At 55.3% G+C, this 57,671-nt stretch carries 37 protein-coding genes and 2 pseudogenes (1 of these 39 only partly in view); 15 read left to right on the top strand and 24 right to left on the bottom strand.

The genetic code is table 11. From position 1 onward, the window contains the following. Positions 1 to 120: 120 nt before the first annotated feature. Entirely contained in the window at positions 121 to 1,284 is a 1,164-nt protein-coding gene (locus Pla100_RS05550) for a tetratricopeptide repeat protein (protein WP_315853443.1), read from the bottom strand. A 112-nt stretch (positions 1,285 to 1,396) separates the two neighbouring features. On the opposite strand from Pla100_RS05550, the gene Pla100_RS05545 reads away from it, so the two are divergent. Both Pla100_RS05545 and Pla100_RS05540 read left to right on the top strand, forming a co-directional pair. Further along, complete coding sequence (locus tag Pla100_RS05545; protein ID WP_146576715.1) at positions 1,397 to 1,603, top strand: hypothetical protein; 207 nt, start codon at positions 1,397 to 1,399, stop codon at positions 1,601 to 1,603. Positions 1,604 to 1,795: 192 nt separating this feature from the next. After that, positions 1,796 to 2,284: a class I SAM-dependent methyltransferase gene (locus tag Pla100_RS05540; RefSeq protein WP_231602757.1), complete on the top strand. Its 489-nt coding sequence runs from the start codon at positions 1,796 to 1,798 to the stop codon at positions 2,282 to 2,284. Between the two features lie 97 nt (positions 2,285 to 2,381). On the opposite strand, the gene Pla100_RS05535 is transcribed toward Pla100_RS05540, so the two are convergent. From Pla100_RS05535 to Pla100_RS05525, 3 genes are all read right to left on the bottom strand, one after another. After that, a complete protein-coding gene (locus tag Pla100_RS05535; protein ID WP_146576713.1) occupies positions 2,382 to 3,263 on the bottom strand; it encodes a GspE/PulE family protein in 882 nt (293 codons plus the stop codon). Next, positions 3,178 to 3,765, bottom strand: coding sequence for an amidohydrolase (locus tag Pla100_RS05530; RefSeq protein ID WP_146576712.1), 588 nt, complete (start codon positions 3,763 to 3,765; stop codon positions 3,178 to 3,180). Before Pla100_RS05530 ends, Pla100_RS05535 begins: the two co-directional genes overlap by 86 nt. A gap of 196 nt (positions 3,766 to 3,961) precedes the next feature. Then, positions 3,962 to 4,306: a DUF4235 domain-containing protein gene (locus Pla100_RS05525; RefSeq protein WP_146576711.1), complete on the bottom strand. Its 345-nt coding sequence runs from the start codon at positions 4,304 to 4,306 to the stop codon at positions 3,962 to 3,964. Between the two features lie 304 nt (positions 4,307 to 4,610). Here Pla100_RS05525 and Pla100_RS05520 point away from each other — a divergent pair, with 304 nt between their 5' ends. Beyond that, positions 4,611 to 5,342 (top strand): hypothetical protein, encoded by a 732-nt coding sequence (locus Pla100_RS05520; protein ID WP_146576710.1) that lies wholly within the window; start codon positions 4,611 to 4,613, stop codon positions 5,340 to 5,342. Between the two features lie 301 nt (positions 5,343 to 5,643). Here Pla100_RS05520 and Pla100_RS05515 read toward each other — a convergent pair whose 3' ends face one another. The 3 genes from Pla100_RS05515 to Pla100_RS05505 are packed head-to-tail and all read right to left on the bottom strand — an operon-like array spanning position 5,644 to position 8,871. Next, positions 5,644 to 6,864 (bottom strand): Tm-1-like ATP-binding domain-containing protein, encoded by a 1,221-nt coding sequence (locus Pla100_RS05515; RefSeq protein WP_146576709.1) that lies wholly within the window; start codon positions 6,862 to 6,864, stop codon positions 5,644 to 5,646. A gap of 11 nt (positions 6,865 to 6,875) precedes the next feature. Continuing rightward, the gene (locus tag Pla100_RS05510; RefSeq protein WP_146576708.1) at positions 6,876 to 7,745 is read right to left on the bottom strand and encodes a phosphoenolpyruvate hydrolase family protein; all 870 of its coding nucleotides are present in this window, start codon (positions 7,743 to 7,745) and stop codon (positions 6,876 to 6,878) included. Positions 7,746 to 7,788: 43 nt separating this feature from the next. Then, positions 7,789 to 8,871 carry an NHL repeat-containing protein gene (locus Pla100_RS05505; RefSeq protein WP_146576707.1) on the bottom strand — a complete coding sequence of 361 codons (1,083 nt, stop codon included), beginning with the start codon at positions 8,869 to 8,871 and terminating at the stop codon, positions 7,789 to 7,791. 340 nt (positions 8,872 to 9,211) lie between these two features. Here Pla100_RS05505 and Pla100_RS05500 point away from each other — a divergent pair, with 340 nt between their 5' ends. Then, the gene (locus tag Pla100_RS05500; protein ID WP_146576706.1) at positions 9,212 to 10,504 is read left to right on the top strand and encodes a toxin-antitoxin system YwqK family antitoxin; all 1,293 of its coding nucleotides are present in this window, start codon (positions 9,212 to 9,214) and stop codon (positions 10,502 to 10,504) included. 431 nt (positions 10,505 to 10,935) lie between these two features. Here Pla100_RS05500 and glpQ read toward each other — a convergent pair whose 3' ends face one another. Continuing rightward, entirely contained in the window at positions 10,936 to 11,874 is a 939-nt protein-coding gene (gene glpQ, locus Pla100_RS05495; RefSeq protein WP_146576705.1) for a glycerophosphodiester phosphodiesterase, read from the bottom strand. A 107-nt stretch (positions 11,875 to 11,981) separates the two neighbouring features. On the opposite strand from glpQ, the gene Pla100_RS05490 reads away from it, so the two are divergent. From Pla100_RS05490 to Pla100_RS05470, 5 genes are all read left to right on the top strand, one after another. Beyond that, positions 11,982 to 12,491: a hypothetical protein gene (locus Pla100_RS05490; RefSeq protein WP_231602756.1), complete on the top strand. Its 510-nt coding sequence runs from the start codon at positions 11,982 to 11,984 to the stop codon at positions 12,489 to 12,491. Continuing rightward, positions 12,470 to 12,733 carry a hypothetical protein gene (locus Pla100_RS31500; RefSeq protein ID WP_231602755.1) on the top strand — a complete coding sequence of 88 codons (264 nt, stop codon included), beginning with the start codon at positions 12,470 to 12,472 and terminating at the stop codon, positions 12,731 to 12,733. The genes Pla100_RS05490 and Pla100_RS31500 overlap by 22 nt, the downstream gene beginning before the upstream one ends. Positions 12,734 to 13,199: 466 nt before the next feature. Then, on the top strand, positions 13,200 to 14,273 hold the full coding sequence (locus Pla100_RS05480) for an NAD-dependent epimerase/dehydratase family protein (RefSeq protein WP_146576704.1): 1,074 nt from the start codon (positions 13,200 to 13,202) through the stop codon (positions 14,271 to 14,273). Next, positions 14,270 to 14,902 carry a vitamin K epoxide reductase family protein gene (locus tag Pla100_RS05475; RefSeq protein WP_146577288.1) on the top strand — a complete coding sequence of 211 codons (633 nt, stop codon included), beginning with the start codon at positions 14,270 to 14,272 and terminating at the stop codon, positions 14,900 to 14,902. Before Pla100_RS05480 ends, Pla100_RS05475 begins: the two co-directional genes overlap by 4 nt. After that, positions 14,902 to 15,246, top strand: a complete 345-nt coding sequence (locus Pla100_RS05470; RefSeq protein ID WP_146576703.1) for an SPW repeat domain-containing protein — start codon at positions 14,902 to 14,904, stop codon at positions 15,244 to 15,246. The genes Pla100_RS05475 and Pla100_RS05470 overlap by 1 nt, the downstream gene beginning before the upstream one ends. A gap of 51 nt (positions 15,247 to 15,297) precedes the next feature. Here the strand turns inward: Pla100_RS05470 and Pla100_RS05465 are convergent, their stop codons facing one another. Then, on the bottom strand, positions 15,298 to 16,740 hold the full coding sequence (locus tag Pla100_RS05465) for a sulfatase (RefSeq protein WP_146576702.1): 1,443 nt from the start codon (positions 16,738 to 16,740) through the stop codon (positions 15,298 to 15,300). Between the two features lie 596 nt (positions 16,741 to 17,336). Here Pla100_RS05465 and Pla100_RS05460 point away from each other — a divergent pair. Further along, positions 17,337 to 18,788: a hypothetical protein gene (locus Pla100_RS05460; protein WP_231602754.1), complete on the top strand. Its 1,452-nt coding sequence runs from the start codon at positions 17,337 to 17,339 to the stop codon at positions 18,786 to 18,788. Continuing rightward, positions 18,785 to 21,253 (top strand): PVC-type heme-binding CxxCH protein, encoded by a 2,469-nt coding sequence (locus tag Pla100_RS05455; RefSeq protein ID WP_146576701.1) that lies wholly within the window; start codon positions 18,785 to 18,787, stop codon positions 21,251 to 21,253. Before Pla100_RS05460 ends, Pla100_RS05455 begins: the two co-directional genes overlap by 4 nt. Here the strand turns inward: Pla100_RS05455 and Pla100_RS05450 are convergent. The 9 genes and pseudogenes from Pla100_RS05450 to Pla100_RS31490 form a co-directional block, all read right to left on the bottom strand. Next, positions 21,250 to 22,497: a DUF1552 domain-containing protein gene (locus Pla100_RS05450; RefSeq protein ID WP_146576700.1), complete on the bottom strand. Its 1,248-nt coding sequence runs from the start codon at positions 22,495 to 22,497 to the stop codon at positions 21,250 to 21,252. The genes Pla100_RS05455 and Pla100_RS05450 overlap by 4 nt on opposite strands. A 70-nt stretch (positions 22,498 to 22,567) precedes the next feature. Further along, entirely contained in the window at positions 22,568 to 24,826 is a 2,259-nt protein-coding gene (locus Pla100_RS05445; protein ID WP_197167725.1) for a DUF1592 domain-containing protein, read from the bottom strand. A gap of 151 nt (positions 24,827 to 24,977) precedes the next feature. Further along, on the bottom strand, positions 24,978 to 26,435 hold the full coding sequence (locus tag Pla100_RS05440) for a sulfatase (protein WP_146576698.1): 1,458 nt from the start codon (positions 26,433 to 26,435) through the stop codon (positions 24,978 to 24,980). A 249-nt stretch (positions 26,436 to 26,684) separates the two neighbouring features. Beyond that, positions 26,685 to 28,052 (bottom strand): DUF1501 domain-containing protein, encoded by a 1,368-nt coding sequence (locus tag Pla100_RS05435; RefSeq protein ID WP_197167724.1) that lies wholly within the window; start codon positions 28,050 to 28,052, stop codon positions 26,685 to 26,687. Further along, a complete protein-coding gene (locus tag Pla100_RS05430; protein ID WP_231602753.1) occupies positions 28,042 to 30,492 on the bottom strand; it encodes a PSD1 and planctomycete cytochrome C domain-containing protein in 2,451 nt (816 codons plus the stop codon). Before Pla100_RS05430 ends, Pla100_RS05435 begins: the two co-directional genes overlap by 11 nt. A 236-nt stretch (positions 30,493 to 30,728) precedes the next feature. Further along, positions 30,729 to 31,730 (bottom strand): DUF6807 domain-containing protein, encoded by a 1,002-nt coding sequence (locus Pla100_RS05425; protein WP_146576696.1) that lies wholly within the window; start codon positions 31,728 to 31,730, stop codon positions 30,729 to 30,731. 364 nt (positions 31,731 to 32,094) lie between these two features. Beyond that, positions 32,095 to 33,099 (bottom strand): SDR family oxidoreductase, encoded by a 1,005-nt coding sequence (locus Pla100_RS05420; RefSeq protein ID WP_146576695.1) that lies wholly within the window; start codon positions 33,097 to 33,099, stop codon positions 32,095 to 32,097. Positions 33,100 to 33,247: 148 nt separating this feature from the next. Further along, positions 33,248 to 33,322, bottom strand: a pseudogene (locus tag Pla100_RS31495) (PhnA domain-containing protein); the annotation flags it as partial. Positions 33,323 to 34,003: 681 nt separating this feature from the next. Then, positions 34,004 to 34,192, bottom strand: a pseudogene (locus Pla100_RS31490) (MYG1 family protein); the annotation flags it as partial. Positions 34,193 to 34,842: 650 nt separating this feature from the next. Between Pla100_RS31490 and Pla100_RS05410 the strand changes: the two are divergent. Next, the gene (locus Pla100_RS05410) at positions 34,843 to 35,235 is read left to right on the top strand and encodes a CoA-binding protein (RefSeq protein ID WP_197167722.1); all 393 of its coding nucleotides are present in this window, start codon (positions 34,843 to 34,845) and stop codon (positions 35,233 to 35,235) included. Between the two features lie 259 nt (positions 35,236 to 35,494). Further along, positions 35,495 to 36,385 carry a PhzF family phenazine biosynthesis protein gene (locus tag Pla100_RS05405; RefSeq protein ID WP_146576693.1) on the top strand — a complete coding sequence of 297 codons (891 nt, stop codon included), beginning with the start codon at positions 35,495 to 35,497 and terminating at the stop codon, positions 36,383 to 36,385. Positions 36,386 to 36,571: 186 nt separating this feature from the next. On the opposite strand, the gene Pla100_RS05400 is transcribed toward Pla100_RS05405, so the two are convergent. The 4 genes from Pla100_RS05400 to Pla100_RS30360 all read right to left on the bottom strand — a co-directional run bounded on the left by Pla100_RS05400 (position 36,572) and on the right by Pla100_RS30360 (position 40,193). Beyond that, a complete protein-coding gene (locus Pla100_RS05400; protein WP_146576692.1) occupies positions 36,572 to 37,009 on the bottom strand; it encodes a hypothetical protein in 438 nt (145 codons plus the stop codon). Beyond that, a complete protein-coding gene (locus Pla100_RS32375) occupies positions 36,978 to 37,235 on the bottom strand; it encodes a DUF1569 domain-containing protein (RefSeq protein WP_390620576.1) in 258 nt (85 codons plus the stop codon). Before Pla100_RS32375 ends, Pla100_RS05400 begins: the two co-directional genes overlap by 32 nt. Before the next feature lie 143 nt (positions 37,236 to 37,378). Beyond that, positions 37,379 to 39,496, bottom strand: a complete 2,118-nt coding sequence (locus Pla100_RS05390) for a biotin/lipoyl-binding protein (protein ID WP_197167721.1) — start codon at positions 39,494 to 39,496, stop codon at positions 37,379 to 37,381. 4 nt (positions 39,497 to 39,500) lie between these two features. Continuing rightward, positions 39,501 to 40,193, bottom strand: coding sequence for an efflux RND transporter periplasmic adaptor subunit (locus Pla100_RS30360; RefSeq protein WP_197167720.1), 693 nt, complete (start codon positions 40,191 to 40,193; stop codon positions 39,501 to 39,503). Positions 40,194 to 40,284: 91 nt separating this feature from the next. Here Pla100_RS30360 and Pla100_RS30355 point away from each other — a divergent pair, with 91 nt between their 5' ends. Next, positions 40,285 to 40,701: a hypothetical protein gene (locus Pla100_RS30355; RefSeq protein WP_197167719.1), complete on the top strand. Its 417-nt coding sequence runs from the start codon at positions 40,285 to 40,287 to the stop codon at positions 40,699 to 40,701. A gap of 254 nt (positions 40,702 to 40,955) precedes the next feature. On the opposite strand, the gene Pla100_RS05380 is transcribed toward Pla100_RS30355, so the two are convergent. Together Pla100_RS05380 and Pla100_RS05375 are read right to left on the bottom strand one after the other, a co-directional pair. Beyond that, the gene (locus Pla100_RS05380) at positions 40,956 to 41,849 is read right to left on the bottom strand and encodes an efflux RND transporter periplasmic adaptor subunit (RefSeq protein WP_231602752.1); all 894 of its coding nucleotides are present in this window, start codon (positions 41,847 to 41,849) and stop codon (positions 40,956 to 40,958) included. 296 nt (positions 41,850 to 42,145) lie between these two features. Next, a complete protein-coding gene (locus tag Pla100_RS05375) occupies positions 42,146 to 43,942 on the bottom strand; it encodes a TolC family protein (protein WP_146576688.1) in 1,797 nt (598 codons plus the stop codon). 374 nt (positions 43,943 to 44,316) lie between these two features. On the opposite strand from Pla100_RS05375, the gene Pla100_RS05370 reads away from it, so the two are divergent. Next, positions 44,317 to 57,671 carry the 5' portion of a DUF4347 domain-containing protein gene (locus Pla100_RS05370; protein ID WP_146576687.1) on the top strand. It continues 4,909 nt past the right edge of the window, so only the first 13,355 of its 18,264 coding nucleotides appear in the window; the start codon lies at positions 44,317 to 44,319; its stop codon lies off the right edge, out of view.

The raw sequence follows: 57,671 nt of genomic DNA, 5'->3' as shown, positions 1-57,671 counted from the left end.
ATCGTTTTTTGGCTTGCCGGAGGCCTGACGGTATCAATGTCCTTCGTCGGCAGCCGGATCGCAAGCCGTCAACCCTCCTAACTCCTAACTCTCCACTCTCCACTCTTCACTCTTCACTCTTCACTCAAACCCATCCGCTGTCGTAGCCACGCGAGCGCTTGGTAGTCGCTCCATTGGAAACTCCATCGGCGATCCGCGTTGCTCTTCGCGGGTCGAGAAGTCCTCGGCCAGTGCGGCGTCGATGACCGAGGCATCGATACTGGTGCGGACCCATCCGGAAGCCGCGACGGCTTCCGGGTCGATTTGCATGGCTTCGGCCAACCAAGTTTGGGCCGTCGACGTTTGCCCGGTGGAAATCGCCGAGGCTGCCAGTTGCAGCCGGGCTGTCACGTCGGTCGGATTTTTGCGGGCGGCCGCCATTAAATAGCGTTTCGCTTCGTCGAATCGCCCCACTTCCCGCATCGCCAGTCCACGCAATAATTCCGAACGTCCGGCAATCAGCCGTCCGTCCATTTGACTACCGTTGACCGCTTCCGCCGCGTCGTGGTCGGGGTGAAGCCGGTCCAAGGTCGCGAGCAATCGGTCGTGACGACCTTGTTGATGATAGATCTCGGCGGCTTGAATTTGGGCGTACGGGTAATCAGGTTGCAGCGAGAGTGCTCGATGATAAGCCGCCAAGGCAGAATCGAGGCGGTTGCGAGCCGCTTCGCAATCCCCCCAAAGCGCCCACACGGCGGCCCACTCTCGGTCGGATTGCAGGGCGATCTCGCACTGCCGAGCCGCTTCGTCGACCCGTCCGAGTTCCAGGTACATCCGCCCGAGCCGTTGCAAATGCTTGGGATCGCCCGCACTGAGCTGGACGGCTTGGCGGAGATGCTTGATCGCGTCTTCGGTTTGGCCACGTTGCCACAAGGTTTCCGCCAGACCCCGGTGGGCGGCGTCGTTGCTGCCGGAAACGTCGAGTGCTTCGCTGAACAACGTTTCGGCGGACTTCCAATCCCCCTGCTTGGCCGCCGTGAGGCCTTGGCGGGATAAACGTCGGGCGGCGACCGATTGGCGACTTTCGCCGAATTTGACGATGGCCCGGCAACCCAACGGCGGCGCAGCGGTGAACGACGCGACGAGGGCCATCACGACCCACCGGCGATTTCGAGCAAGCCCGCTTTGACGGCTCGTCGTCACCCTCATGCCACCTTTCGGAACCGGCGTATTCACTTCGATCGGCGCAAAAACCGACTCTTTCGATCCACTGATATCAAATTCCGCACAACCGCTGCCAGCCATACAACCGTCAAAAATTGCCTCACTCGGACCACCGTCATGACCCCACCGACGATGCGATTGTCGTTACGAAACCGCCGATCGTCACCACCGGAAGCGGATCGCATTCGAGCCGTTGATCGTCAAAACCTTCTTCTTCGGGTGGTCTATGTTCCCCTTGTCTTTATCCGGTCCTCAAGACGATGCTCCCGGTCAACTTTTGGCGGATCTCGAGCGCCGCCAGGACGACGTGCTGGCTCAATTGGATGACTTGGAAGCAAAACTCTCCGAAGTCCTGCGCGGGCTTAACGTCGAGGTCGCCGAAGACGATCTCGATTCCTAGAATCGATTCCCCGATCGGCCTTGATACGGTAACTTACGCGGATCGCCCACTCGCAAAGGAAGCCGAAACATCTCCGACGCCAGCCCCCCCGACGCCGCCGGATCTTCGGCGTGGACGTTTTTAAAGAATTTTGCTCGCAATCCGACTGCCGTCGGCGCGATCGCCCCGAGCAGTCAGGGTTTGGTCGACGTGATGGTCGATTGGTTCGATTGGGACACGGCCCGCAACATCGTCGAATATGGACCGGGAACAGGCGTTTTTACCCAGGCCGTTCACCGACGACTGCATCCCGACGCGAACTTCTTTGCTATCGAACGCTCGGCTGAATTGGCTCGCATCACCCGTGCCCAATGTCCCGGCGTCGAGGTGTTTGAAGACTCGGCCGCCGAAGTTGAGCGACTGTGCCAAGCCAAAGGCATGCAGCAAGTCGATGCGATCATTTGCGGATTGCCCTGGGCGTCGTTCCCGGAATCACTTCAAGCGAGCATTCTCGATGCGACGATGAACGTCCTGCGTCCGGGCGGCCGATTTGCGACCTTCGCTTACTGGCAAGGTGTTGTCTTACCGGCTGGCATGCGGTTTTCCAAACGCCTGCGGACCAGTTTCGATTCGGTCGAACGAAGCCCCACGGTTTGGCGAAACTTGCCACCTGCGTTTGTTTATCGGTGCACAAAGGCTTAGTGGGTAGTGGGTTGGTGCCGGGTCTCCGCTATCGCTGCGACCCAGCCTACTCGACCCAGCCTACTCGACGCAGCCTACTTTGACGCTGCCTACTTGGTTAACTTAAGCCTGCCCGGCGGAGCTCCTCGACCGTCGTGATGCCTTCGCGAACCCGGTCGATTCCTTGTTGCAACAACGTGCGGTTGCCCGAAGGTCGCAATTCACTCACGTCGATCCCGGCGCGGATCGCTTTGGACGTCTCCGCATTGATCCGCCATAAGTCGTGGATTCCGATCCGACCCCTGTATCCAGTGTGATGACAATGGGAACAACCGACGGAGCCCATCGATTTCGAAAGATTGATTTCGCGATTCTCTAGCCAAGCAGCATCCGAACTGTCCAGTGGCTTCTCGGTTTTGCAGTGATCACAGAGTTTTCGCACCAATCGCGACGAGATAACGAAGCGTAACGACGTTGCAATCTCCAGGTCGCTGACGTCCCAAAAGCGATAGTTCGTGACGACACCCACGGCATCATTGCAGTGCATCGATGTCAACAGCGTGCGACCGCTATTGGCGGCCGCCACCGAAGCGTTTGCAGTTGCCTCGTCGCGAGTTTCGCCGATCAACAGATAGTCGGGATCCAAACGCAAGGAAGCGACCATCGCGTCGGCGAACTTCAATCCGTTTTCCGAATCGATTTCAATCTGGGTCATGGTTGCGAAGCGTTTCTCGACCGGATCCTCCAATGTCACGATGCTCTGCTCCGGCGTATCGAGCATTTTGGCAAGCGTGTACAGCAACGTCGTCTTGCCACTTCCGGTCGGCCCCGCCACGACCAAGATACCGTCGCGTCGGACTAGCCACTCTTGGATGTCGTCGCGGTGCGAGGTTGTTAGGCCGAGCATTTCCAAATCAAAATCCTCGTCGGACGCCGCCATCAAACGAGCCGCCATTTTGTCGCCGCTGATCGTATCGACAAACGTCGTACGGACGTCCATTGCGAACTCCGATCGTCCCGACCAATCTCGTCGGGTCCACGTGCAACGCGAGTGCCGAGTCGACATCTTCCAGCGCGCCCGATGCGATCATATGTTTGCCCCCCGTACTCGTTTCTTCGGCGGGCTGGAAAATCGCGCGGACTCGAAAGGGTGAGCATGTGATTCCGACTTTCTGCAGATCATTCAGGATCGCCAAGACGCCCCAAACGATCGCCGTGTGTGCATCGTGCCCGCAAGCATGCATGACGCCGTCGTGACGACTGGCGTATTCCGCCGTTGACCGTGTTTGGATCGGCAATGCGTCGAGGTCTCCACGAACCGCAACGCGACGGCGACTTACCTCGCCCACCGAATCGAGATCCACTGTGACCCCTCGTTTTTCTTGAGCGACGTTTGCTTGCAGGCCCAAGTCATCCACTAATTCGCAAACGAATTGAGTGGTTTCGTACTCCTGTTCGGATAATTCAGGACGTCGATGCAAGTATCGCCGAATCTCCTTCATTCGAGGAAGGAACGATTCCGATATTTCCCGCACCGACGCGGCTAGCGGGCTGTTGATTTAGTGGTATCGCGACCCCTTTTCGTTTAACGGCAAGCCGTAGGCGTCAATTGGGGGCATCGCCGACGCCTTCGGCTTGCCGTTAAACGACTAAATCAACAGACCGCTAGCGAGCATTCGGTTTCGACGATCTCGCTGCTCATGAAACCGGCGACCTCCAACTACGGTAAGCCGACGAGGACGCACGCCGTGACGCGATCCGAACCATACCAACACATGCGCCCGAAACAGCACCCCACAACAACGCATCCTTCCAGTCCACCTCGGAACTCGCCGGGTTCTTCGGCGGTTCTCGGTTGAGCGCGAATTTCCAACTCGCTTGCAATGCGTTGCGAGCTAAAAAAGTTGCCGCGATCGCCGCACCAAACGCCATCAAGTTCTCGGTCTTCCCAATTCCTGCATTGCGGCCGTCAGGTTCGCGGCCGAGCTTTTCTTGAACATTGTGATGTGCGGCTTCGAGTTTTTCTTGAAGGGAATCAATCATGAGTCGTTCCGTTTGATCTCGCATGGGTCGTTCGATACTTGATGTCGCCGGACGTCAGGCGAATGCCTCACGTAAAGCATTCGCCATGCCAGTAACCGGAAACGAAACCGCACACTTCAGTCGACCGCCAACACTTTGGCCCTCAAATGGAATGAGCTTTGCGACCCCTACTGGTTCACACAACTACCTCACTACACAACCTTTGTAAACGACAACCCCTGAGATAGTTTTTTTGTGCCTGCGTTGACACTGAGTATCACGCCCGCACTGTTCACTCACCGATCAACATGGTTCAGGTTCCGTCATGTATTGCTATTCACAATTACTGAAACGTTCCTTCTTCGTCGTCTTCTCCGCTGTTTTCGTTCATGTGGCTTGCCCGCCACGTTCGAGTGCTGACGACGGTTATCTTGGAACTGACGTTCCTGGTTTAGGGGCGGGCATTTACCGTGACGGTTACGTCGACGATCATGGCGATGTCGGTACCGCAACCGGTGATATTCTCGAGGCCCGTGGCGACTTGGCTCGTGGCTTAGGAAAGGGCGCACTGCTGAGGTCACTCTCGGTGACAGAGTTGCAACGAGCGCTGCGGTTACGGTTGGAAAACCGCGAGGAGCGAGTCGAACAGTATTACGAACTACGCGAATATCGCGATAAAATGGTCGATGATCCGATCGACATTACCGCCGAGGACGCCCGCGAAATCGCGGCCCGTGGCGCGCCCGATCGTCTGGGCGAACATCAGCTTGACCGTGAGACGGGCGAAATCTATTGGCCGTCACCCCTGGATCATCAATCGCTCAAGCCCTATCGCAAGCCGATCGAAGACACCTTTGCCAAGCGGTCAAGTCCGGGCGAGAAATACCGGGAATGGGATTACCTAAAGGTGCATCGCATGGTGAATCTCATTGAGGAAGCTCTTGAGATGATCGAAGACCAACTCAATGCACGCGAGATGGTCGCGCTAAAAACCTACTTGACTCAGATCGATTTCGAAGCCCGATTCGACGGCGAGGATGAGCGGGTCGACTTTTGAGGCGATGTTCGGGAATGACTTCGGTATTTGTATCGAGGAAGACAATCGAAACCCGAAGCGTCCGTTTTGAAGTTGCACTTTCTTCGTAACCCGCAGCGTAAGCGAGGGATCATTGAGATTGACTCATCCCTCGCTCACCAACGTGTTGATTTAGTTCGCATCGTAACCCGCAGCGTAAGCGAGGGATACATACTGAGGATTGAATGGCGCTGAATCCCTCGCTCACGCTTCGGGTTACGATTAAATCAACACGCGCTGACGCGTCGGGTTACGAAATCAGGAAGTTATTTGCGAACAGTTCCTATGTGCCCTCACGTTTGGCTTGAAGGTTGTCTAGCAATGCTTCAGCACATGCACGTGCAAACGCCGCATCGTTGATTCGGTGATCCATCGAAACGACCTTCACGTTCTCTGAAAGTAAGCTAGTTAGCGTATCGAACAAGGCCGCATCCGTCGTTGGATCGTGGAACGGCTGGCCGGGCCCACCGATGACGCTCAATCCCTGTCGCGGGATCATCACCGTAACGGGGCCCGTGTAAGCATTGATCTTGCGGGCGAGAATCCGTCCAAGTTCCCGGCATTCCGTTTCATTGGTCCGCATCAACGTCACTTGCGGATTATGAACGTAAAACTTCCGGTCAGAAAATTCACTCGGCACGGTATCGCGCTCGCCGAAGTTCACCATATCCAAACATCCCGGCACGATGATCGCGGGAATGCCGGCCTGAGCGGCGGCGTCAAGACGGTTTGGCCCGGCCGACAGTGTCCCGCCGACGAGTTCGTCTGCCCATTCGGTGGTCGTGATGTCGAGCACCGCGTCAACGAGACCACTTTGAATCAACGACTCCATCGCACGACCGCCGGATCCGGTGGCGTGAAAGACGAGCACTTCATAGCCCGCACTTTCAAGGACGGGGATTGCCGCGTTGACACACTCGGTCGTGTTCCCAAACATGCTAGCGACAATCAAAGGACGATCGTCGCTGGAGACCGTGGTCACGTCGACCATCCCACAGATCGCTCCAGCAGCACGTCGAAAAACCGCTCGTGAAATACGGTTGCGCCCCGCGACATCGACGATGCTTGGCATCATCGTGATATCTTTGTCACCGAGGTAGTGAGCGGTGTTTCCCGCAGCGAGCGTTGAGACCATTAGCTTGGGAAACCCGATCGGCAACGCACGCATCGCCGCAGTGGCAATCGCGGTACCACCGCCACCGCCGAGAGAGACAACGGCATCGATTCGCCCGTCACGAAACAATCGCTCGAGGATTCGGGGCGCCGCCATCGCCATCGCAGAAACGCATTCGCCACGATCACCGCGTTGCTTCAGTTCAGCAAGATCCACTTCCCCGGCCGAGGCAACTTCCTCGCTTGTGATATCGGGATTGACCTGTGCCGCCTTGCCGGTGCCGACGTCGATCAACAACGGTTGATGCCCGATCCGCCGAATTTCGTCGGCAAGAAATGCGTGTTCGAGCCCTTTGGTATCCAGCGTCCCAAGGACGGCGATCGTTGCCATGAATGAGTCCCCTAGTTTTTACGCTCTACGGGGATCTGCTTAAATTGCCGCGTCAAGTCGGTCAACGATTCCTCGAACGCCATCCGCTCCAAGCTTGACGCGCCGACAAAACCCACGACATCGGTGTGTTCGTTGATGTACGCGGCGTCGGCGGGGGTCGAGATCGGGCCACCGTGCGAGAGGCAAATCACATCGCTGCGAACCTTCATCGCGGCCGAGGCGATCGCCTGGGTGCGCTGCGCCGCTTCTTCGATCGTGCAAGCGGCGTCTTGAACACCGATCGCACCACCGATCGTCGTGCCGACATGAGCGATCACCACGTCCGCTCCGGCTTCGGCCATCGCGCGGGCTTCATCTGGTTGACCGACATAGACGATCGTAAACAGATCCATCTTGCGGGCCAGTGCCACGGTATCAACTTCTTTTTGAAAGCTCATTCCGGTCTCTTCGAGCACTTGCCGAAACTGTCCGTCGATAATGCTGTGGGTAGGGAAATTATTGACGCCCGAAAATCCCATGTCTTTCACCTTCAGCAACCAATGCCACATGCGCCGGCGAGGATCCGTCGCGTGAACACCGCAGATTACCGGAGCTTCTTCCACGACGGGTAGGACTTCAAATTCCCCGATCTCCATGGCTACGGCGTTCGCATCACAATAGGCCATCAGCCCGGCGGTAGACCCGTGGCCGGACATGCGAAATCGGCCCGAGTTGTAGATGATGATCAAGTCCACGCCACCCTTCTCGAGGAACTTGGCGCTGATGCCCGTGCCGGCTCCGGCCGCGATGATCGGTTCACCACGATCGAGCGTTGCGTGAAGTCGGTCCAGGACTTCGACACGGGTGTATGGGTTTCCTACTCCGGTCCACGGGTTCGGCATTTCGCTCGGCTACCTTCATTTAGGCGGGGGTTTGGATAGGCTCTTAATGGAATGTCAGTTTGAAGATGCGATTGTGGCCGGTGTCCAAAGCATATAAAGCTGATTTGTGCCAACGCACGCCGTGCGGGCGTTGAAGTCGAATCCGTGGATCGCCGTGACCTTGTCCTAACAAAGTTGTGACTTGGCCCGAACGCGGATCGTATTTTCGAATCGCGCCGTTCTGGTCGTCAGCAACGTAAACATTTCCGGCCGGGTCACAGCAGATATGTTTCGGCGAGTCGAACTCCGCGAGTAATGCAGGCCCGTCTCGATAACCTTTTTTTCCGGTTCCGGCGACGGTGCGAATGGTCCCGTCGCTTTGTACGACACGCAGGGCATGACCGTTTCGCTCGAGCACATACAGATTTCCGTCGACATCGGATGCTGCCGCCCGTGGATCCACAAGCGGTGACTCGGTTGCTCGGGCACCGTTGCGTGGTATCCCTCTCTCGCCGTTGCCCGCGACGGTGTGAACGATGCCCGTCGTGAGGTCCACATTGCGGATCCGAACGTTCTTAAGATCGGCAAGGTGCAAAACTTGTTTCGAATGATCCAGTTCGACGCACATGATGTCGTTAAACGTCGCCGAATCGGCGGGCCCGCCGTCACCTGAAAACCCTTTCGTTCCTGTCCCAACGACGGTTTGAATCACCAACGAATTCAGATCGACCCTCCGGACACAATGGTTCCATGTGTCGGAGATCAGGAGGCGATCATCTCCTGATACGACGCAGTTGTGCGGCCCGTTGAAGTTGGCTTGAGCCACCGGACCACCGTCACCCGAGTAGCCTTTCTCTGCCGCTTCGCTCAAGACAACGAACTCGCCTTTGGCATTGCTTTTAAGCAGCCTCCCTGTAGTCAATTCGACCACGCACATTGATCCGCGAGAATCGATGTCAATACCGAAGGGGCCATCGACGAGACTCGCGTTGGGGTGCCAGTCACCACCTTCGTCATCTATGTAATCGCCTACGACGAACTCAACAAGTGTCGCGGACGTTGGTTGTTCACCGAGTCCCACCGCAGTCGTTGTGAAGACAAGAAAATATGAGATGAAAAAGACAGACAGGCGGTTCGGTTGGAGCATCAATCTTTTAACGATTCCAAGCGTGGGGGTAAGGCCAAATAGGTGCAAATTGGTAGCATCTCCGCACCGAAGCGAAATTCGATGGGGGGGATTGTAACTGTCTTTGCTCACGAACGCACGCAGACAAGATCGATCTATCTTACCTAATTGACAGCTTAGATTTTGGCGTAAGGTGCAAACGCTCAATTCACGATTAAACATCTATCAAGTTCTGTACACCGAGCACACCAGTCCACTGCTTTTGCGGAATGGTCGATCGCATCGGAATGTTTTGTCCCGTGCTCGTCTTAATCAGCCTGCCCCACCCTCGCCCTGATATTCTTCAAGGACGCTAGATCAAATGAATCACAAGAAAATCCGTCGGCTTTCATTGACATTGACCCTACTGAGTATCTCGATCGGATCGTCTGCTCATGCGCAGTCATTGGAATTACTGCCAACGCATGTTGATGCTGACGAGGTACAGTGGTTAACCGACCCTAACTTGGGCGAAGAACTTCAAAGCAGCCTGTCGATTGTGACCGATCAGTTTGACAACAAGGCTTCATCAAGTGGCGTATCCCAAAAAGGGCTGGCTAGCTCGCAGACCGAACTCATCCGCCAGCGATTCAACAACGGGAATGTTCACATCGAGCGTGAAGTCGCCCAGGACGTCCAAGGAAACTACGTCAATCACGGCAAGTACATCGAGTACAACGTCAAAGGTGAAGTTGTCCGCAGCGGAAACTACACACAAGGCGAACTTGAGGGCGAATGGCGGCAAACCATCGGGGTCGAAGAAGCTCGGCAGTTAACGAACACACTTGATGGAGGTTTCCAACCTCCGTTTCAGTCGCACGCCACATTCCTTAACGGGCAACTATCCGGAGCATGGACGGTTTCAGACTCTAAAGGAAACCTCGTGCTGATTTGGCAATTCGAGAACGGCAATCGTGAAGACACTTCGGTCTGGTACAACAGCCGAGGAGCCGTCATTCGCGAAGTAACGTTTGATTCCAACGTGCCCCACGGCCCTGCCATCGTGAACGATTCCAAAACCTCCAAGCCACAGCGAATCGAACTGGATCGAGGACGAATCGTGCAGACGAAAACGGATTGGTACGAGTCACGAACCCAGAAGAAAAAGAAATCAGAATCTCATGTGTTGGTTCCCTACGCCAACGAGATGGCGGAACACGATTGGTGGAATTCACGCTTTTCGACTCAACCCGCAGGTTCCACCGAACCGGTGCGACATGGGTTGGTATCAACTTGGCACCCCAACGGACAACTTGCCTTCGTGGGCACCTATGATCAAGGCAAACAAAACGGCGAGTTCGTTTGGTATTACGAGAACGGCCAGCCTCAAGGACGCGGTCAAATCGAAGCGGACGCCAAGGTCGGCGAGTGGACTTGGTGGCACCCCAACGGCATGAAAGAAGCAACGGGTTACTACGACGCGGGCAAGCCGAGTGGCACCTGGGCTGCTTGGGCCGCCAACGGGCAGTTGTTGCAACGAGGTGACGCCGAAGCGATGATCGCTTTGCGACAACAGTCCGAAGAAGCAAAACCGGCTGAAAGAAATGACGCGCCGATGCGATCAGCAACTCGGGGCCGAACGCAGACGTCATCTCCTCAAGCACCAAAACGCTAGTGCTTCGTAAAAAGTTTGGTTTAGGTTGACCCGAACACGCTAGCGGGCTGTTGATTTAGTGCGTTCGTCAGTTTTTGTGAGCCGATGGCGCTAGCGGCGTGTTGATTTAATCGTAACCCGAAGCGTGAGCGAGGGATTCATCACCATTAAGTCCTTTGTATGTATCCCTCGCTCACGCTTCGGGTTTCGATGAGGACTAAATCAACAGCCCGCTAGCCACAGGTTCTGAATGGTGGCTTATTTGCCGTGAAGCCCGCGGCTAGCGGGCTGTTGATTTAGTGTACGATTGGGCGTTTTCGTTTAACGGCAAGCCGCAGGCGTCTGCGTTCTCAAGCTCTGTCGCCTGCGGCTTGCCGTTAAACGACTAAATCAACAGACCGTTAGGCTGTCGGCTTAAGTCACGAAACTAGATGATTAAATCTGGCGAAGCACTAACGAAGATACTCGACCATGACGTCGGGTTGATCGGTGAATAATCCGTCAACCTTCGCGTGGTGAATACAAGCGTCAAGCATGGCCTTCGTCGACATGGCGCCGGCGGGCAATGCGTCCGCACGGAACGTCCACGGATGAATTAGCAAGCCGAAGCCCTGCGCGGCAGCGACCAGTTCCCCCACGACGGGTTCACCCGTGGCCGAAAATCCAACGACATCGACGAGGTTGGGCCCGATGCCGTCGGCGACCGATGCGACTTCGGCGAGTCCTTCGTGGGTCTTGAGTCGTTTGTAATCGGTGCCTGATTCGACATCATGCCCGTCGGCAATCAATTGAATCAAACGGCCTCGGTAGCCAAGTTCATTTCGAATTCGAATGACTTCGTTCGCGTCGAAACATTGAACATAGCATGCGTGTTGTTTCTCGGTGTAACCGAACTTAGCGAGTACATCTAAAACGATTGGCGTCAGATCGATGCCTTGGTCGCGATGCCAAACGGGCCGCTTTATCTCCGGATAGACCCCCGCTTCGCGTCCGCAAGTGCGGTTGAGGTTTTGTATGAATTGCAACTCCTCGGCCAGCGTCGAGATGCGAAAGTCGCCTTCTCCTGACGGGTATCGTTCAGGAAAAACGGCCTTGCCGGTGCTGGGATGAAAGCGTTCGTAAACCGCAAGTTGCTTGAGTTCATCCAGCGTGAAATCGATCACATAAAAACGTGCATCGCTACGGCAACGATCCGGGTATCGTTTGGCGACATCGGACACCGTGTCGAGATGTATGTCGTGTAAGACGACCGGGACCCCGTCCTTACTCGCGACGATGTCTTGCTCAAGAAAGTCGGCACCCATGGCGTGCGCCATCCCTTTGGCCATCAGGGTATGCTCGGGAACGTACCCGCTTGCTCCACGGTGAGCGATCACGATTGGCGACTTCATCAATTTGCAAGACCTTGTTCAGTTTTTGGATGGGTATTCGAAGAAGTTCGAACGCAGCTTACCAACAGTACGCAGGTTCCGGTGCGGAAATTGCGTCGCGGTCGAGAATGACCGATTTCAGCACCAACTCATTGCCGATCAACTTCGGAGTGTTCTCCGTCGGAGCCGTATTGGTATGGCTAGCCGGAACCAAGCTCAGCAAATACGTTGACTTAATTGCCGACCGCACCGGTTTGGGCAAGGCGTTCGCCGGGGCGTTACTTTTGGGCGGGGCGACCAGTTTACCAGAATTAGCGACCACGTTGACCGCCGCTTGGTCCAACGCCGCCGAGATGGCGGGGGCCAATCTGTTAGGCGGGGTTGTGATGCAGATCGCGGTGCTGGCGGTGATCGACGCGGTGGTGCTGCGTGGACGCCCGTTGACTTTTTTTTCACCTCAATCGTCGTTGCTGATTGCTGGCGTATTATTGATCGCCTTGGTTGCTTTGGCATCTGCCGCCGTGACGTCAGGCGAACTGGTTTCCTACGGCGGTATCGGATTCTGGCCGGTGTTGTTGTTCACCGCGTATGTGGGATCGTTGTGGGTGCCTATAGCATGGCGGCGGCCAACATCCTAGGGACGAACAGTCTTGAGATCGCCTTGTTCCTGCCCGCCGAATTGGCTTACCGAGACGGTCCTATCATCAATGCGATGAATCCCGCCGACGCCTTCTTAGGTGCGATCGGGATTACGGTTACCGCTGTTTACCTATGGGGAATTCTCGAGCGTCGCGATCGCACGGTGATGGGCATGGGCGTCGATTCGCTCGTCGTCCTCATCGTTTATATCGGCGGCTTGGTCATCTACAGCCGGCTATAGAGGAAGGCTCTGCACGAGCGACTCGTTTGTTCAAGAACTGTGCGGAACTAAACTCGGTATTTGCAACGAGCAAGAGAATCGGAACCCGAAGCGTGAGCGAGGTATTAAACGCCATTAAGTTCTTTGTATGTATCCCTCGCTTACGCTTCGGGTTTCGATGAGGACTAAATCAACAGCCCGCTAGCCCCGGTTTGCGTTCGGCTAACCGCAGCTAACGCGGTACGGCTAATTAGATCAACGCGCTGTCACGCGTCAGGTTACGAAATCAGAAAGAAATTCCCGAGCAGTTTCTTAGCGTGAGACAATGTCGTCGCTTATGCGTTCGTATCAAACAAAAAACCGCACTTGTGCTGAGTCTTTTCTTGATTCATCTCGACGACGTATTCACCGGCATGAACTTTGCGGAGCGTTCCTCAAACAAGATAGCTATCGCATCGAAACATCACCGCATTCCGCACGTGAAACCATGTCAGAACCATCCAACCAGCCAGACCGACCCGCCATCATCGTGACCGGAAGCACGGGGCTACTAGGCTATCCGGTTTGCATCAAACTGGCCGACGCTGGCTATCAAGTTTTCGGTTTTGATCGCGTGGGACTTCCCGAGCCGCCGAAACATCATGCGTATGTTCGGGATATCGAATGCGACTTAACTGATTCTGTCTCGGTAAGAGCCGCCGTCGATCAGGTCCATCAATTGACCGGTGGAAAGTTGGCGAGCGTGGTTCACATGGCTGCGTACTATGACTTCTCGGGTGCCGATAGCAGTCTCTATGAGAAAGTCACGATCAACGGTACGGATCGACTACTCAATGCACTCGAGAGTTTTGATTTCGAGCAGTTTATCTTTACCAGCACGATGCTGATTCATGAGCCTTGCGAAATCGGTGAGCGGATCTCCGAGGACGATCCCTTAGAAGCCAAGTGGCCGTATCCCCAAAGCAAGATCGAAACAGAAAGGCTTATCTGTGAAGGTCATCCCGGCGTGCGATCTGTCTTTTTGCGGATCTCAGGAGTCTATACCGATTATGGACAACAGCCGACCATCGTTCAGCAGATGAAGCGGATCTATGAAAAGGATTTTCAAGGACACTTCTTTCCCGGTGATACCCGGGTCGGTCAGTCGGCGGTGCATGTAGACGACGCGGTAGACGCCATCATTCGCACCGTCGAGCGACGTGATGCGATTCCACCCAAGACCGCGATCTTGATCGGTGAACCCGACCCGCTCTCCTACGAAGAGCTGCAGTCGATGATCGGTCAACAACAGCACGGCAAAGATTGGGCGACGCACTTTGTTCCCAAGCCACTCGCCAAGGTCGGGGCTGCGGTGGTCGATGCGGTTCAAGGCGGTGATGCCTTCATCAAGCCGTTCATGGTTGATATGGCCGACGATCACTACGCACTTGATATCTCGCGGGCGAAAGAATTGATTGATTGGACGCCCCAACATCAATTGTCAACGACCTTGCCGAAGATGACCAATTTGCTCAAGTCCGACCCAGACCAATGGTGCCGCAAGAATGGGCTGAGCGGATGAGGCAATCATCGCATTCGAATCAGAAGCTCAACGCTTCCGTACCACCGTATCGACACAATCCGTCGGCATGGAGCCAACGGATTCCTATCTGTCTGCTGGCGTTTGTTGCCGCCGCCATATCAGCGCACTTGTCGATGTATCAATGGGATCTCATAGAAACCACCTATGATCCGGTATTCGGCGACGGCAGCAACCGCGTTCTGAAGTCGGACACGGCTAAATCGATGTACGCGATTCTCGGGATTCACGACGCGTCGTTAGGCGTGATTGCCTATTTGGGTGATGCCATCTTGGGATTTGCCGGTTCGACTCGACGTTGGCAATACCGGCCTTGGATGGTGATTCTATTCGGCATCGACGTCATCCCGCTGGGCATTGTGAGTGTGGTTCTGGTTGTTCTCCAAGCGTTCGTCGTGGGTCAATGGTGTTTTCTGTGCTTGGTCACAGCGGCGATTTCGTTGATCCTGGTCTACTGGGCCTGGGACGAAGTCCGCGTGTCTCTTGCTTATCTACGAATCGTCTGGAAAAACCACCATAGCGCCGGCTTGTTATGGAAGGCGTTCTGGGGCTCTCGAACCTCCGAACTTGATGTTGCCGGTGAGGAATTACTCGCAAGGGAGGTGAGGTGATGTGGGGACGTGTTGTTGAGATCATGACGGCGGTTTGGTTGGCGGTGAGTCCGTTTGTATTCCGCGTCCAATCTGATGCGACCATCCTATGGGGCGATCAGATCATTGCGTTGACTATTTGTGTGTTGGCGGGACTTTCGTATTGGCGACCGACGCGGCACGCACATTTGCTGATTCTCGTGATCGCGGTCGGCTTAATCGCGTGGGGCCGTTTGGCGGGAACTCCGCCGCCATTCGTTCACCAAAATCATATTGTCGTCGGTCTGTTCCTGTTGATGATCGCGATCATCCCGAACCACGCATCGTATCCGCCGCCGGTTTGGCAAAACGAGTCGAGCTCTTAAACGAATCTATCTTTTTGCAAGGCGTTGAATTCAACAAGCGACGCAAGGCTTCTATAGATCGTTGTCTCGGATTGTCGTTAATTTCTTGGACAAATTTGTGCGCAATCGGCTTAATTCGTCGGCGTGATCAAGGGACGATGCCAAGTTGTGAAACTGTCGTGGATCATTGTCCATATCAAACAACTCTTGACCTTGCTGGGATTCTTCACCGTACTGAATGTACGCCCAACGATCTTCCCGCAAAAGGAATCCTTTGCGCATCGGGGCCACGCTGAACGCGGCGTCGCGAACGGAGTGGGACGGATCGTCGAGCATCCGCGAAATGTCCTTGCCTTGGATATTCGAGGGAATCGGCAATCCACATAAGCTTGACAGCGTAGGGTACAAGTCGAGCAGTTCGACAAGGCTGTCGCAGACCGCCGGTTGTTTACCCGGTACGCTGATGATCAACGGCACCGAAGCGGATTCTTCACGCAAGGATACCTTCGCCCAGAAATCATGCTCACCTAAATGGTAACCGTGGTCGCTGGTGAAGATCACAATCGTCCTGTCTTGCAAACCTGAGTCGTTCAACGCCGCCAAGACTTTTCCGACCTGAGCATCCATGTACGCGACCGAGGCGTAATAACCTCCCAAGGCTTTTCGCTGGCGTCGTAAGTCCATCTTCATATTCACGCTGGTTTTGTAGTTGATGCCGGCTTTCGGAACATCGTCCCAATCGTTCTCCAGCCTCTCCGGTAAGGACAACTTTTCATAAGGTTTGAACGCGTCGAAGTAAGGACGAGGGGCGACAAACGGAACGTGCGGTCGAACGAACCCGACACCCATCCAGAACGGTGAATCCCGATGATCGTGAATCAATTGCGATGCTTTCAACGCGGTCTTTCCATCGGAATGAACGAGATCATCTCCGTCGGCTTCGACAACCACAAACGTATTACCGCCGACAACAGGCCGGGTACCGTCGGGGTTGCTTTCGAGAGTTTCGCCGTCGCCGGGCGCTTTCCATTCCGGCCCAGGGCTGTTGAACCGTTCGGTCCACGAACGTTCATCGTCGGCACCGTTGCCGCCGTCGTGATCACGTCCGTCGCCACCTTCTTCGATGCCGCCGGGCACGCCCATGTGAAAGATCTTGCTAACCCGAGCGGCGTAGTATCCATGGTTCTTAAAATGTTCCGACCATGTCGGACGATTACCGATCTGGGGCCTCGGGTTGGTGTATCCGAGCACGCCCGTCGCGTGCGGATAGTAACCTGACATGAACGACGCCCGCGATGGGCCGCAGTAGGTTCCCTGACAATAGGCGCGAGTGAATCGAGTGCCGCGCGCGGCCAACGCGTCGATGTTGGGCGTTTGACATACGGTGTTGCCGTAACACGAAAGCGCCGTCGAGGTCAAATCATCAGAGACAATGAATAGCACGTTCCAACGCTCGTTGGCAACCGAAGGTGTCGTCGTCAAGCCAAGGATTAGAATACACGGTAAAAACTTCATAGCGTGATCGTCAGATGGGAATTGGCGAGCGCTTATGCAAATAAGTGGCATAGGCTTCCAGCCTGTGGAAACTGAAACACAGGCTGGAAGCCTATGTCACTTTTATAATGCGACAATTAACGTTCATGTGATGCTAAATACGATTTAAAATGAAAGTTCGCTACTCAGCGGGAACGTGCCAGTGGCGTGTTGATTTTGTCTGCATCGTAACCCGACGCGTAACGGCGTGTTGATTTAGTGAGCCGACGGCGCTAGCGGGCTGTTGATTTAATCGTTTAACGGCAAGCCGCAGGCGACAGAGCTTGAGAACGCAGACGCCTGCGGCTTGCCGTTAAACGAAAACGCCCAATCGTGCACAAAATCAACAGCCCGCTAGCCGCGGGCTTTACGGCAAACAAGCCACCAGTCGGAACCCGTGGCTAGCGCCATCAGCTCACAAAAACTGAGGAACGCACTAAATCAACAGCCCGGTCAGCGAGGGATGAGTCAAAGTTTGTGCCAAGCTCCGCCGATGCCTACAATCAGGCTTCCCCCATCCCGCCGGCGAATCGCCTGTTCGCTACTTTCCCGCCCGACCGATCACGTGAACTGAATCAATGAATGATCTATCTCGCACTTCGTTTTCGTCGCGACTTGTCTTCGTCGCGATCTGTTGGTGTTTTATCGGAATCTCTGGATCGACGGTGATCGCCGATGAATCCGACTCCGCGTCGGATATCATCACCAGCGATTCATCTCGGCAGACACTTTCATTGGCCTCGTTCGATATCGATGTGACGCCGCCCGTCGGGTTCATGATGGCTTACGATCGGGTTCGTCGTGTCGACGAGTTGGGGTTGCGTTGTCGCGGCATTGTTTTGACGGGGACCGAACAACCGATCGTGTTGTGCGCCGTCGACTGGATCGGAATCGCCAATCAAAGCCATGATCGGTTCCGCAGTCGAATCGCCGAAGCGGCCGGAACGACACCGTCTCACGTGGCTGTTCATACGCTGCACCAACACGACGCCCCACGTTCCGACTTCGGTGCCGAGATGCTCTTGCATCAAGTCGGCGCGTCGAACTTAGGGGCACATGACGGCTCATTTGCTCGCGAGGTCTTGGATCGTTTGGCGGTCGCGATCGAAGCGGCCATTGCCCAGGCACAACCGATCACGCACGCGGGCTTTGGCTCCGCCGACGTACATCAGGTGGCGTCGAACCGACGTATTCAAGACGAATCAGGTAAGGTCATCGCGACCCGCTACACCGCCACACGAGATCCCAAGCTGCGGGCGTTGCCGGACGGGACAATCGATCCTGTCCTTAGCTCGTTGTCGTTTTGGAACGATGACAAGCCGCTAGCCGTGCTCAGCTATTACGCCTGTCACCCGCAAAGCTACTACCGCACCGGTATCCCCAGCCCTGACTTTCCTGGCATCGCTCGGTTCATCCGCAGCCAAGACTCCCCCGGCCCGATGTACGTTCATTTCAACGGTGCCGGAGGCAACATTGGCGCAGGAAAGTATAACGATGGCTCAAACGAGAATCGATTGATCCTTGCTTCGCGGGTGGCCGACGCGATGCGGGAGTCTTTCGAATCGACCACGAAGTTTGCCATCGACGCGAACGACATCCATTGGTCGGTCGCGCCCGTGTCGCTGCCTCCGGCAAACCATTTGGATCGCGACACGCTCACCGCAGAATTGAACGCTTGGGATGGGATCAGCTATTGGGGCGGTCCCGACAAACTCGCTTGGTTGATGCGATGCCAAAGCGGCCACAAAATTGAACTTTCGTGTTTGACGGTGGGGGACGTTCGCGTCTTGCATATGCCGGGTGAATTGTTCGTCGAATACCAACTCGCGGCCAAAGCGATGCGACCCGATTTGCGTGTCGCCATGGCCGCGTATGGCGACTATGGGCCAGGTTACATTGGCAGCGCAGTCGCTTACGACCAAGGCGGATATGAAACCAGTGAACGGGCTTCGAACGTCGCCCCCGCCGCCGAGACGGTGCTGATGTCGGGGATACGACAGTTGCTTGAAGCGAAGGAGGCAAGTCAATGATCCGATCGCAATGGAACTTCGCCGTCGTAGAAAGCATTCTTAGTTTTGCTTCGGTGGTGATCGTAAGCCTGACGTTGCATGCCCAACAGGTGGACTACTCGGACGAACTTCCGCGAATCGCGCCGACCGAACCCGCCGCTGCACTGGAGACATTCGACATCGTCGATGGTTTTCAGATCCAACTGGTTGCCTCGGAACCGTTGCTTGCCAGCCCGGTCGAGATCCAGTGGGACGCTGATGGTGCCATGTATGTTTGCGAGATGCGAGGCTATAGCGAAAACCGCGACGACGGGATCTCGCGAATCGCCAAGTTGATCGATACCAATGACGACGGCGTTTATGACACTCGTACCGAATTCGCCGGCGGGTTGTCTTGGCCAACCGGCATGTTTCCCTATGACGGCGGCCTGTTCGTCGGTGACGCACCCGACTTGCTGTACTTCAAAGATACCGATGGGGATGGAAAGGCTGACCTTCGGCAACGTGTCCTGACCGGGTTTGGCACCTCGAACGTCCAGGGTTTGTTGAACTCGTTTCGTTGGGGATTGGACAACCGCATTCACATCGCCTGCAGCAGCGTGGGCGGCGACATTCGACACCCACACGCACCGGCCGAACAAGCAGGGTTTTCAATCCGCGGCCGTGATCTCGCTCTCAACCCACGGACGTATCGATTCGAACCGACCAGTGGGGCGGCCCAACACGGCATGAGTTTTGACGACTGGGGACGTAAGTTTGTTTCGTCCAACAGCGACCACATCCAACAGGTCATGTACGAAGATCGTTACGTCGCCGGCAATCCGTTTGCCGCTGCTCCAGCGGCTCGAGTTTCGATCGCCGCCGATGGCCCTCAAGCCGAAGTCTTCCGAACCAGCCCCGTGGAACCGTGGCGGATTGTGCGAACGCGGCTCCGCGTGTCCGGCCAAGCCAAGGGACCGATCGAAGGGGGCGGCCGAGCGGCAGGCTACTTTACCGGGGCAACCGGTGTCACGATTTATCGGGGCGACGCGTGGCCCGCGTCATGGAAAGGATTCGCGTTCGTCGGCGATGTCGGCGGCAATTTGATTCACCGCAAACAGCTCGAGTCAAACGGATTGGAATGGATCGCCCGACGGATCGACGTCGATCATGAGTTCGTCACCTCACGAGATACTTGGTTCCGCCCGGCACAATTTGCCAACGCGCCCGATGGATCATTGCATGTGATCGACATGTACCGTGAAGTCATCGAGCACCCCCTGTCGTTGCCAACGGAGATCAAACGCCATCTTGACCTCACGTCCGGTCGCAACCGCGGTCGAATCTATCGCATCGTTCCCATCGGTTTTAAGCCACGTTCGCAGGCTTCACTCCGGAAAATGCCGACGACGGAATTGGTATCCCTTCTAGGGCACGAAAATGCGTGGCATCGTGAAACGGCCGCTCGTTTGTTGTTTGAACGACAAGACCCCAACGCCGTTGGTCCGCAGCGAGACATGACCATTGGTTCTCAATCACCGCTGGGACGGATGCACGCGATGTATGCCCTGGACGGACTCGAACAACTTGACGAGTCTACGATCCTTGCAGCTTTAAGAGACCAGCATCCTCAGGTACGTCGCCACGCGGTGCGTTTATCAGAGAACGTTGGTATACGCGATGACGTCTTGGGTGGTCTGATCGGATTGTTGGATGATCCGTCTCTCGAAGTGCGTTATCAACTGGCCTTCACTCTAGGCACCACCTCCTATGCCGGTCGGGCAGCCGACTTGGTGAAACTGTTGGCAAAGGATTCAAACGATCGTTGGATGCGAGCGGCGGTCTTGACGGCTATCGGTGCGGAGGCGACGGAGATGTTACGTCTGATCGAAACCGATCCGACGTTTTCCGAGAAGGACGCGGAATCGATTCGAAAACCGTTGCTAGAACAATTGGCGGCTCGCCAACGTTTTGCAGCCAATGGCGGTGAAGACCCAACTCGGATCGTTATCAAGAGCGTTTTGGCAAACCGTTCGGATGCGGACCAAACACGTCACCAAGGAATCGTTAACCGGTATCGCGAAGCACTCAACGAACTTCAGGGCGTCCCAGACAACGGCAAACAAATTTTTCGGCAACAATGCAGCGTTTGTCACCGTGTCGACGGTCATGGATATGAACTGGGACCGAATCTGGCCGCGATTCAAGCCCGTGGGGTCGAAACGGTTATCACCGCGGTGCTGGATCCGAATCGCGAAGTCAATCCGCAATACTTGAACTATACGTTGGTGACGCTCGACGGACGAATCCTATCGGGCATGATCGTCGACGAGGGCACCACCACCCTCACGCTTCGGCGAGGTGAAAAACAATCCGAAACGGTGCTGCGAACGGATATCGAACAGATCATCCACACCGGTCGATCACTGATGCCCGACGGGTTCGACGAGCTGATCGACCCTCAGGCGATGGCGGATCTGTTGGCTTACTTGGTTCCCGACCGCTAAACCAATTCCAAGCCCGGCAGCGTGCCGGTGATCCCGGCGAAAGCATCCGTTTCGACACCCATTCGTTGCAGCATCGTGACAAACAATTGCGGCAACGGGTGATTGTTCTCGGGGTCGAATGCCAAGTGTTGCCCATGACGATAACCGCCGCCAACGAGCAGGATCGGCAGATTCTGATTGTTGTGGCTGCTGGCGTTACCCAGGTTCGATCCGAACAGAATCTGTGTCCGGTCCAACAAGCTGACGCCGTCCTCATCAGTATCACGAAGCTTGCGAACGAAGCCGGCGAATGCCCGCATCTGCTGAGTTTCAATTACGGTCAGCTCTTCGATCTTTTCGGGATCTTTGCCGTGATGGGATAGATTGTGATAGTCTTGGGTGACGCCCGCAATTTTGGGAACCGCGTTGATGCCATTGCTAAAGAACGTGATCGCCCGAGTGCTGTCGGTTGCGATCGCTAAATGCATGAGGTCATACATCAACTCAGCTTTCCCGATGATTTCCGTCTTGTCGCTGATGTCCTTCGGTATCGGCCGGTCGACATCGGGCTTGGGTTCGTGCTCCCATTGCTCGGCCGATTGCAAACGTTGTTCGGTATCACGGACGACGGAATAGTACTGTTCCAACTTTTGTTGATCACGGCGGCTGACGCGGCGCGACATGCGGCGGGCGTTCTCACTTACCGTATCCATGATCGATTGACCGTCGCGAAGTCGTTGAAGTTGTTTTTGCTTTTCGTCCGGTTTACCGTCGAGGAAAAGTTTTTCAAACAACTTCGATGGTCGCGTTTCACTGGGCAGTTCAACACCACTGCGGGACCAGGATAAACTGCGTCCGGAAAGGCTCAACGCGAGATAACCGAATCGTGATTGGGCACCGACCTTCTCAGCGAGCAATTGATCGATCGAGATCGTGTTCTTGAAACTCGCACTGCCGGGATGGGGAGCCGCGGTGAGGAACGATTTCTCCGCCGAGTGACCGCCATCGACGCCCGGATGCGATGTACCCGAAAGAATCGTGAAGTCGTTTCGGAAATCTTGAAGCTCACGAAGATATGGCGTCAACTCGTAGTCTTTACCGGGTTTCTGCGGAAACAAATTGGGGCCATGCAGACCGAGCCCGATGTTGATCGCGACGGTGCGACGTCGTGGTGAACTTGTGGTTGCTGGAGCGGCGAAGGTTTCCAAACAGGGCAGGGATAACAAGACCCCCGAAGCGCGAAGGAATCGACGGCGGTTAGTCATGATTCGGTTGTCCTTGGTAAGAGACGATCCAAGTTCGAATGATCGGGGAGGCTCGAATCCGAAAGTCGAGCTAGGGTTTACGAAACGCGTCGCTTTGAACGACTTCGTGGATCAATGTTCGGAAGCCATGGTTGTCGTCGGCAGTCTTGGCTACGATTTTTTGGAGGGTCGGGCGATCGGAAAACCCAGTGGTGCGACCAAGGCCAAATGCCAATAGTTTCTCGGCAAGATTGTATGCCATTGGTTCCTGATCGGCCGCCAAGATCCTTTTGAATTCGCGGAAGTCCTCGAACGCGTGACCGTCGGGAGTCACGCCGCTTGCGTCCACAGGGAGTCCCTTGCGATATCGAACGCGAACCTTGTTGATCGGCGAATCGGCAAAACGATCTTTGATCGGCTCACCGACGGTGGTACTGCGATACCAATCACGCCAACCACCGATCGGGTCGAATCGCTCCAGAGCAAATCCGGGTGGGTCGATCTTGTCGTGGCAACCGGCGCAGGATGCCGAATCACTATGCTTGGCAAGTTGTTCTCGCAGCGTCGTCGCACCGCTGATATCGGGTTCGACCGCCGGAACGCCCGCCGGAGGAGGCGGAACCGGTTCTCCGAATACGTTTTCTCGCATCCAGATCCCGCGCAAAACTGGCGAGGTGTTCGTCCCGTTGGCGGTGACTTTCAATACCGCCGCTTGCGTCATCACGCCACCACGCGGACTGTCGGGGGATAGTTTCACGCGACGATCATGGAGGCCTTCGACATCAGGCAAGCCGTAATGTTCGGCCAAGCGGCTATTCAAAACAGTCCAGTCGGAATCCAGGAACTCACCCACATTCAAATTGTTCGCAAGTATCTCCCGAAAAAAACCGCGAGATTCACTTAGCATCGATGCCCGAAGGATATCGTCGTATTCAGGGAACAAATGCTTGTCGGGCTCGGTGAAGTCGATGTCGTACAGATCGAGCCATTGGCCGGTGAAGTCCTCAACAAACCGCTCGGCTCGCCGATCGTTGAGCAAGCGTTCGACTTGGGCGTGCAAGACATCCGGCCGAGACAAATGGCCCCGTGCGGCAAGACTCAATAACTCAGCATCGGGCATCGACTTCCATAGGAAGTAGGATAGCCGCGACGCGATCGCGAAATCGCTGATTTGGTTGCGAGTGGGTTCTTCAAGAAACAAAAACTCGGGCGAGATTAAAATAGCTTTCATTCCCTGACGCAGCGCCTCGGTCCATGGCCGCCCGTCATCGAGTACTCGCCGCGTCAGTTTCGCGAACGGCTCAACTTCTTGCGGCTCAGTCGTACGTCGATACGCGAAAGGCAGAAACCGTTTCAGGATTGCCACCGCATCCTCGGCCGTGGCGGTGTCCGGATCGACGTCACCGAGCAACTTAACACGACTCGGAGGCGGCCATGCATCGATGATCGGTCCTTCGCACTGGACATCGCCGATCAGGATTCCACTACGATCGGTTTCCGCAGCGTTGGTCTCATGGCCACCATTGCGATAGGTTGTGACTTGAATGCTGCCTCTGGGTTCGAGTCGTTGCTCCAACTCGATCACCGTCCACGCTTCTCCCGGCGCGACGTCGTAGTAACCGGCCAGCCAGCTTTCACCGCGGCCTCCGATCACATCGCCGGCGTAGACTCGCAATGTCATCGGCCGATCCGACTGAAACGCTCTGGCATGAATTTTGAAGCGATACCATCCCGGTACGCGAGTATCGAAACCCTTTAATTGCGAAGGCGAATAGCCGGAACTGAACAAGACCACGCCGTCAGGCTCATCGCGAAACAATTTCCCCAAGGCCCTTTGAGCCGACTCCTTTAGATTTAATGTCTTCACTCGAGTTTCCGGACGCTCGGGCGGACCGATGGCTTCATCCAAGACGTGATCGATCGCTTGTAAATAAACCATCATCTGTTCGGTGGAAACCGACAATGCCTCGCCGATGTTGTTAAATCCGTGCGACTTCGCGTCCTCGGGCAACATTTCTTTAATATCGACGTGCGGTAATTCGAACAGATCACGCAAGGTGTTTTCGTACTCGACGCGATTGAGTCGCCGCAGCACCACTTCGCGATGGGCGGAATCGGCGTCGTAAAGCGTCCCGGCAAGTTGATCAATGAATCGGTTTTTCGCTTCATCGGTGAGCGAATCTTCATCGGGAGGCATTTCACCGCTGGCCACACGATCGTGGATCAACACCCATCGCCGCATCGTTTCGGCATCGGTCAGATCTTCGCTTAACGCGTTTATGTCCAAACCTCCTTCGCTGGTACCGTCGGAATGACAATCCAAACAATGCTGGCCGAAGAAATTTCGCAACGAAGGATCGAGTTTAAAACTGTCCTCACTCTTGCACGTTATGCCGCTGAACAAGAGGATGACGATCGTAAGAACGGCTGGCCTTTTCACAATGGCTACTCTCGGGGGCAACTTGTTTGCAGACGACTGCCTAGCGGTGGATAGGAACATGTTACCGGTTCCACGCCTGCTTCACTTTGGTCTCGTCAAACTGCTTATGAGGATCGAAGTGAGAGTTTTCCGCTGGGATAGGTGTGGGGATGGATTCTAACCAAGCATGGAGTTTGAATCTCATGGCGTCGGCGCGGTCGCTTTCCGCGTCGGAAAGATTCCGAGACTCGCCGAGATCAGTGCGAAGGTTAAAAAGTTCGAGTTTTCGTCCCCGTTGGTATCGAGCGTCGACATCGAACGAGTCTCCGAAGTGCTCAATGAGCTTCCAATCTCCTTCACGAATGACGGCGCAGGGCGTCACGGCCCAGCGGAGATCGTAGAGCGGCATATGAAAGTATAACGGACGCTCCGGAATTCGTTCGCCTTGCAAAAGTGGTACGAGGTTGGTGCCATCGCAGTCCGGTATGCCCGCTTCGCTGCAACCCGCCGCAGCGAGCAGCGTCGGCATCCAGTCGGTCACATGAACGGGCGTGGAGATCGTCTGACCGGCGTGCACGCTCGCGGGCCATCGCAAGATGCAGGGCACCCGGATACCGCCCTCGTAAGGCGAACCTTTTCCGGCACGCAGCGGCGCGTTGTCGAACTCCTGACGATTGATTGTTAGGGTTTCACTTCCGATGTGATAAACGGTATCGACGCCACCATTATCGGAAAGAAATACGACGATCGTGTTCTCTCGCTGTTGCATGTCATCAAGCGCGGCCATGAGTCGACCGATGCTATTATCGAGATGCTCGATCGCGGCAAGGTAAGTCGAATTGAACATACCCGTCTCGGGTGTGCCCGCGTCGCGATGTTTTTCTACCAGTTCGGCCGGCGCCGATACGACGCCATGGAGTGTGTGATGAGCCAGGTAAAAAAACCACGGTTTGTCCTTATGTTCGCGGATAAAGCCGATGGCAGAGTCGGTTAGATGATCGACCCATTTGTCTCCTTCGTTTTGTGACCCTGGGCCGCGTGAAGCGACGAAGTCAAAACCATACGCGTTCCCGTCCTTTAACTCCACATAGTTGCCGTCGGCGTTATTGGTGAGATGCCATTTGCCGGCCATGCCGGTCGAATAACCGTGATCACGCAGCACTTTGGGCAGTATCGGCCACTCTCGCGGCAATTGCTCGCGATAGGCGGGCTCAGTCATCCGCGCCCAGGGCTGGCCGTACCACGGAATGACATGCCACATTCCGCTTCGCGCTGTGTGCTGCCCGGTCAACAACGCCGCACGAGTCGGTGTGCACTGCGGCATGACGTACGCGTCGGTGAACCTCACACCCTCGCTGGCAAGACGATCCAAATGCGGCGTGGGGACCTTCTGCGAACCATAACAACTCAGCGTGGCCCAGCCCTGATCATCGGTGAGGATGAACAGAATATTGGGCGCTGTCGATTCGGCGGCGCTGATTGAAACGCAAAGCCAGCAAATCACGAAGACATTCAACAGAACATTGGAAACCGGTTTCATCGCTGGGGATCAATAGGGAGTGCAGAGCGTAAACAATTTAGTAATGCCCCATTATCATCACATTGCCGTACTCAAGCAAATCCTCTGCGTACGCCGAAGTGATCACCGAAATTCAGAATGCGGATTGCCAATCGCTTGGAAACACTCGAGAGGAAACGCCGGTCGCATCGATACAAGTAAGAAAACGCAACCGACCCGAGAGATCCGTGTTCTTACCGATCGAACAGGTGCTTGTCAAAGAATTGTTGTTTAACTGATCAGATCGCTCACGATGCGGCCGTGCACATCGGTCAAGCGAAAATCCCGTCCGGCGTGGCGAAACGTCAGTCGGGTGTGATCGATTCCCAATTGATGCAAGACCGTCGCATGTAAATCGTGGACTTCGACTTCATTTTCAACGGTATACTTTCCGATTTCGTCTGTCACGCCATGAACGTGACCACCACGGAAGCCGCCTCCGGCCAACCAGATACTGAAGCAGTCCCGGTGATGCCCGCGGCCGTTCTTTCCTTCCCGGGTAGGCGTGCGTCCAAACTCGGTCGCCCAAAGAACGATCGTTTCGTCCAACATGCCTCGACGTTTTAAGTCGGTGATCAGGGCCGCCGTCGGTTGATCCACATTGTAGGCAAGATCGGCGTGTTCTTTCATTTCGCCGTGCGAGTCCCAGTTCGGACGGGATCCCGTGTCAATTAGCTCGATGAATCGAACGCCTCGCTCGGCCAAGCGACGAGCGACCAAGCACTGCCATGCGAAATCGGCGGCCGGGCCTTTCGTTTTGCGATCCAGCCCATAGAGACGCCGAACGTCCTCCGGTTCGCCGCTCAGATCGAATGCTTCGGGAGCCGCCTGCTGCATTTGAAACGCGGTTTCGAACGAACGAATCCGCGCAGCCAAAGCATCGTCGTGGGGCCGCTCGACGGCATGTTTGCGATTGAGCGAGTCGACCAATTTCAATTCCAATTCTTGTAACGATGCGCTGTTTCGAGGCGGCGTTAAATTGGCGATCGGATGATCACCCGGTAACACTCGCGTGCCCTGATGCGAGGCGGGCAAAAAATCGCTCGCGTAGACCTGGGTACCGGCATAGGGAAGATGCGGGGCGATCACGATGAAACCGGGTAAATTTTGATTGACCGTTCCTAAGCCGTAACTGACCCATGATCCCATGCTCGGACGGGCAAAAGTCGGTGATCCGGTGTGCATCCCCAAGGTGGCTTCGGAATGATCGAAATGCGATGCTTTCATCGACCGGACCACGCACACTTCATCCATCACTTCGCGGAGGTGAGGGAAAAGATTGCTCACTTCGGTGCCACAGCGTGGGTTCCGCTGAGATCCGAATAGATTCCCCATCAGTCGATCCGAACCGGTTCCGTCGCGTCCACCGGTGGGCGACTTGGGGTCAAACGTATCGATGTGTGAAACGCCGCCGGTCGCATAAATGAATATCACGGACTTCGCGCGAGGTGCATGATGGATCCCGGTGGCGATGGGATCGCCATCGCCGGCGAGCAGTTGCGAGATCAGACCCGGCATCAGTAACGAACCGCCGACCATCGATCGAATCGACGCACGACGATTCAAAGCAGCGTGATTGGGAATTTGCCTAGTCGACATAGAGAAACTCATTCAAACGAAGAAGACTTCTAACAAGACTCGTCCAGGCCGAGTGCGAGACGCCGCCACTGCGGTTGGCTGTATTCGACACGCCGCCTAATTGCTGCTCAACGGAGGCAAGATGACGCGAAATGAGTTCGACTTCGTCGAGACTGGGTTCGCGACCAAGGATGGTTAACGTCGCATACTCGATACGTTCGGAATCACTTCCGACCTGTTCCAACAATTTGCTTGTGAATCGGTCCGCTTGCATGTGCACGAACTCATCGTTGACAAAGTACAGTGCCTGCAAGGCGGTGATCGACGCGTCGCGATCGCTGGTGCAGACATTCGGATCGGGTCCGTCGAAAGTCTGAAAGTAGGAATCGGCGGTCAACCGCTTTCTCATCAAGTACACGCTGCGTTTATCGCTGTCGTAATTGTCTTTGAATGGATGATGTTGAGTGAACTTCCAAGCCTTCGGATCGGGGAACGGATGGGGCTCGTTCAGCGGCGCGAGATCGAGCGATCCACCAATCGACAACAATGAATCACGAATCGATTCCGCGTCGAGGCGTTGCCGATTGAATTTCCAGTAGAGATGGTTCTCGGGATCGGCCGGTAGATTCGCATCCAGATCTTGGCTGGCGAGTTGGTAAGTTCGCGAGGACATGATCGTCCGATGAAGGTGCTTGATCGACCACCCGTTCTCGATAAAGTCCCTCGCCAACCAATCCAGCAAATCGGGGTGCGTAGGTGGCGAACCACGTAAGCCGAAATCGCTGGTTGTGGGAACCAATCCTTCGCCAAAATGTCGCTGCCAAACCCGATTGACGATCACCCGGGCGGTCAACGGATTCTTTGGGCTGGCGATCCATTGTGCTAATTGAAGCCGGCCGCTGCCCATCGTCGCTTGCTGGCCGGTGAGTTCCTGGCCACCGAGGACGGCGGGAAACCGTCGCGTTACGGTCGCTCCCGGACGATCTGGCTCGCCTTTGATTTGGATGTTTGCGTCGGTCGGTTCACCCTCTTGTACCGCGTAGGCCGTTTCCATGGCGGGAATTTGCTTGAGGTGATCGGCGAGGCGCTCGCCGGCTTGCCGAGCCTTCAAAAGCATCCGATCAAGTTCATCTCGCATTTGGCGTTGCTGATCGAGCGACGTTTCACGTTGGAGTACCGCGTTCTTGATCGATTTATGTTGACACTCTTGAAGCAATCGCTCGAGCTCATTGGCCAGTTTCTGGGTCTTGGGCTGATGTGGCCCCACAACATCCTGCACCTGCTCCGGCGGAACTAGCGGAACGAAATGATGCTGGGCTTGGAATAATTCCAGCCCAGGCAACGGATACTGAGTGCTGGCAAAGAAACCGTACAGACCGTAGTAGTCCCGGGTGGTGATCGGATCAAACTTGTGGTCATGACAACGTGCGCACGAAACGGTGAGGCCTAGCATCGTGCGTCCCAGATTGTCAATCGTGTCTTCAATCGTCAAATGCCATGGGTATCGCTCGATCAAGGATCCGAAACGACGCGACATCGCCAAGTAACCCGTGGCGATCGTTTGTCGGTTGCGCTGCTCCTGTGTACTAGCTGGTAACAGGTCGCCGGCGATTTGCTCGACGATCAAACGGTCGTACGGCACATCCGAATTGAAGGATTCAATGACGTAGTTCCGATATCGATATGCCTGGGGAATCGGATAGTCGGAGTTGTCGCCGGCGGTATCGGCATATCGGACCCAGTCCATCCAATGACGGCCCCAACGTTCACCGTAGCTCGGACGCGACAGGAGCTGATCGACCAGTCGCGAAAACGCTCTCTGTTTGCCGAGGGGAGAATCGGCAAGCTCGCAAAACTTTCGAACTTCCTCGGCCGTCGGCGGAAGCCCGGTCAGTGAGTAAGTGGCACGGCGAATCAGCGTCGTCGCATCGGCGTCGACGGCGACTTCCAAACCGGCCGCCTCACGTTTTGCCTGAATGAATCGATCCAAACCGCCGAGCGGCCAAGATTCGTCTTGGACGCTCGGTGGACGCACATCCGTCAATGCTCGAAACGACCAGTGATGTGTCTCCTCAGACGAATGGCTCGGGTCGTCGGCCTTGTCCGTCCAAGACGCACCTTCGGAAATCCATTTCGCCAATCGGTCGATTTGCTCAAATGTCAGCGGCGGGCCCTCCGGGGGCATTCGGTCCGCCTCACTTGTCGAGGAAACGCGAATTAACAATTCACTTGAGCCTGGATCGCCCGCCTTGATCGCCTGTTCGCCCGAGTCTGTCTCCCCAAAGGCTCCCTCCCGATGATCGAGACGTAGACCTCCGTTTTGTTCCTCTTCGCCATGGCATTCAATGCAGTGCCGCTGCAAAATCGGTGCAATGTCTTGATCAAAGTTGATCGCGTCGTCGGACGTACCCGTCACGCAATCAACTGAAGCCAGCGCTAAGGTGATCAAAAATGTGATCAAACAGCAAATCGCTCTCGACATAACCTGCTCAAAGGTGGGAACCTGCGGACCAAGTCTCTAGTGTAGCGTTCCTCGCCAGCGACCGAATGCAGAATCTTTTGATTGTTGATTCATTCCGGTTGTCAAAATAGCCGGCCCGGAGGCAGACATCTTAAACGCCGATGCCCAACCACTCCCAAACGACTCTGCCATTCGTGGGTGGTACCTTTCTAGCTTTCTTTTTAGCTGCTAGGACGTTATTCCGCATACTTTTTGTAGGCATTTGAAATACCGGCGGCCTCGGCATCGCCTTGGTGGAAGATCAGGCGATGGCGTAGCAAGACCTCTTCACCGGCTTTCAAGGTGAACGTGCCGGAGGTCTCTTTCGGGTCGAGACTCTTGGGGCCGAAGGCGTTCGCCGTGAACAGCCCGTAGTCACGCACATGCCAGCGAGTTGGGTGGCGAAAGCTTGATGGATGGTTCAAAAACGCAATGCCGAGTTGCTCGCCCTCGACCGGTCCGTGGTAATCAACCCATGTGGCGGCCTTTGACCATGTCGCGCCGTCGAAGTCTCCCTCGCTGTTGACGATGTGCCCTTTGCCATGGGTCAGTGACATGGACGTGGGGACGCGAACGTTTAGCCCGGCATCCTTCATATCCTGCAACTCGACGTCGCCGTACTTGGCCACCAACTTGATGTCAAAGTCCATCACAAGTTGGCCATCGTTCATTTGGAAAACCATCGACCGTTCATCCGCCATGAGCTGGGTGCCGGACGAGTCCAGATAATCATTCGTCGAGCGGATCACGGCGTGGTCTTGAGTCGTTGACAGTTCCGTGAATCCGGTATGTGCGATCGTGCCCAAGCTGGCCAAGAACTCGTCTCGTTTGTCGCCTTTGACGTTCGTCGAAGCGGCTTCCAGCCACGTGTCAAAACCTCCGACACCTTGGTGGCCGAACCAAACTCCACGGTGGTGGGGATGGTCGTGCTGTTCGCCGTCGACCTGCTCCATCGGAAACGCCCGCGTCATCGGTTTGCCTTGGGGGCCGATCACCGGCCAGAAGTAAGGCTTCCTCGCATCAGTGTCCTGGTAGTGATATTTGGTAACCAACTCGCCGTTGTATTCGATCGTGACTTGAGTTGCTTCACGGGAGATCGAAAATCCTTCGGCGGCGACGTGATGTTCGGGACCGAAACTCGCCAAGACGAACACGGATGCGAGTAAAACGTGGGTGGTGATGTGGAGCGGATGGATCATGGGAATAACGCCTTGGTAGATGATGTTTGGGATTCTTTGGAATCTATTGGTCGGTTACGACCAAATCTTTGAGTAGGCCTTGGGGTCTCTCCGAGACGTTGAATGCTACGAGTCTCGGAGAGACTCGCCTACGTGTTCTGCTGAGAGGTGCTTAGGATCGAATTCGACCGTGAGCGGATATTGTAGTTGCGGAATTGGCAATCTGTCACTTGGGCAATGGTCGCGGTACCTCTGCGACTCAATCAGCTAACCTTATCTGAACAGCCGCAACTTGATAACGTAACGTTTCGCGATTCTCCGCACAGAATAGATTGGCGGCTAACCTTAATTACGTTGCGTTTGATAGCGGAACGGTTCGTCGATTTCAACGATTCACGCGAGTTAAAGCGCCGAGCCCGACGAGCACCCCTCCTAGGATCGCGAGCGTTGCCAGAGGATGTTTTGCGATCGAAGTGTAGGGCGAAATCGGCATCGTGTAACCGGTGTACTCACCTCGCTGTTGCGGATCCGAAACTGGGGGAGGCGAGAACAAATTATCACCGGCATGGCGTGGCGGCCGCTCCAATTGTTGTTGGCCGACGCTCGTTTGGGCGATCATTCGATCTGCTAAACCCGGGAAGGTGGCTTCCAACCATTCATATGCCTTTTGTTCCCCGATTGTCAGTTCGCGGCGATAGGTCGTCGCACAAGACAAAATTCCATCGGCGACCAAGGATGGGTCATAGACCGGTGCAGGCAGAGTCGCGGCCTTGTGTGTGTAATTACGGGCGTGTTCCACGTACGGCGTATCAATGCCGCTCGGTTTGATTAGCGTCACGTTGACGGGAAGTTTCGCGTGCATCATTTCCGTTCTTAACGCGTCGGTGAACCCTTTAACGGCGTGCTTGGAAGCACTGTACATTCCCTGCAGCGGAATGGCCCGTTCGCTCAGAACACTTCCCACGTTGACTAGCGTACCGCCGTTGTCCTTTAAGTGGGGCAACGCAGCGAGCGATCCGTATACGGTGCCCCAAAAATTCGTTTCAAAAAGCCGCCGGTGATCCTCGACCGGAACCTCGTCGAGCAAACCGTAGATACTCACTCCCGCGTTGTTGACCCAGGTATCGAAACCTCCGTACTTAGCGATCGCACTTTCGGCGATCGCGTTGACGGCATCAGGATCACCGACGTCGGCGGTTACCGCGATCGCATCGCCTCCGGCCCCTTGCAGTTCCTCGACGACTTGCCGTAATGCCGATTCGTCGCGTGAAACGAGCACAACTTGGGCACCTTGGCTAGCCGCCTCGCGGGCAGTCGCCAGCCCGATGCCACTGCTCGCGCCGGTGATGACGATGGTTTGTTCGTTGAGATTCTTAGGTCGAAAATTCATGATGGACGATGTCCCTGTGATTGTGAAGAAAATGAAAGCGGTTGCTTCAATTTCAGCGAATTCGTTGATAGTGAAATCAACGAAACTCGACTGCAATCACCGTACCTTTTAATCGGGATGCGACTTCGGCCGTAGTTCGCGCGGCCGGTCAGGCCTTCTTAACGAACTCGGATTTCAGCGACATCGCTCCGATGCCGTCGATCTTGCAGTCGATGTCGTGATCAACAACGGTGACCACGGCGAGTTGCAACAGTTCCTTCAGCCGCGTCGGATCCGTCGTGTTGACTTTAGCGACAAAGCCACGTTTGTGAGCAAATCGAACGTCCTCGTGTGATTCGATCTGTGAAAAATCTAAACGTTGGCTGTCATTATAACGAGCCAATCCGTATCCTTCGCCACGCCGATCAGGGTATACCGTCGCATGAATCTCATCTTCTTTTCCTTCGCTCTCGATGAACGCGTAGATCCCGAACGATGGATCATCGGAAATGGTGTCACTATCTTCCAGGAACAAAGCTACAATCGGTTCGCCGTCGGTTTCAATTGTCCAATATTGGCTGTGCTCTTTCAGGTAGTCCAATCGCTTGCGCAAGGTCCGCAAGTAGTCGACAATGTCTTCGCCCACCAAGCACATGACTTGGTAGATCAAACTTTCTGAGTCGAGTTCTGTGTATTTCGCGAATCGGTTCAGCAAGGTGATGTCGAGCGGAGAATTGAGTGCTGCCAACGCAGTACGCGGGATCCCCATTAATTTGGCAGCTTCGTTTGGGCCTAGCGTATCGAGCCATTCCGCCGGACGAAGCCAGGCACAGAACGACAGCGCGTCCTCGTAAAGTGAGATGCTCTGGAGTACAAGCGATAAGGCACAAAGAGGCGGAGCATCGCGTGGAAACTGGTGATGGTCAAAATTATTGAGGCTCGGATCATGAACACCCCCCACATCAACGACACAGATCGATGGATCGGCTAAGTCATCATCCGTTGGGTCGCGGCGTTGGATCGGAACCCCGTGCAAATGGGCCAACAAGCTACAGGCAAGGAATTCATCTTTGTGGGCACCGCCCGCGTGGGTCACTATCAACTGGATGGTCATGAACTCGGGCAATTCAGATTTGCGGTCAGGTTTCAGATCAATGGCCACAAAACATAGTCACAAAACAGCTGCGACGGGAGGAATGGCAAAAACAACGCGAATGCCAGATAAAAGACAGCGTGAAGTGGCCGGAGTTTGGGCCTGAAAACCCCGGAATAAGCAGCAGTTTGTTGAATCGGTTCCCATGACTAGTTCGACGCCGGCGTAAGGTTAATAGCGGCGCCAAGGGTAACCATCGGTCGTCTCGTAGGAATTGCTGAACGCGGGATCTTCTTGGTTCATCCCGGAAAGTCGGGGATACGCCTGGGCTGTTGGATTTTTGGAGGCATCGCGGTGGCGTCCGAATGATTTGTTAGAGCGACTTGCATCTGGTAGCTTGAATCGGTCGCGAGAAACGGAAGCAGTCTCTGCGGGAACGCAACTTGCCAGGGATATCACGGTCGGGGTGCGCCGAAGGGTGTCATGGACCTTTTTCAGCCGTTTGGACGCAGGAATTCAAACCTCGGAAAATCCAGTTCCGAATCGGGAATCGCTTTCAAAATGGTATTTGAATCTGAAAAAAACAGCTGGTTGGTAATTTCCTATCTGCAAAACTCTGGGATTGAACCCACCGATTCTGCGGAAGAGCCAACCCTCCAGCGAGACACATTATGAACTCAATCGAACGTTTCTTCGCCGCCCAAACCTATGCAGTCGCCGGCGCATCCAATCGCAGGCACAAGTACGGTAACAAAGTCTTTCGCGCCCTGCTCGCCGCTGGACGCGAGACCTACCCTCTCAATCCAGCACAAGACAAAATCGAAGACCATCGCGCGTACCCGTCAATCGTCGACCTGCCGCTCGTCCCTGAAGCTCTCTCGATCATCACGCCACCCGAGGTCACTCGGAAAGTCGTCGCCGATGGGATCGCAGCCGGCGTACAACACATCCGGATGCAACCCGGGGCCGAAGATGAACAAGCGAGCCAATCGGCACGAGAAGCCGGCATCAATGTGATCGACGATGGTAGTTGCATTCTCGTCCTGCTTGCTCGTCAACCGTGAATGCGGAAATGCCCGTTCAACCGCGACTAGGTTGCCGCAGATTCTGCGAGCCACCATCATCAAGTGAATTTTCGATTTCATGTTACGGACCCGAAACCTGCTGTAGCCCGAGGTTACTCGGCCCTTATCGATTCCAGACGTTTCACTGATGCTTTCAAGCCCGGACGCAGTTCGGCTTTCGTGAACCCACATCGGCTTGAATTGCTCTCCTTGGTAACAGCGGACATTTACCAATCACCAAATTCATGAAGAGTCCTGAATGAGTTCGAAAACAGGTATTCCGATATGGCAAGTCGACGCGTTTTCCGACCGACCGTTCGCAGGAAATCCGGCGGCCGTGTGCATTCTCGATGACTTTCCAGACGATCAGTGGATGCAGAGTGTTGCTTCCGAGATGAACCTTTCCGAAACATCATTCGTGGTTCCAACGGCTGAGGCAAATAGCTTTCGCCTGCGTTGGTTCACCCCGGCGACGGAAGTCGACTTGTGTGGACACGCAACGCTTGCTTCCGCACATACTCTGATTGAACAGAATCAAGTCGACACCAGTTTGCCGATTCGATTTCAAACTCGCAGCGGTGAGTTGCGTTGCGTAAAGGCCGGTTCAAGGATCACGCTTGACTTCCCCGCAACGCCGGCCGCCGAAGATGTCGATCCGATAGTTGCCGAGCAGGTATGCCAGGCGCTGGGACTTCGGGAGGCGACGGTCTTGCAAAGCCAATTTGACCTGCTGGTGGTTGTCGAAGATTCGAGCATTGTCGAATCACTTCTGCCAAACTTGGGCGCACTTGCGGAGATCAAAACACGTGGTGTGATGGTGACGGCCGCCTGCCGAGGCAGTGACATTGACTTTGTTTCGCGTTTCTTCGCCCCTCGTTGCGGCATCAACGAGGACCCCGTCACCGGTTCGGCGCACTGTTGCTTGGCACCGTATTGGGCAAATCGGCTTGAGAAAACTTCATTGGTGGGTTACCAAGCGTCGTCCCGGGGCGGCAGGGTGAGCTGTGAAATTGCCGGTGATCGCGTCCACTTAACGGGCACGGCGGTGACGGTTCTCGAAGGTCGACTGCTGAGCAAACCAACGATGGAAACGATATCAACCAGTACAAAGATCACGATCGCCGGCACCACGAGGCCATATTGCGGATAGCCCAACCAAGTGCCGTACGCCTTCTCGGGTTAACGTGGGGCCAAAAATTGCCGGGTGCTCAAATTCATCAAATTTTTGCTCCTCGCCGCCCTATCATCGTTCCCAATAAAGCAACAAGTGGACGCGTCCGAAGTTTGCGGGCAAAGACGCGATCTCTCGTGAAAACCTGATTCTCGGTGGCACGCATTAATCGAGGTCGATAACGCCGAAACTGCCTAGCGTTACCAAAACTACCACCAGGACGGGGATCGCAATGAATCCAACCAAGAAACAGCCGAGCGAAATTGGAACCGCCTTCGGCGTTCTCCCAACTACGATTGCAATCGGAAGCCCGATTGCCACGAAAAGCAACCCAGTCACAATCAGCATCAGAATTTCGGACAGTCGGGCCTGTGCGATTGAATGGATGCCTTGCTGTAGATTGACGGCTTCGCGAGAAAGGCAGATGATCAATGCCCACAGTGCGGTGTATGCCAGCATTCCCGCAACTGAAATCTGCCTTCCGTCATTTGACTTTTGTCGGCTCTCACTTTCCATACTTGCTCGCTCTTGAGATGTCGTCGAATCCAAAACCTGACTGCGTGCTCTAAATTTAACTTTTGGCGGCTTTATCGATCTTTTCATGCATCGATTGCTCGCGATCGGTGCGTGTACCGGATTTGATGCTAGTGGTGTGGTGGCTTGGTAAGTGCATCATTTGTTCTCGGGTCAGTGTTCCTAGGACGGGGTGAGGAGGATGTTCGCCGTCGAAATCTTGAAATCTTACGATGCTTTCGAGCAATCGAGCTTTCTGGGTCTCAAAGTCAGCGTCGGCGGGCGGCTCGAGCCTGGCTCGAACTGATTCCGGGATCGAAATGAAAGGAGGGAACCTTCGACATCTTGATTTCTAAATAGCTGCGAAGCAAGGTCCAAGCCGGCGAAGCGTGCTGTTGTCGAAACGCCAAAGGCGCATCCGGTTTGTGCCACGCGATTCAAATTCTGTTGCATTCGCGATCAGAAAGAATCGATGAAATCAAAACAATGTTGATAAATGATTCCGCCAAGGGTTTGTTGGCTGTTGCCGATACTTACGTAAGCTCTTTTGCCGCTTCGCAGTTGCAGTGCTTGAGCAGCGGTAAGTCGGATGTAGGCATTGACTCGGGGCTCCATCAAATGGACAGCGCCTTCGGCAGAAGGCACTGCGGGCAACGAGCCACCGTTGGTAGCCAATAGTGAGTCGTCAGGCGAGCTGTCGTCTGCGCGAGTTTCTATTCGCGAAAAGCTTGCTGTGATCGAAGGCGCGTCATCGACCACGATTCGAAGAGGATGATTGATCCATTCCGCAGCTTGTTTAACATCTATTTGAGCGATGGAAACTTTCAAACGCTTCGAATCTTCTCGGCCGACGACAGCGAGTTCTTGTCCGGCTTCGACGTAAGTTTCCAGAAGCAAGTGAAGGTTTCTAGCGACCAGTGTGCCTGAATTCGGTGCACGAATCGCCATTGAGTCGACCTGGATCTGGAGCTCTTCAACTTGTTCGACTAGACCTGCTCTGCGAGACTGTGCGTCGCCAAGCTTCGAAGAATCTGCATTCCACTGCGCGGCAAGAATTTCTTGGTCCGTTTGTGCGAGCTCCTTGCGAAGACCTGCAAGTTCAAGCTCCAGTTCGTCGTTGCGAAGCGTCACAATCGTTTGGCCTTCGACAACGGGTTGACCATCACGCGCATGAAGCGCGGCTATGAAGCCTGCCGATCGCGAACGTAAAACGGCAGGTGGGTCATATTGCACGATGGCAGGGGCGGTCCAAGTGAAACTGACAGGGGCGAACCACATCGCCCCAAATACAAGTGACACCAGCAATCCCAATCTTACCGCTAGCCGCGCGAGCGACAATTCCGATTCGCCGTGCAGCTTCCAAAGATGGTTTGCAAGAGTCCAAAGTGGTCGAACAATGAACGAGAATCCGCCCGCGATCGCGATGGCTATACCAGCTCCCTTGAAGAGTGCCGCAGCAGCAATCAGCAGACCTGAAATCGTGAAGACGCGATAGACAGCAGCCGACAGTCCATAGAGTTTGATCCAGGCAGGACGTGAACCCGGCAGTGTAGGCACCTCGGCATCCAGCCCAAGAATGTATCGGTTACCGAAGTATTGGGCGTAACGTTGACCAAATGAATAAAGGTTGTCGATTCCCGTTGCGTCGGCGAGCGCGAAGTATCCGTCGAATTTGAGCAACGGATTGAGGTTAAACAGCAGCGAGCTAACGGTCGCAAGCAGTACCACATCCGTAGCGGCTTGCTTTAGCGGCAGCGAGTCGCAAAGGTTCCAAGCGATTAAAGCAAGCCCAGCGATAAACAGTTCGGCGGCTACTCCCGCGAGAGTCACATGCAGACGTTGCCACCTCGACGCGAACCGCCAACTGGACGTGACGTTAACGTAGGCGATCGGCATCAGCAGGATCATGGCAAAGCCGGCTTCGTTGACTTCGCCTCCGTAGCGACGGCAAGTGGCACCATGCGCGGTCTCGTGAATGACTTTCAAAACGAGCCAGGCGAGGGCCAGCGTTAGGCCGCGCCAAGGAGTGAACAAGTTCTCATAGCTGTTGGAAAACTCAGCCCAGTTGCCCGATGTCTGCAATACGCCCAACAGGAAACAGGCAAGTCCTAGGAGCAGGGCTTGTGAGCAAAACAGCCAACCGAAATACCGGACTAACGTCTGAAGCCACTGGTCTGGATTGACAATCGGAATCTTCCAAAAGAAAGCGAGTGCGAATGGATTCGGCGTGCTTGCCCCTTTCGCGGGACGATCGGGCGTCGTCCCACCGTTCGCGCTGTTCGCAGCCGTCAATTCATTAATCGCAAGCCATTTGCATAGCCCGACTGCGTTTTCGATCGTGAATGAGGCATCCACTTGGCTGGCGTTGGAGAACGCGTGAGCCGTCGAGCCATTTTCGATCAAATTCTGGATAAACAATGCTTCGACCGCACCGAGGCGATAGAACTTCGATCGGACATTGTCCTCAAGAACGACCTGTGTAGATTCACGGCGATGATGCAGGCACAGACCACGACGCAATGGCATCAACTCTGGAAGGCCCGGCACCGCAGCCGCATTATCACCTAGTGACGACATTGGACTACCACCCAACCCACTGGCGTGCCGCGTTGTAAGGGCGACGGAACAGTTGCCAACCAATTGCGCGATACCCGGCATTGATCGTTGCTTTGGCGATCATTCCGGGACGGAGCAAAGCATCGTCATTCGATAAGTTCGCTTCAGCAATAAAGACACTGGTGTTGTCTCGGATTTCGTTGCGCAAATGAATCCGCTCAATGGTCGATTCAAGTCGCGTTCCCGGCATGGCGTCAACGAAAATCGACACCCTCAGATCATCGCTGACAAACAAAATGTCCTGCTCGGGTATGGCTATTTCGGCAATCAGATGGTCAAGGCTGGCGATCTCAAAGAGATTGTCTCCGACCGAAAGCGGCGCTCCCTCGGCTCGTTCCAAATCGCCAGTAACGACAACGCCGTCGATTGGCGAACGAATCTCCAAGTTCCTTTGCCGCCGTTCAAGCAATTCAGATTCGCGTCGCAAGTGCTCGACCTCAAGACGTTCAAATTCCGATTTCGAGTGATCGCCGGTTGAGAGCGCTGCAAGCTCACGTTGTTCGGCTTGAGCAAGCTTGGCTTGGACAGACGCAAGCTGACTGCGCAATTCACCACCGTCGAGCGTGGCCAGCAAATCGCCTTGTTTGACTTGTTGCCCAACAACAACATCGGAACGCAATAGTCTTGCGTCATACGGAGCCGCAACGTAGCGACGCACGACTGGCTCACAGACCACATCGCAATGGATCGAATGTGGCCAGGGAATGAAGCACACCCCCACGCAAGCGAATAAGGTACTAAGGTAGACATTGAACCTTGATCTCGGTCCTGCCAGCAGCTTTTTCCTTATCAAATTCGCCAGTTCGGTCCATGAAGGCAGGTCAACCGGCGGCGCAACAACGGGAGTCGTCGCTGCGGGTGATGTGGCTGAATATAGAGAGGCGGCTCTGGCCACAATAGCAATTCGCCGAGCAACGGCATTCTCGTCGAGTTCGTTGGCTTGGCAGGGAAAGCTAACGCAAAGACAATTGTTGTCGATCGCCGGAATTGGCTCGGCGATGAGGATTGCCGTTGTGGGAGAGGCAAGGATACACGACTGGCGCAGCCCCGTTCGGATGGCAACTTCAGCAAGTTCTGCTGAACGCGTACGGAAGGTAGAATCTGGGTTGGCCGAAGCGGCCAAGATCGTCATTGATGCCTTCTCGACCAAACGCCATTGGATATAGCCAGCGTCACCACTTCCGGCGAGCAGCACGGACCAATCATGGGTTTCCGAGATAGACTCAGTCGTCCGACGAACCTCCGGCGCTCGGATGCTTTCGATTGTTTCCGCCGTGATCGACATGAGCAATTGTTCGTGGGTAAGGTAAAAACGTTCCGCAGCCTTTCTAGGCTGAGTTTGAAATCCATCATGTCAGGGATTCCATCAAATCAGGCTGGAAGGCCTGGCGTACAATCGATCAGCTGAGTTTATTACGGCTTAAAGCCTGTGTTGGCTGAGTTGTAAATTGCTCGGCGAATCGGATTTTGGTGGTGAGCCGGAATTGACGCGGAGCTGGCAGCGCTCTCCGGCGTTCAGTAGACCCGATGAGTTGTCGACCCGAGTTTTCACCTTGAACGTATTGGTCTCCCCATTCGGAAACGGTGAAATGAACTGAATCGTTCCACGCACTGTTTCGTTGGCGACCGTAAAGACGACATCGACGTCGTCACCGACATTGAAACTATCGCGGTAGTGTCGGGGCAATAGGAACTCAACACACAAGGTGTCCAGCTCGGCAACCGTGCAGATCACCGCCTCGCCGGGCCCGACATACTCGCCGACTTCTTTGGCGAATTCTACGACGACCCCATCAAACGGTGCATTGATCCAGAACTGATTCGATTCCGCGAGCAGCCGGGCATGATCGGCTGTCGCTTGAGCCAAACGGTCTTTTGCACGCTGTACATTGGCGCGTGCGATCGCCGAATCCTCCTGAGCCTGCATCAGCTCGACGGCTGTGGCGTGGTTGCGACTTGAGAGTTCAATGAGCCGATCGAGCCGTGCATTTTTTGCAGTGAGTTCGGCTTCCGCACTTTGCAAATCCCCGAGCGAGTCTTTTGCAACGCGTGCAAGTTCCAGTTTTTCGTCATGAATGCGGTGATCGAGTTGCACTAGGCAGTCGCCTTGACGAACTCGATCGCCCTCACTTGCATTGAAAGAAAGAATGATACCGGACGTGGCGCTCGCGACTTGCGAAACGCGGTTTGGCTGGCTAAAGCCCTGGATCGTGTATGCGTCGTTATAGGTGGCAGTTTGTGCAAACACCGGTGCAGCCACAAGCGAGAGGAGTATGACTCCGGCTAGCTTGATTCGAAGTGACGTTGAAAACATGACTTCTTCGGAAAACATGGACGGGCAATAAATTGAGTTAAAAATTCCAAGACTTTGCTCGGAGAACTCTAAGGCCTAATTGCCGTGTCGGTCGACGATCTGGGCGATCAAATTTGGAGGAGTCGAGATGATACAGAGGAAATGCGTTCTATAGCGATTATAACGCCAACTTCCCCGTTCGCACTCCATCCTGTGCCCCTTACGTCAGGCTTGCCAGCTTGAAGGGAGGGTCGAGTTGTGAATGCTACGACAGATTCAGCCCCGAAAAGACCGACGCGCAGACGGCTGAATTACTTTCATTCGGCGAACTGCACCAGGACACCAGTTGAACGTTGTACTTCCAGTATCGCGAGGTTGTACTGCACCAAGGCTTGCAACAGATTCTGCTCTTCCTGTAACAAACGGTCCTGGCTGCTAAGCAAATCGTTCAGTTGCAGTTGGCCTAGTTGCGGATCGTTGCCGAGTGTTTGCCAGCGGTCTTTCAGGGATTCGACTTCAGCGTTTGTAGCGTCGACGGAGAGCTGTCGGCCTAGTGCGGCTTGCTTGGCGGCTTGGACATTTCGGACCGCAGTTTCGACTTCAGCTCGGACGTTTTCCTTCGCCTCGTCGATCAAGTGGCCGAGCTGAGCGATTTCGAATTGCCTCTGGCGAACCGCAGCGGTCGCTGCTCGATTGCCAACGGGGCGTTCGTAAACCAAACCTGCGGCGTAACCGGGACGTCCTGTTGAAAATTGATCAACAAATGCACCAGGGATATCGGATTGGCCCTGCAGCCCAGCAACATAGCCTTCAGCAACGAGATTCAGCGTCGGTTTGGATTGGTCTCGAGCGAGCTGCAACCGAACATTGGTAGCTGCCAGTTTACTAGCGAGTTCAGCCAATTCTGGACGTCTTTCGAGGGCTGTTGCGACTTCATTTTCAATCGCAAACTCAAACGGTAAAAGACTTGCGGATTGCAGAGGCAGAAACTCTGCGTTCCGATTGTCAGTCAATTCAGGTGCATTGATGAGTGCTCGCAAACGCGATTCGAGATTTCTGATGCTTGCATCTGCTTGAGCCAAGTCGGCAAATCGATTGGCCACGGTGGCTCGCGCGCGGAGCACTTGACTACTGGATGAATCGTAGCCTTCCCTTGCCAATAGGAGTTCCGCAATCTCACTTGCTCGGGCTAAGTGCTTTTGGCGTTGTAGAAACGAGGCTCTTTCGGTGTAGAGAGACCAATAGGTGTCGGCAACCTGAAACAGTTGCTTTTGCAAAGCATCTTGATACTCAGCTCTCGCAGCTTGCGTTTCGAACTGCGCCGTCAGAACCAAGCTTCTATTAACATCGATTTTTCGGCCACGCATCAGTGGATGCGTCAAGTTCCCGTAGAGCCGTGCGGTCCCCTGATCCGACGGGGAGAAGAAATTCGAGTTGCTATTCTTGTGCCCAAAACGCTGTCCGACGCGATAATCCGTCCCTCGTTGATTTTGCCCTCGAAGCCCCGAATCCAAGCCAACGATGTTGTCTTGCAATCGTGGTGGTCCGCCAGTCGTCAACGAGTTTTCGACAGGGTCACTGGTGCTGTTGAAACGATTGTCGCTGAACAGCGTCGGATCGAAAGCTGCTTGAGCTTGTTCAACTTGTGATTGGCTAACCCACGGTGCCTGTGCGACAGCCTGGACGCGCCCCGAATGAGCGGCCGTCAGCGCAAACAAGGTATCAAGATCGATGGGCAACGCATGCAAATCCGGCCGAATGGAATCCTTGATCGGTACTGACCACCATGGTTCAGCGATCATCGGCTGAGGCAGTTCATTCTGCAAAACAATGCCTTCGCTTCGGGCATCCACCTGCGATTCGTTCCAGACCTGAAGGGCTTGATCCATATCGATGACCGCAGGCGGCAACAATTCGCTAGCTGCCGGGAGTTCCCACAGACCGTCGATATCGGGCAGAGTGGAAAAATTATTAGGCTGATCGAATACGCTGTCTGATCCCTGAGCGCAGCAAGTACTTACGTCTGCCCAATTTAGGCAAACGCCTAGCACTATCGTCGAGACCAGCCGCGATGCTGCCCCCGCCGAACGTATCTTGAGCGCAGAGAATTCCATATCTCACTTATCGTCTCCCAATCGCTACTGCTTGAACTGAACGCACAATCACTTCCAACGGCTATTCGTTAAAGACGGCCCAAGCGTCCAGGACAACGCATTTGCTCTCCTTTAACCAGGCATTTTCTTTGACGAGAGCATTAATCCAATCAGTGCACGATTCCTGGGGGTAGATTTCCACGGGGAAAAATCCGTGCGGAGCGCACGTCCTCTCGTAGGCATCGCGTGAACATTAAGTGGTGGCGACTTTCAGTCGCCAAACCCTGAAACGTCGACTGAAAGTCGACGCCACGTTAAGAATCCATCACTTATTGTTCACGCGATGCTAAGTCAGTCTCGAAAGCTGGACGAAGGGGAAAATCACTGGAGGAGCCGTGCTACACAAAATACTGACAAAACTTGACGCACAACTGCGTTCACAGAAAACCAAAGCTGCTAGCAAAGCCGCTGGCATTCCAGCCCGCGAGCTGGATCTGCTCGTGCTCGAGGAGCGTATCCTCTACAGCGCCGTTCCGATGGTCGAAGCTGCCGAAGCTCCCGTAGACTCAACGGCCGAAAGTGCCTCCGTCGATATTTTTGCCCATGAAGTGGTCTCCTACGAAGGGAGCGGAGAGAATAACGCTGACGCGGTTAATCAAGCGACTGAAAGTGACGTGGTTTGGGACGGGGGCCATGAAAGTGCCGTTGATGTTTCACGCGAGTTGATTTTCATCGATACGAGCATTGATGACTTGCAACAAGTGCTCGACGATATCGCCACGCTCAGCGATCCGTCGCGGCAAATTGAAATCGTGTTCGTCGATCCGACTCGCGACGGCATCCAGCAAATCAGCGAAGCCCTAGCGGGCCGCACCCAGATCGACGCGATTCACATTGCCTCCCACGGCAGCGATGGCCAAATCCAATTGGGCAGCACGGTCCTCAATAACGACTCACTCGTTGGCTACTCAAGCGAGATCGCCGGTTGGGCCAGCGCGCTGGATACCGACGCGGATTTGTACTTCTACGGTTGCGACTTGGCGGATGACGATGGGCAGATGCTGATCGATTCCGTGGCCGCCTTGTGCGATTGCGATGTCACCGCCAGCCATCAGCCGATCGGAGCGGAAGTCCTCGCCCCGATGTTCGATTCGGTCGACAGCGAATTCTTGGAGCTCGTATTCGTTGACACCGGAGTTGAGGATTACGAAACAATTCTTGCCGACTTGCAAAGTCGTAGTGTCCCTGGCACGCAATTGCAAATCGTGCTTGTCGACAGCAACACTGATGGACTTGCTCAAGTCAACGACTATTTATCGCAGCTTGGCGGGCCGCTCGACGCGATTCACTTCATCACCCACGGAACTGATCGGGCATTTAAGTTTGGTAGCACTTGGTTCGATGCCCAGGCGGCCCAGAGCCGACAAGCCGAGTTTGCTCAGTGGTCGGGTGCATTGAAGACCGGTGGCGACGTTTTATTCTACGGTTGCGATCTGGCGAGTACTCAAGCCGGCCGTGATCTGCTGGAATCGATCGCCCAGTGGACGGGAGCCGATATCGCCGCCAGCGAAACGCTGATCGGTGCCGAGTCGCTGGGTGGCAATTGGTTGCTCGAATACAACGTCGGCGAGATCGAGACGCAAATCGTCGTCAGCGCTGCATTTCAAGCCGAGTGGGAAGGTTTGCTGGCGACATTCACGGTGACGAACACCAACGACAGCGGTGCGGGATCACTGCGTCAAGCGATCACCGATGCCAACGCGTTGGCGGGGCATGACGCGATTGTCTTTAACATTGCTGGTAGCGGCACACAGGTGATCAACCTGTCATCGGCGCTCGATGCGATTACCGAACAGGTCACGATCGACGGTACGACGCAGACCGGTTGGACTGAGGGCAGTTTTCTGCCGATCGTTCTGGACGGAAACGGCGGAGGGTTCGATGGCCTGACTTTCAGTGCCACCGCTGACAACAGTGAAGTCCGCGGGCTGGTGATTCGCGATGTTGACACCGGTATCATAATCGACGATGGATCGAGCGGCAACACGATCGCGGGCAACTGGATTGGACAATTCAACAGCGACGGAACTGATGCGGGCGTAGGTGAAGCAATCACTGGCGACGGGATGTTTGTTGTTGGTGACAACAATACGATCGGAGGCGTCGTTGCGTCGGATCGGAATGTTATCAACGAACGCATCTACCTGTATTCGACGAGCGCAAACAACAATTTGATTGCTGGGAACTTTCTGGGCACCGATACTACTGGAAATAGCCTGCTGGCGAGCGGTAGTGCCTATCAGGGTGTAGTCGCAACCAACGGTGCGAACAGCAACACAATTGGTGGAGCAACCGATGATCATCGCAACATTATTGCTGGCACGACATATGCGATTGATCTGGAAGATTCGGGAACTGACAGTTTTGTTATCCAGAACAACCGGATCGGCCTTGGAGCAGATGGCACAACCGTTCTGGGAAACACAAACATCGGCATTTACCTCTATTCAGGCGATAACCATGTCATCGGCGGCGTAGGGGCTGGGAACGAAATTCTAGACAGCGGCACAGGAATTCTGGTCGGTGAATCAGTGACCGGAGTTACGATTTACGGAAACTTTATTGGCACGAACGAGACCGGAACGGTCACTGCCGGAAATGACGTAGGCGTTTTGTTTGAATGGGGGGCCAGCCAGAATCAACTTGGTGGAATCAATGCTGGTGAAGGTAACGTGATTACCGCCAGTAGCGGAGCGGGAGTCGTTGTCGACTCGACCACCATGATTCCAATCAGAAACACGATTCGTGGAAACTCGATCTACGGAAACGCTGGCCTTGGCATTGACCTTGGAAACGATGGGCCAACCGCGAACGATACGGGCGCTCCCAACGATGCCGACACCGGCCCGAACAACCTGCAGAACTGGGCCGAGATCAACTCCGTCGAATCGAATGTTTCCAACGAACTCGTTTACGACATCGACACCACGACGCTTGCCAGCGGAACGTACTCGATCGACTTCTACGCCAGCACGGACGTCGATGGCGGCCAAGTCGAAGGCAAGCGTTATATGGGAACGATCACGGGCGTTGCTGATGGGCAAGCCTCGCTCACGGGCACGCTGGCTGGTTCGACGATTGCCGATAGCGAGCACATTACGCTCGTCACGACGGACGCCAGCGGGAATTCGTCTGAATTCTCCCGCTATGCGACGCCAGACACCGACGGAGACGGCGTCTTCGACAGCGTTGACTTGGACGATGACAATGATGGGATTCTGGACAGCGTTGAAGATGTGACGGTCGATCCCGAAATTTCCAATTGGACGAACGTCGCAGGGTCATCGGTCACCGGCGGCAATGGCACGCTGACCTACAATTATGGCGGTTCGCAGACGAATACGTGGAGCATCTCCACGCATTCGGACAATTTTTCCACGCTTGGCTACACCGATTCATTCAAGTTCAATTTCACCGCCGACAATGCGTCCTATGGAGACGTGATGATCGGTTTGAACGAAGCTGGCACGAACAGCACCAATAGCTGGGAGGATGGCGACTTCAAGTTTTACTTCGCTGGCGCGAACTTCTATATCTATGAGGAAAGCTCCAACGTTGTTGCAGCAACGGCTTTCTCCGCTGGCGATGTCTTCACGATTGAAATCGACGGTACGAATGTTGACTATCAGCGTAACGGCATCAGCGTCCGCAACACAACGACAACGGCTGGTAAAGACTACTTTGTCGACACGTCTTTCTATGACGACTCGACACCGACAACCTATTCGTTCAGCAACATCACGCTAACGAATCTGGATGGATCAACGTCTGGCACGAACGATGTCGACGGCGATGGCCTGATCAACAGCCTTGATCTGGACAGCGATAACGACGGCATTGCGGACAATATCGAAGCTCAAACGACCGCAGGCTATGTCGCGCCCAATGGAGTCGTTGATGCCAGTGGTGTGGATACGGCTTACAACGGTCTTCCCGACGGCGGATTGACGCCGGTCGATACGGACAGCGACGGCACGGCTGATTACCTTGACACCGACAGTGACAACGATGGCACGTCGGATCAGGCCGAATCGGGGATCGCAGCCGTCAGCGATGCCACTTACGCCGATCCAAACGGCAGCACCAACGATCCGGCCAACGATTTGCAGTCGACCTATGCCACCGGCGAGGTTGACTTCCGGGAAGTCGCTCCAGTCAATGAAGCACCAACGTTTAGTGTTGGCGATGGCTTGGAGGCAACGCCAATCGGGTCGGGATCCAGTTACGGTAACAGTGTCTTTTTACAGGACGATGGCAAGTTCGTCGTTGCAGGCTACGGCTTAACACCGGGCTCAGCAAGCGGATTTGGTATCAGCCGGTTTAACGTAGATGGGTCGCTCGATACGACCTTCAACGGAACGGGTTTTAATACCACCGACATTATGCCCGGATTTGATACTGCAAACAGTGTCACTCAGCAGGCGGATGGAAAGTACGTCGTTGCCGGCCGTGCTAACGATGGCTCTAGTAGAAACTTCTATGCCGTCGCTCGATACAACAACGACGGCACATTGGATACAACGTTTGATGGCGATGGAATAGTGACGACCGCGGTCGGAAACAGTGAAGCCGCCGCCAGCGTGCAGGTTCAGACCGACGGCAAGATCGTTGTTTCGGGATTTCACTTCAATGGCAGTAACATCAACTTTGCGGTCGTGCGATACAACAGCAACGGATCGCTCGACACGACTTTTAGCGGCGACGGAATCGTCACGACCAATGTTGGTACTGGAAATGCTTATGGTGTCAGCTCCGCAATTCAGTCCGATGGGAAAATTGTACTCGGAGGCTACGCGGCTACGGCTGAGGGAATCAACTTTGCGCTGACGCGTTACAACACAAACGGCACGTTGGACACGACATTCAGCGGCGATGGGAAAGTCGACACTGATTTCTCAGGCTCTTCTACTGACTACCTGAAAGAAATTGTGATTCAGGATGACGGCAAGATTGTGGCCGTCGGATACACCTCTGCCGGCGGAACCGCTGATTTTGCCATCATTCGGTACAACTCCGACGGTTCGCTCGACACAACGTTCAACGGCACCGGAAAAGTCATTACTGCGATTGGTGCAGGGACCGATGATGCCAATAGCGTCGCGGTGCAATCAGATGGAAAAATCGTTGTCGGAGGTTACAGCAACAATGGCACAAACAATGACTTTGCCGTTGTACGATACAACGCAAATGGCTCGCTGGACACAACGTTTAACACGACCGGCAAGCTGACAATGCCTCAGTCGGGTGATGCCTACGGCAAAGGAATTGCGATCAATGCCGACGGAAGCATTATTCTGATTGGTAACAGATCTGATGGGCAAACCGACGTGCAGGTTGCACGAATCAACAGCGATGGCACGGTTGACGAATCATTTGGCAACCTTGTCAATACGCTCGACGGCAATCCGAGCTATATCGAAGGCGGTGCGGCGGTTGTTCTTGATGCGGACGTTCAAGTGTTCGATGAAGAGCTGTCGGCGATTGACAATTTTGACGGAGCCACATTAACGCTGGTTCGCAACGGTGGCACCAATGCCAACGATCAATTTTCCGCGACCGGCACGCTGGTCACGTTGAGCCAAGGAGCAAACAACCTTGTCGTGGGAGCCACGACGATCGGTTCGGTCACGACGAACTCGGGCGGCACGTTGGTGCTGACGTTCAACGGCAATGCCACGAATGTGCTGGTGAACGAAGCGATGCAGCAAATCGCTTACAGTAACGGCAGCGGCACACCTGCGGCCAGCGTTCAGATCGACTGGACGTTCGACGATGGTGGCGACAGTGTTTCGGTTCAAGGAAGCCCCGGCGCATTGACGGCGACCGGCAGCACGACGGTCGATATTCTGACCTCGGTTGATCTGGACATCACGGCTCCGGCGACGGCGACCACCGACGAAGACACCCCGTTTGTCTACTCGGGTGGCAACGTCATCAGCGTAGACGACGGCATTGCGGCGGACACTCCGCTTCGCGTCACATTGAGTGTCGCCAACGGCGTTCTGTCGCTTAATGGTTTGATCGGCATCACGTTTGTCGAAGGTGCCGACGGTTCGCCGTCGATGGTGATCGAAGGACTCGAAAGTGACATCAACACGGCGCTCAACGGCTTGGAGTTCACTCCCAACGCCAACTACAACGGCGCGGACACGCTGAACATCACGACGGCGGTCGCTGCAAACTTGGTTGGCAACTACACCTTTGAAGGAAACGCTGATGACGTGGCGGCAGGAGTCGCGAACGATGGCACGCCAACCACGACGGGTTTGTTCGTCAGCGATCCGGAACGTGGGAATGTCTTGTCGCTGAACAACAGCGAGTATGTTGAAATCCCCGGCATGTTCGGCAATCCGGCTGACATGACGCTGGCTGCTTGGGTCAACGTGAACTCGGGTACGTACTCCGGTGAGATCATATCACTTGGCGACAATGTGGCACTACGCTCGATCGACGGAACCAACGGTCTGACTTTCATCATTCGCGGCACATCGAGCTGGCAAGAAGTCCGCACGAACGTCAACATCTCCGATGCGGGCTGGACACATGTTGCCGCGACGATAGATGACGCGACCGGTGATGTCGCGATCTACATCAACGGCGAACTTGTCCTGACTGACACAGCAACCGAGTCGATCCAATACAATCAGGGAACCGTCACTCGAATCGGGCAGAACGGAAACGGAACAGGCCACGCGTTTGACGGCCTGATCGACGACGCTCGAGTTTACACGCGTGCCTTGTCGAGCGACGAGATTGCGGCATTGGCGACGGACCAAACCGAAACAACCGACAGCGTGGCGATCACGGTCAACGCGGTGAACGATACTCCGACGTTTGATGTGGGTGATGGGATCGTGACGACGGCGGTCGGCTCGAATTATGATGCCGGCGCGGGCACGGTCGTTCTGCCGGACGGTAAAATTCTTGTCGCGGGGACGACCAGCAGCGGCACGGGCGCTGATTTTGCGTTGACACGCTACAACGCTGACGGATCGCTCGACACGACCTTTGGCGGCGGAGACGGGATTGCCACTTCGGGCATCTTGGCGAATACCGAAGTCGCAAACAGCATCGCTGTGCAGGCTGACGGCAAAATTCTTATCGCTGGATACAGCAACGACGGCAGCACGGATGACTTCGTCGTAACGCGTTTCAACGCCGACGGAACGCTCGACACCGCCTTTGGTGGCGGCGACGGAATCGTCTCCACGCCCATCGGAGCGGGGGAAGATCGAGGTTGGGGCGTCACGACTCAGCTTGATGGAAAATTCGTGGTCGGAGGACATTACTTCAACGGCACGAATCAAGATTTCGCCCTGATTCGCTACAACGAAGACGGGACCGTCGACAGTACTTTTGGCGCAAGCGGAATCGTCACGACGCCACTTGGGTCTGGGGTAGACCAAGCCTTTAGCGTCACTATTCAGGCTGACGGGAAACTTCTTCTGGGCGGTAGGGGTTCAACCGGCGGGCAAACGTTTGCCTTGGTTCGCTACAACAGCGACGGTTCGCTCGACACGAGCTTCGGTGGTGGCGACGGAATTGTGGAGACGCCAAGTGGCGCGGTTGCCGGAATTGGGAACAGTGTCACGTTGCAAGCCAATGGCCAGATTCTGTTGGCGGGAGCCATCTTTGATTCACGAAGCCACTTTGCGGTTCTGCGATACGACGCCGATGGCACGCTGGACGCCACATTCGGTGGTACAGGTTTGGTGGCGACAACTGTTGGCTCGACCAGCGATTCCGGTCAATCCGTCACGGTACAGGACGACGGAAAAGTCCTTGTGGCTGGATACAGTTCCAACGGCACCGACAACGATTTCGCTTTGGTTCGCTACAACACGAACGGCTCGTTGGACAATACCTTTGGCACCGGCGGGATCGTCACAACGCCCATTGGACCGGGTCAAGATCTAGCCTACAGCGTCAGTGTTGGGAGTGACGGCACGATTGTTGTGGCGGGACGGAGTAACAACGGCACCGATGAAGATTTCGCTTTGGTTAAATACAACAGCGATGGATCACTGAACCAGCAGTTTGGTACGATCGCGAATTCGCTCGACGGCAAACCAACATACACAGAAGGCGGTGCAGCGGTTGTGCTGGATGGCGACGTTCAAATATTTGATGAAGAGCTTTCGGGCATCGACGATTTCGACGGAGCAACGTTGACGCTTGTTCGCAACGGTGCTGCAAGTGCCGACGATGAGTACTCGGCGACAGGAACCTTGGTCTCGCTAGCTCAAGGATCAAACAACTTGGTCGTTGGCGCCACCACAATCGGCTCTGTAACGCAAAACTCCAGCGGCACGTTGGTTCTGACTTTCAACAGTAACGCCACTAATGCGCTCGTCAATGAAGCGATGCAGCAAATCGCCTACAGCAACAGCAATGACGCGCCACCAGCAAGCGCTCAGATTGACTGGACGTTCGACGATGGCGGCGACAGTGTTCAAACTCAAGGCGGTTCCGCAGAACAAGTCACCGGCAGCACGACGGTCAATATCACCGCCGTCAATGATGCTCCAGTCGTGGACCTCAATGGCACCAACGACATTGGAACCGACTTTTCTGTATCCTTCACAGAAGATGGCGGAGCAGTCAACATCTCCGACACGGATATCATTATCAGCGATGCCGATAGCACGTCCTTCCAGGATCTGTACATCACCCTGTCCGCGATGCCGGACGGTGCCAGTGAGCTTGTTACCGTGGCGGGCTACACCTTTAGTTACGGCACCGGAGATGTGGTCACTCGCACGGTGGGCAGTACGGATTTCGAAATCGACTTCGATGGAACTGGTTTCACCATCGTCAAGGAGTTCGGTGGTGATTTCCCTCTGGCTGATCTGCAGTCGCTGATACAAGGCATCACCTACGAAAACAGCTCGGACACACCCACTGAAGGTAATCGAACACTCGACATCCAAATACTCGATGCCGAAGGGCAGCTCAGTAGCACGGTCACCAGTACCGTTTCGGTGAGTGCGGTCAACGACCCGCCCTCCTTTAGCAATGCTGGCACGCTGACCACTGCTATCGGCGCGGAAGACGACTTTGGAGCTCGCGTCGCGCTACAGGCCGACGGCAAGATTGTGGTGGCAGGAACCAGCGATAACGGCAGCAATGATGACTTCGCACTGGCGCGTTACAACACCGACGGCACGCTGGATACCAGTTTCGCGGGCGACGGCAAGCTTACTACTGCCATTGGTGCGAGCAATGACACTGCAAGCAGCGTGACCGTGCAAGCCGACGGCAAGATCCTGGTGGCAGGGCGAAGCTTCAACGGCAGCAATAATGATTTCGCCCTGGTGCGTTACAACACCGACGGAACGCTGGACACCAGTTTCTCTGGCGACGGCATGCTCACGACGGACATTGGTGCGAGCCATGACACGGGAAACAGCGTCACCGTGCAAGCCGACGGCAAGATCCTGGTGGCGGGAACCAGCTGGAACGGCAGCAACGAAGACATCACATTGGTGCGTTACAACAGCGACGGCACGCTGGACACCAGCTTCTCCGGCGACGGCATTCTCACCACGGCTGTTGGATTGAGCCATGACAAAGGAAACAGCGTCACCGTGCAAGCCGACGGCAAGATTCTGGTGGCGGGGTCCAGCACCAACGGCAACGATGAATTCGCCGTGGTGCGTTACAACAGCGACGGCACGCTGGACACCACTTTCTCCGGCGACGGCATACTCACCACCGCTATCGGGGCCTACAATGCTTCTGGGAAGAGTGTCACTGTGCAGGCCGACGGCAAGATTCTGGTGGCAGGGGACAGCTGGAATGGCAGCAATCAAGACTTCGCATTGGTGCGATACAACAGCGATGGCACGCTGGACACCAGCTTCTCCGGCGATGGCAAACTCACCACCGCCATCGGCACAGGGCATGATCAAAGCTACAGCGTTGCCGTGCAGGCCGACGGCAAGATCCTTTTGGCGGGATACAGCGCGATCGGCAGCAACGACGAATTCGCTCTGGTGCGTTACAACAGCGACGGCACGCTGGACACTACTTTCTCCGGCGACGGCAAGCTGACCACCGCCATCGGGACGCTGTATGACACTGGATACAGCGTCGTCGTGCAGGCCGACGGCAAGATCGTGGTGGCAGGGGACAGCGACAATGGCGACAACTATGACTTCGCCTTGGCTCGCTACAACAGCGATGGCACGCTGGACACCACCTTCGCTGCCGCCAGCACGCTGGACGGCACACCGACCTACACCGAAAACGGCGCGGCGGTGGTGCTGGACAATGATGTCAATGTCTACGATGCCGAGTTGGATGCATTGAATTCAGGCTACGGCAACTACGCCGGAGCAAGCGTCACGCTGGTTCGAAACGGCGGAGCGGCTGCCGAAGATGTGCTGAGCTTCAACAACGGCAACGGCATCACGCTGTCCGGCGGGAACCTGCTCAAGAGCGGTCAGATCATTGCCACGTTTGACACCACGGCCACGGCGGGCCAACTGGTCATCACGTTCACCGATGCCAATGGCGAAATCCCAACCAGCGCCGACGTCGACAACATCCTGCGCCAGATCACTTATGCCAACAGCAGCGATACACCGCCCGCCAGTGTGCAAATCGACTGGACGTTCGACGACGGCGGAGACACCGTGCAGACACAAGGCGGCGCGGCTCTGCAGGCCACTGGCAGCACGACGGTCAACATCACGGCGACCAACGATGCACCGGTGATCAATCAAACGAACTTGCTTGTCAACGGCGATCTTGAGACTGGTGACTTAACCGGCTGGAGCACAACGGGAACCGTCACGAATACGGGCAACGCGCTGCGATTCGGCGAGGGCGATGTCGCAGGTCCGCATACGGCATCACAGTCTTTCACGACGATCATCGGACAAACGTACACGCTGACATTCCAATACCGGGATGACAGTGGCTCGCTCAGCCAGCAAATGCAGGTCAAAGTCGATGGTGCCACCAACCTCCTGATCGCCACACGAACATCGTCGGTGCCAGGAACGACCTTCACCACTTTCACCTATTCATTTGTCGCCGATTCGACAACGACGACACTGACATTCACCGATGTCTCAGCGAGCTCGACGGGGGTCGATGGCTACCTCGATAATGTTTCAGTTTACGAGCAAACTACCTTTACCACCATTTCAGAAGACGACGTCAACAACGCTGGTAACACGGTTGCTTCGTTGCTGGCCAGCGTCAGCGGCGATCGGGTGATTGACGCTGATGCGGGGGCCGTCGAAGGCATTGCGGTGACCTATGTGAGCAACGCCTTTGACTACTCGATCGACGGTGGCGCGACGTGGCAGCGGGTCGATTCAGTTTCAACTTTCAACGCACTGCTTCTGCGATCAACGGACCTGATTCGGTTGGTGCCGAATGCAACTTCCTCGCAAAGCGAGCGAATTGAGTTTCGTGCCTGGGACCAAACGACGGGAAGCGAGGGCACGTACGTCAGCACGTCTGTCAATGGTGGCAGCACCGCCTTTTCCACGACCATTGAAAGGGCTGCGATCGTCACCACGGGCATCAACGATGCACCGACGTTCGGTTCCGAGGGCGGTTTCGCCATTGGCTACGGCGAGCCAGGATACAACCAGAATGTTGCGTCCCTGGCACTTGCTGATGGCAGCGTCTTGTTCACGCCTTACAATTCCAACATTGACTCGGTGGTTGGCAAACTGGGGCCTGACGGCCAACTTGACACCAGTTTTGGAATCAACGGTTATTTCGAGGCATCGTCGATCGCCTATATCCAAGACATCAAGCAGCAGCCGGACGGCAAGTTCCTGGTCACGGGTGACGTTGGCAGCGATATCGGACTGGCTCGGTACAACAGCGATGGCACTCTGGACACCGGCTTCGGCACTGGCGGAGTGGTGGTGACGGATGTCAATGGCAACGACGATGCGTATGAAGTCGCCGTGCACACCGATGGCACCATCGTCGTGGTGGGCGCGAATGGACCGGATTCGTTTGTGGCGAGATACACCAGCGCGGGTGTGCTGGATTCGACCTTTGATGGCGATGGGATCGTTAATGTCAATCTTGGAGGTACCAGTGAACGTCTCGGTTCAGTGACCATTCTGGCCGATGGTCGCATTCTGGCCGCGGGCGAGAATCACGTCATTCGGCTGACAACCGCCGGTGCACTCGACGCGACGTTTGATGGGGACGGAATTCTTTCGGTCGGACACAAGACCAACAGTCTGGTCGTTCAATCGGATGGCAAGATCGCGGTTACCGGGTTACTGGGCAACGATCTGGTCATCACTCGCTTCGATGGTAACGGCGTCCTGGACACGAGCTTTGGTGTAGGTGGAACAGCAACACTAACACATCCCGACGTCCTTTCGGCCTACGGAGTCAAAGTCATCCAGCAGTCCGATGACAGGCTGCTGGTGGTCGGAACGGCTGAAACGAACAGCGCCTACGGTTACGAACTGGTGGTGGTACGGCTGAATACCGACGGAAGTTTCGATACCGGATTCGGTGACAACGGCGTCTGGCTCTCCGGTCTGACCAATGACTACGCCGACGGTTATGACATCTCACTCTATGACGACGGAGTGGAGGAAAAGATTGTCGTTGGAGGCTACGATAGTCGCCATGGTTTCTCACGTGCCTTGATCGCACGCCTGAACGCCGACGGTACGCTCGATACCAGCTATCAATCGGGCCAACTGGACGGTAATCCGACCTACGTCGAAGGTGGTTCAGCAGTGGTGCTGGATGCCAACGTACAGATCTTTGATGCAGAACTTTCAGCGGCAGACAATTTCAACGGGTCTTTCCTGTGGTTGCATCGCGCCGGTGGCGGAGTTGCCGAAGACGTGTTCAGTGCGACCGGCAATCTCGCCGCGTTGACTCAGGGCGGAAACATCACACTGTCGGGCATCAACATCGGAACCGTCTCATCGATAGCCAGCGGCAATCTGATTCTAACGTTCAACGCAGACGCCACCCAGGCACTCGTCAACGAAACGCTGCAGTCGATTGCCTATGCGAACACCAGCGACACGCCGCCGACAAGCGTTGACGTTACCTGGGAATTTCATGATGGCAACAGCGGATCCCAGGGCAGTGGCGGAAACCTCACCGCGACCGGCATCACGACGGTCAACATCATCAACACCGATGAACCGGCATTCTTGACCGTGCCGATTGCTCAATCCGTGAACGAAGACGTTCCGCTGACATTCTCCGGCGGCGGCGGCAATGCAATCGTTATTGAAAGCGGAAGCAACAACGACCCGATCGTAACGGCGACGCTGAGTGTGACCAATGGTCGGCTGACTCTGGCTACAACCGCTGGCATTTCGTTTATGAACGGAACCAGTAACAACAGCGCGACGATCGCAATTTCTGGGACCGAAGCCGACATCAACGCGGCGCTCGATGGTTTGCAGTACCTCGGCAACGCCAACTACAACGGCAGTGATACGCTAACGGTGACCACCGGTTCCGACGCGGCCGCCGAAGCGAATCTGTATGCCCGATATGAGTTCCTAAACGGCTCGACCGATGACGATAGCGGCAATGGTCACGACGGGACCGCTTCCGGCGATCCGACGCTGACCAGCGATCCCGAGCGCGGCGATGTGATGACGTTTGACGGCGATGACTTGATCAGAATCACCAACGGTGCCTTGGGTCTGGGCAACGAAGTCACGTTCGCGGC

The organism is Neorhodopirellula pilleata (genome assembly GCF_007859915.1).
Lineage (GTDB): Bacteria > Planctomycetota > Planctomycetia > Pirellulales > Pirellulaceae > Rhodopirellula > Rhodopirellula pilleata.
Note: the sequence above shows the minus strand (reverse complement) of the source record. Positions and strands in the feature narration are given on the sequence as shown.

Coding starts and splice junctions, on each gene's coding strand:
- Pla100_RS05405 (WP_146576693.1), top strand. CDS start 35,495: ATGAGTTCGAAAACAGGTATTCCGATATGGCAAGTCGACGCGTTTTCC.
- Pla100_RS05470 (WP_146576703.1), top strand. CDS start 14,902: ATGTGGGGACGTGTTGTTGAGATCATGACGGCGGTTTGGTTGGCGGTG.
- Pla100_RS05520 (WP_146576710.1), top strand. CDS start 4,611: ATGTATTGCTATTCACAATTACTGAAACGTTCCTTCTTCGTCGTCTTC.
- Pla100_RS05480 (WP_146576704.1), top strand. CDS start 13,200: ATGTCAGAACCATCCAACCAGCCAGACCGACCCGCCATCATCGTGACC.
- Pla100_RS05400 (WP_146576692.1), bottom strand. CDS start 37,009: ATGAAAAGATCGATAAAGCCGCCAAAAGTTAAATTTAGAGCACGCAGT.
- Pla100_RS05440 (WP_146576698.1), bottom strand. CDS start 26,435: ATGAAACCGGTTTCCAATGTTCTGTTGAATGTCTTCGTGATTTGCTGG.
- Pla100_RS05500 (WP_146576706.1), top strand. CDS start 9,212: ATGAATCACAAGAAAATCCGTCGGCTTTCATTGACATTGACCCTACTG.
- Pla100_RS05535 (WP_146576713.1), bottom strand. CDS start 3,263: ATGGACGTCCGTACGACGTTTGTCGATACGATCAGCGGCGACAAAATG.
- Pla100_RS05390 (WP_197167721.1), bottom strand. CDS start 39,496: ATGTCGTCACTAGGTGATAATGCGGCTGCGGTGCCGGGCCTTCCAGAG.
- Pla100_RS05490 (WP_231602756.1), top strand. CDS start 11,982: ATGACCGATTTCAGCACCAACTCATTGCCGATCAACTTCGGAGTGTTC.
- Pla100_RS05380 (WP_231602752.1), bottom strand. CDS start 41,849: ATGTTTTCAACGTCACTTCGAATCAAGCTAGCCGGAGTCATACTCCTC.
- Pla100_RS05435 (WP_197167724.1), bottom strand. CDS start 28,052: ATGTCGACTAGGCAAATTCCCAATCACGCTGCTTTGAATCGTCGTGCG.
- Pla100_RS05505 (WP_146576707.1), bottom strand. CDS start 8,871: ATGCTCCAACCGAACCGCCTGTCTGTCTTTTTCATCTCATATTTTCTT.
- Pla100_RS05450 (WP_146576700.1), bottom strand. CDS start 22,497: ATGACTAACCGCCGTCGATTCCTTCGCGCTTCGGGGGTCTTGTTATCC.
- glpQ (WP_146576705.1), bottom strand. CDS start 11,874: ATGAAGTCGCCAATCGTGATCGCTCACCGTGGAGCAAGCGGGTACGTT.
- Pla100_RS05515 (WP_146576709.1), bottom strand. CDS start 6,864: ATGGCAACGATCGCCGTCCTTGGGACGCTGGATACCAAAGGGCTCGAA.
- Pla100_RS05510 (WP_146576708.1), bottom strand. CDS start 7,745: ATGCCGAACCCGTGGACCGGAGTAGGAAACCCATACACCCGTGTCGAA.
- Pla100_RS31500 (WP_231602755.1), top strand. CDS start 12,470: ATGGCGGCGGCCAACATCCTAGGGACGAACAGTCTTGAGATCGCCTTG.
- Pla100_RS05420 (WP_146576695.1), bottom strand. CDS start 33,099: ATGAATTTTCGACCTAAGAATCTCAACGAACAAACCATCGTCATCACC.
- Pla100_RS05530 (WP_146576712.1), bottom strand. CDS start 3,765: ATGAAGGAGATTCGGCGATACTTGCATCGACGTCCTGAATTATCCGAA.
- Pla100_RS05540 (WP_231602757.1), top strand. CDS start 1,796: ATGGTCGATTGGTTCGATTGGGACACGGCCCGCAACATCGTCGAATAT.
- Pla100_RS05525 (WP_146576711.1), bottom strand. CDS start 4,306: ATGATTGATTCCCTTCAAGAAAAACTCGAAGCCGCACATCACAATGTT.
- Pla100_RS05410 (WP_197167722.1), top strand. CDS start 34,843: ATGAACTCAATCGAACGTTTCTTCGCCGCCCAAACCTATGCAGTCGCC.
- Pla100_RS05460 (WP_231602754.1), top strand. CDS start 17,337: ATGAATGATCTATCTCGCACTTCGTTTTCGTCGCGACTTGTCTTCGTC.
- Pla100_RS05475 (WP_146577288.1), top strand. CDS start 14,270: ATGAGGCAATCATCGCATTCGAATCAGAAGCTCAACGCTTCCGTACCA.
- Pla100_RS05550 (WP_315853443.1), bottom strand. CDS start 1,284: ATGGCTGGCAGCGGTTGTGCGGAATTTGATATCAGTGGATCGAAAGAG.
- Pla100_RS05375 (WP_146576688.1), bottom strand. CDS start 43,942: ATGGAATTCTCTGCGCTCAAGATACGTTCGGCGGGGGCAGCATCGCGG.
- Pla100_RS05455 (WP_146576701.1), top strand. CDS start 18,785: ATGATCCGATCGCAATGGAACTTCGCCGTCGTAGAAAGCATTCTTAGT.
- Pla100_RS05425 (WP_146576696.1), bottom strand. CDS start 31,730: ATGATCCATCCGCTCCACATCACCACCCACGTTTTACTCGCATCCGTG.
- Pla100_RS05465 (WP_146576702.1), bottom strand. CDS start 16,740: ATGAAGTTTTTACCGTGTATTCTAATCCTTGGCTTGACGACGACACCT.